42 protein-coding genes and 1 pseudogene (1 of these 43 running past the window's edge) are annotated in these 57,671 nt (G+C 73.1%); 12 read left to right on the top strand and 31 right to left on the bottom strand.

Annotated features, from left to right (window positions below; genetic code table 11):
- Positions 1 to 131: 131 nt before the first annotated feature.
- Positions 132 to 13,979 carry a type I polyketide synthase gene (locus ACFWUQ_RS06310; RefSeq protein ID WP_384533593.1) on the bottom strand — a complete coding sequence of 4,616 codons (13,848 nt, stop codon included), beginning with the start codon at positions 13,977 to 13,979 and terminating at the stop codon, positions 132 to 134.
- Between the two features lie 301 nt (positions 13,980 to 14,280).
- On the opposite strand from ACFWUQ_RS06310, the gene ACFWUQ_RS06315 reads away from it, so the two are divergent.
- Together ACFWUQ_RS06315 and ACFWUQ_RS06320 are read left to right on the top strand one after the other, a co-directional pair.
- Complete coding sequence (locus ACFWUQ_RS06315; RefSeq protein WP_384533595.1) at positions 14,281 to 15,900, top strand: MFS transporter; 1,620 nt, start codon at positions 14,281 to 14,283, stop codon at positions 15,898 to 15,900.
- 511 nt (positions 15,901 to 16,411) lie between these two features.
- Positions 16,412 to 18,169, top strand: coding sequence for a BTAD domain-containing putative transcriptional regulator (locus ACFWUQ_RS06320; protein ID WP_384533599.1), 1,758 nt, complete (start codon positions 16,412 to 16,414; stop codon positions 18,167 to 18,169).
- 172 nt (positions 18,170 to 18,341) lie between these two features.
- Here ACFWUQ_RS06320 and ACFWUQ_RS06325 read toward each other — a convergent pair whose 3' ends face one another.
- The 3 genes from ACFWUQ_RS06325 to ACFWUQ_RS06335 all read right to left on the bottom strand — a co-directional run bounded on the left by ACFWUQ_RS06325 (position 18,342) and on the right by ACFWUQ_RS06335 (position 21,346).
- The gene (locus tag ACFWUQ_RS06325; protein WP_384533602.1) at positions 18,342 to 18,956 is read right to left on the bottom strand and encodes a ScbR family autoregulator-binding transcription factor; all 615 of its coding nucleotides are present in this window, start codon (positions 18,954 to 18,956) and stop codon (positions 18,342 to 18,344) included.
- Positions 18,957 to 19,253: 297 nt separating this feature from the next.
- Entirely contained in the window at positions 19,254 to 20,483 is a 1,230-nt protein-coding gene (locus tag ACFWUQ_RS06330; protein WP_384533605.1) for a cytochrome P450, read from the bottom strand.
- Between the two features lie 179 nt (positions 20,484 to 20,662).
- Entirely contained in the window at positions 20,663 to 21,346 is a 684-nt protein-coding gene (locus ACFWUQ_RS06335) for a ScbR family autoregulator-binding transcription factor (protein ID WP_384533608.1), read from the bottom strand.
- Between the two features lie 470 nt (positions 21,347 to 21,816).
- On the opposite strand from ACFWUQ_RS06335, the gene ACFWUQ_RS06340 reads away from it, so the two are divergent.
- Positions 21,817 to 23,553 (top strand): acyl-CoA dehydrogenase, encoded by a 1,737-nt coding sequence (locus ACFWUQ_RS06340; RefSeq protein WP_384533611.1) that lies wholly within the window; start codon positions 21,817 to 21,819, stop codon positions 23,551 to 23,553.
- Between the two features lie 99 nt (positions 23,554 to 23,652).
- On the opposite strand, the gene ACFWUQ_RS06345 is transcribed toward ACFWUQ_RS06340, so the two are convergent.
- Positions 23,653 to 24,249: a hypothetical protein gene (locus ACFWUQ_RS06345; RefSeq protein ID WP_384533614.1), complete on the bottom strand. Its 597-nt coding sequence runs from the start codon at positions 24,247 to 24,249 to the stop codon at positions 23,653 to 23,655.
- A 404-nt stretch (positions 24,250 to 24,653) separates the two neighbouring features.
- Here ACFWUQ_RS06345 and ACFWUQ_RS06350 point away from each other — a divergent pair, with 404 nt between their 5' ends.
- From ACFWUQ_RS06350 to ACFWUQ_RS06360, 3 genes are all read left to right on the top strand, one after another.
- Positions 24,654 to 24,923 carry a hypothetical protein gene (locus tag ACFWUQ_RS06350; RefSeq protein ID WP_384533617.1) on the top strand — a complete coding sequence of 90 codons (270 nt, stop codon included), beginning with the start codon at positions 24,654 to 24,656 and terminating at the stop codon, positions 24,921 to 24,923.
- A 190-nt stretch (positions 24,924 to 25,113) separates the two neighbouring features.
- Positions 25,114 to 25,956 (top strand): alpha/beta fold hydrolase, encoded by an 843-nt coding sequence (locus tag ACFWUQ_RS06355; protein WP_384533619.1) that lies wholly within the window; start codon positions 25,114 to 25,116, stop codon positions 25,954 to 25,956.
- 293 nt (positions 25,957 to 26,249) lie between these two features.
- A complete protein-coding gene (locus ACFWUQ_RS06360; protein WP_384533621.1) occupies positions 26,250 to 27,050 on the top strand; it encodes a peptidoglycan recognition family protein in 801 nt (266 codons plus the stop codon).
- Between the two features lie 39 nt (positions 27,051 to 27,089).
- Here ACFWUQ_RS06360 and ACFWUQ_RS06365 read toward each other — a convergent pair whose 3' ends face one another.
- Together ACFWUQ_RS06365 and ACFWUQ_RS06370 are read right to left on the bottom strand one after the other, a co-directional pair.
- On the bottom strand, positions 27,090 to 27,296 hold the full coding sequence (locus tag ACFWUQ_RS06365; protein ID WP_384533624.1) for a hypothetical protein: 207 nt from the start codon (positions 27,294 to 27,296) through the stop codon (positions 27,090 to 27,092).
- Between the two features lie 125 nt (positions 27,297 to 27,421).
- Complete coding sequence (locus tag ACFWUQ_RS06370) at positions 27,422 to 27,688, bottom strand: hypothetical protein (protein ID WP_384533627.1); 267 nt, start codon at positions 27,686 to 27,688, stop codon at positions 27,422 to 27,424.
- 175 nt (positions 27,689 to 27,863) lie between these two features.
- Between ACFWUQ_RS06370 and ACFWUQ_RS06375 the strand changes: the two genes are divergently transcribed.
- Complete coding sequence (locus ACFWUQ_RS06375; protein ID WP_384533630.1) at positions 27,864 to 28,724, top strand: polysaccharide deacetylase family protein; 861 nt, start codon at positions 27,864 to 27,866, stop codon at positions 28,722 to 28,724.
- 85 nt (positions 28,725 to 28,809) lie between these two features.
- Here ACFWUQ_RS06375 and ACFWUQ_RS06380 read toward each other — a convergent pair whose 3' ends face one another.
- The 10 genes from ACFWUQ_RS06380 to ACFWUQ_RS06425 all read right to left on the bottom strand — a co-directional run bounded on the left by ACFWUQ_RS06380 (position 28,810) and on the right by ACFWUQ_RS06425 (position 39,886).
- Positions 28,810 to 29,784: an alpha/beta hydrolase gene (locus ACFWUQ_RS06380; RefSeq protein WP_384533633.1), complete on the bottom strand. Its 975-nt coding sequence runs from the start codon at positions 29,782 to 29,784 to the stop codon at positions 28,810 to 28,812.
- A 158-nt stretch (positions 29,785 to 29,942) separates the two neighbouring features.
- Entirely contained in the window at positions 29,943 to 30,950 is a 1,008-nt protein-coding gene (locus ACFWUQ_RS06385; RefSeq protein WP_384533636.1) for a hypothetical protein, read from the bottom strand.
- A 127-nt stretch (positions 30,951 to 31,077) separates the two neighbouring features.
- Entirely contained in the window at positions 31,078 to 32,055 is a 978-nt protein-coding gene (locus ACFWUQ_RS06390) for an LGFP repeat-containing protein (protein WP_384533638.1), read from the bottom strand.
- A 235-nt stretch (positions 32,056 to 32,290) separates the two neighbouring features.
- A complete protein-coding gene (locus ACFWUQ_RS06395; RefSeq protein WP_384533641.1) occupies positions 32,291 to 33,748 on the bottom strand; it encodes a serine/threonine-protein kinase in 1,458 nt (485 codons plus the stop codon).
- Positions 33,717 to 34,532, bottom strand: a complete 816-nt coding sequence (locus ACFWUQ_RS06400) for a serine/threonine protein kinase (protein WP_384533644.1) — start codon at positions 34,530 to 34,532, stop codon at positions 33,717 to 33,719. The genes ACFWUQ_RS06395 and ACFWUQ_RS06400 overlap by 32 nt, the downstream gene beginning before the upstream one ends.
- A gap of 125 nt (positions 34,533 to 34,657) precedes the next feature.
- Complete coding sequence (locus tag ACFWUQ_RS06405; RefSeq protein WP_384533647.1) at positions 34,658 to 35,092, bottom strand: hypothetical protein; 435 nt, start codon at positions 35,090 to 35,092, stop codon at positions 34,658 to 34,660.
- A 193-nt stretch (positions 35,093 to 35,285) separates the two neighbouring features.
- The gene (locus ACFWUQ_RS06410) at positions 35,286 to 36,344 is read right to left on the bottom strand and encodes an SCO0930 family lipoprotein (protein ID WP_384533649.1); all 1,059 of its coding nucleotides are present in this window, start codon (positions 36,342 to 36,344) and stop codon (positions 35,286 to 35,288) included.
- Positions 36,345 to 36,497: 153 nt separating this feature from the next.
- Entirely contained in the window at positions 36,498 to 37,946 is a 1,449-nt protein-coding gene (locus ACFWUQ_RS06415) for an NADH-ubiquinone oxidoreductase-F iron-sulfur binding region domain-containing protein (protein WP_384533652.1), read from the bottom strand.
- On the bottom strand, positions 37,943 to 39,163 hold the full coding sequence (locus ACFWUQ_RS06420) for a hypothetical protein (protein WP_384533654.1): 1,221 nt from the start codon (positions 39,161 to 39,163) through the stop codon (positions 37,943 to 37,945). Before ACFWUQ_RS06420 ends, ACFWUQ_RS06415 begins: the two co-directional genes overlap by 4 nt.
- Positions 39,164 to 39,433: 270 nt before the next feature.
- Positions 39,434 to 39,886 (bottom strand): hypothetical protein, encoded by a 453-nt coding sequence (locus ACFWUQ_RS06425; RefSeq protein WP_384533657.1) that lies wholly within the window; start codon positions 39,884 to 39,886, stop codon positions 39,434 to 39,436.
- Positions 39,887 to 40,210: 324 nt separating this feature from the next.
- On the opposite strand from ACFWUQ_RS06425, the gene ACFWUQ_RS06430 reads away from it, so the two are divergent.
- Positions 40,211 to 41,029, top strand: a complete 819-nt coding sequence (locus ACFWUQ_RS06430) for a PucR family transcriptional regulator (RefSeq protein WP_384533660.1) — start codon at positions 40,211 to 40,213, stop codon at positions 41,027 to 41,029.
- Positions 41,030 to 41,102: 73 nt separating this feature from the next.
- Here ACFWUQ_RS06430 and ACFWUQ_RS06435 read toward each other — a convergent pair whose 3' ends face one another.
- The 3 genes from ACFWUQ_RS06435 to ACFWUQ_RS06445 form a co-directional block, all read right to left on the bottom strand.
- Entirely contained in the window at positions 41,103 to 41,789 is a 687-nt protein-coding gene (locus ACFWUQ_RS06435; protein WP_384533663.1) for an RNA polymerase sigma factor, read from the bottom strand.
- Positions 41,790 to 42,193: 404 nt separating this feature from the next.
- A complete protein-coding gene (locus ACFWUQ_RS06440) occupies positions 42,194 to 43,657 on the bottom strand; it encodes a DUF1996 domain-containing protein (RefSeq protein WP_384533665.1) in 1,464 nt (487 codons plus the stop codon).
- 76 nt (positions 43,658 to 43,733) lie between these two features.
- Positions 43,734 to 44,429, bottom strand: a complete 696-nt coding sequence (locus ACFWUQ_RS06445; protein WP_384533667.1) for a DUF4142 domain-containing protein — start codon at positions 44,427 to 44,429, stop codon at positions 43,734 to 43,736.
- Positions 44,430 to 45,006: 577 nt separating this feature from the next.
- Between ACFWUQ_RS06445 and ACFWUQ_RS06450 the strand changes: the two genes are divergently transcribed.
- Positions 45,007 to 45,513, top strand: coding sequence for a C40 family peptidase (locus ACFWUQ_RS06450; RefSeq protein WP_384533670.1), 507 nt, complete (start codon positions 45,007 to 45,009; stop codon positions 45,511 to 45,513).
- Between the two features lie 224 nt (positions 45,514 to 45,737).
- Here the strand turns inward: ACFWUQ_RS06450 and ACFWUQ_RS06455 are convergent, their stop codons facing one another.
- Entirely contained in the window at positions 45,738 to 45,974 is a 237-nt protein-coding gene (locus ACFWUQ_RS06455; RefSeq protein WP_384533803.1) for a chaplin, read from the bottom strand.
- Positions 45,975 to 46,172: 198 nt separating this feature from the next.
- A complete protein-coding gene (locus ACFWUQ_RS06460) occupies positions 46,173 to 47,156 on the bottom strand; it encodes an aldo/keto reductase (protein WP_384533673.1) in 984 nt (327 codons plus the stop codon).
- Positions 47,157 to 47,265: 109 nt separating this feature from the next.
- Here ACFWUQ_RS06460 and ACFWUQ_RS06465 point away from each other — a divergent pair, with 109 nt between their 5' ends.
- Entirely contained in the window at positions 47,266 to 47,877 is a 612-nt protein-coding gene (locus ACFWUQ_RS06465) for a TetR family transcriptional regulator (RefSeq protein WP_384533675.1), read from the top strand.
- Between the two features lie 206 nt (positions 47,878 to 48,083).
- Positions 48,084 to 48,539 carry a GNAT family N-acetyltransferase gene (locus ACFWUQ_RS06470; protein WP_384533677.1) on the top strand — a complete coding sequence of 152 codons (456 nt, stop codon included), beginning with the start codon at positions 48,084 to 48,086 and terminating at the stop codon, positions 48,537 to 48,539.
- A gap of 58 nt (positions 48,540 to 48,597) precedes the next feature.
- Here the strand turns inward: ACFWUQ_RS06470 and ACFWUQ_RS06475 are convergent, their stop codons facing one another.
- The 6 genes and pseudogenes from ACFWUQ_RS06475 to ACFWUQ_RS06500 all read right to left on the bottom strand — a co-directional run.
- Positions 48,598 to 48,873, bottom strand: coding sequence for an isoamylase early set domain-containing protein (locus ACFWUQ_RS06475; protein ID WP_384533680.1), 276 nt, complete (start codon positions 48,871 to 48,873; stop codon positions 48,598 to 48,600).
- Between the two features lie 122 nt (positions 48,874 to 48,995).
- The gene (locus ACFWUQ_RS06480) at positions 48,996 to 49,496 is read right to left on the bottom strand and encodes a hypothetical protein (RefSeq protein ID WP_384533682.1); all 501 of its coding nucleotides are present in this window, start codon (positions 49,494 to 49,496) and stop codon (positions 48,996 to 48,998) included.
- A 471-nt stretch (positions 49,497 to 49,967) separates the two neighbouring features.
- Entirely contained in the window at positions 49,968 to 51,188 is a 1,221-nt protein-coding gene (locus ACFWUQ_RS06485) for an HTTM domain-containing protein (protein ID WP_384533684.1), read from the bottom strand.
- Complete coding sequence (locus ACFWUQ_RS06490; RefSeq protein WP_384533686.1) at positions 51,178 to 51,918, bottom strand: DUF5819 family protein; 741 nt, start codon at positions 51,916 to 51,918, stop codon at positions 51,178 to 51,180. The genes ACFWUQ_RS06485 and ACFWUQ_RS06490 overlap by 11 nt, the downstream gene beginning before the upstream one ends.
- A 112-nt stretch (positions 51,919 to 52,030) precedes the next feature.
- Positions 52,031 to 53,323, bottom strand: a complete 1,293-nt coding sequence (locus ACFWUQ_RS06495) for an ice-binding family protein (protein WP_384533688.1) — start codon at positions 53,321 to 53,323, stop codon at positions 52,031 to 52,033.
- Between the two features lie 414 nt (positions 53,324 to 53,737).
- Positions 53,738 to 53,954 (bottom strand): annotated as a pseudogene (locus ACFWUQ_RS06500) (transposase family protein); the annotation flags it as partial.
- Between the two features lie 463 nt (positions 53,955 to 54,417).
- Between ACFWUQ_RS06500 and ACFWUQ_RS06505 the strand changes: the two are divergent.
- Positions 54,418 to 54,546, top strand: coding sequence for a hypothetical protein (locus ACFWUQ_RS06505; RefSeq protein ID WP_384533690.1), 129 nt, complete (start codon positions 54,418 to 54,420; stop codon positions 54,544 to 54,546).
- Positions 54,547 to 55,005: 459 nt separating this feature from the next.
- On the opposite strand, the gene ACFWUQ_RS06510 is transcribed toward ACFWUQ_RS06505, so the two are convergent.
- The 3 genes from ACFWUQ_RS06510 to ACFWUQ_RS06520 form a co-directional block, all read right to left on the bottom strand.
- Positions 55,006 to 55,863, bottom strand: coding sequence for a helix-turn-helix domain-containing protein (locus ACFWUQ_RS06510; protein ID WP_384533692.1), 858 nt, complete (start codon positions 55,861 to 55,863; stop codon positions 55,006 to 55,008).
- 667 nt (positions 55,864 to 56,530) lie between these two features.
- Complete coding sequence (locus ACFWUQ_RS06515) at positions 56,531 to 57,406, bottom strand: carbohydrate ABC transporter permease (protein WP_384533695.1); 876 nt, start codon at positions 57,404 to 57,406, stop codon at positions 56,531 to 56,533.
- On the bottom strand, positions 57,403 to 57,671 hold the end of the coding sequence (locus ACFWUQ_RS06520; protein WP_384533697.1) for a carbohydrate ABC transporter permease. 709 nt of this gene lie beyond the right edge of the window; 269 of the gene's 978 nt are visible here — the last part of the coding sequence; the start codon falls outside the window, past its right edge — the gene reads right to left on this strand; it ends in the stop codon at positions 57,403 to 57,405. Before ACFWUQ_RS06520 ends, ACFWUQ_RS06515 begins: the two co-directional genes overlap by 4 nt.

Genomic DNA, 57,671 nt, shown 5'->3' on the forward strand with positions numbered 1-57,671 from the left:
CGCGTGGGGCGCGGGGCGGCCGCTTAACTGCGTGGATCGGTCAGGTGTCGGTGCCGGATGCGGGGTCCGGGGCCTCGGCCCGGACGGAGGCCGGGGCCCCGGCCCGGACGCCGAAGCCCCTTCCGCGTCGGTCAGTCCAGTTCGTTGATCAGGGCGAAGAGCTCCTCGTCGCTCGCCGAGTCCAGGTCGGCGTCGTCGTCGGCCTCGGCCGTCGGGGCGGTCCTGCCGCCCGCCGTGTCGGCGATGCTGAGCAGCTCCCGCAACTCGTCGGCGATCCGGTCGTAGCCTGCCGGGTCCCCGGCGGCTTGGCGGACCGCCGCCTTGAGCCGGTTCAGTTCGGCGACGACCGGGTCCGCGGGCGAGACCTCCTCGACCTTGATCTGCCGGCCGAGGTGCTCCGCGAGGGCCGCCGGGCTGGGGTGGTCGAAGACGAGGGTGGTCGGCAGGCGCAGACCGGTCGCCCGGCCCAGCTGGTTGCGCAGCTCGACCGCGGTCAGCGAGTCGAAGCCGAGCTCCTGGAACGCCCGGTCGGCCTTGACCGCGTTCGGGTCGGAGTGGCCGAGCACACCGGCCACCTGGCCCCGTACGAGGTCGACCAGCGCCCGCTCCCTCTCGGCGGCCGTCAGACCGGCGAGCCGCCGCGCCAGCGACGGGCCGGTCGCGTCCTGCACGCCGGCCTGCGCCGCCGCCGTACGGCGGCGGGCGGCGGGGGCCAGGCCCCGCAGCACGGGGGGCAGGGACTCGGCGTTGGCGCGCAGGGCCGCGGTGTCCAGCCGGGTGACCGCGAGGACGGGCTCGCCGCCGGACGTCGCCGTGTCGAACAGCCGCATGGCCTCGGCCGATTCGAGCGGGAGCAGTCCGATGCGGGCCAGTCGCCGCAGGTCCGTGGCGTCGAGTTCACCGCTGATGGCGCTGGTCTGGTTCCACAGGCCCCACGCCAGCGAGGTGGCCGCGAGCCCCAGGGCCGCCCGGTGCTGCGCCAGGGCGTCCAGATAGGTGTTGCCCGCGGCGTAGTTGGCCTGGCCCGCGTTGCCGATGAGGCCGGCGATCGACGAGTAGAGGACGAAGGCCGTCAGGTCGAGGTCGCGGGTCAGCTCGTGCAGGTTCCACGCGGCGTCGACCTTGGGCTTCAGTACCGCGTCCAGCCGCTCCGGCGTGAGGTCCGTCAGCACCGTGTCGTCCAGCACCCCGGCCGTGTGCACCACGGCAGTCAACGGCCGGTCGGAGGGCACCGCCGCGACGACAGCCGCCAGCGCCTCCCGGTCACCCACGTCGCACGCGGCGAAGGCGACCCGCGCCCCGAGGGACTCCAGCTCCGCCGCCAGCTCGTCCGCGCCGGGAGCCCCCTGGCCACGGCGCGACACCAGCAGGAGGTCCCGGGCGCCGTGCTCCACGGCCAGGTGCCGGGCCAGTACACCGCCCAGGGTGCCGGAGGCCCCGGTGACCAGCACCGTGCCCGCGCTCCAGTCCACGGCTCCGGCCTGCTCCGAAGCGCCGGACCGGGCGAACCTCGGTACGAGGAACCGGCCGTCACGCAGGGCCAGTTGCGGCTCTCCCTGCGCGAGGACGAGGTCGGCGGTGACATCGGCGTCGACGTCCGCGAGGACGATCCGGCCCGGGTTCTCCGTCTGGGCCGTGCGCAGCAGGCCCCAGACACCCGAGGCCGCGAGATCGGCTACCGGCTCCCCGTCCACCGCGAGTGCGCCGCGGGTCAGGACGACCAGGACGCCGTCCTCGTGCGCCTCGTCCGCCAGCCATTCCTGGACCGATCGCAGCGTCTCCCGTACGAGGGCGCGCGCGTCCGCGCCCGCGCTGTCGTCCGGGCCGGGGCCGCCGGAGCGTACCTCCAGCACCGTGGCCGGGGTGTCCGCCGCCGCCGCGCCGCTCTCCGGGAGCGGGGTCCACCTGACGGCGAACAGCCCGTCCGGGCCGGCCGGTGCGGCGGCGGCGCGCAGCGCCTCCTTCGACAGCGGCCGCAGCGACAGCGAGGCGACGGTCGCCACCGGGGCGCCCGTACCGTCCGCGACCGTGAGGGAGGCTTCCAGGGTGTCGGCGCCCTGCTCGGTCACCGCGAGGCGGACCCGCAGGGTGCTCGCGCCCACCGCGTGCACGCTCACCCCCGACCAGGCGAACGGGAGCCTGGCCTGTCCCGCCTCCTCGACCACTCCGGGGAGCAGGGTGTGCAGGGCGGCGTCGAGCAGTGCCGGGTGGAGTAGGAAGCGGCCCGCCTCGGCCCGCTGCTCCTCGGGCAGCACGACCTCGGCGAACACCTCCCCCGTGCCCCGCCAGGCCCGTCGCAGACCGCGGAAGGCAGGCCCGTAGGCGAAGCCCAGCTCTTCCAACCGGTCGTACGCGCCGTCCAGCGACACCTCCGTGGCTCCGGCGGGGGGCCAGACCACGAGCGACTCGGCCGGCTCCGCCGGGGCCGGGCCGAGCAGGCCGCCCGCGTTCAGCACCCAGGGCAGGTCGCTGTCCTCGCCGTCGGGCCGCGAGTACACCTCCACGGGCCGGCCGCCGCCCGCGTCGGCCTCGCCGACGACCACCTGGATCCGCAGTCCTCCGCGCTCGGGCAGCACCAGCGGCGCGGAGAGCAGGAGTTCCGCCACGGTGGGGGCGCCGAGCTGCTCGCCGGCCCGGACGGCGAGTTCCACCAGGCCCGTGCCGGGCAGCAGCACGGTCCCGGACACGGCGTGTTCCGCCAGCCAGGGGTGGGTGCGCAGCGAGAGCAGACCGGTGAAGACGTGCGTGTCGCGGTCGGCGAGGCTTACGGCCGCGCCGAGCAGCGGGTGCCCGGCGGCCGTCAGGCCGAGGCCCTCCGCGTCCAGCGGGGGCTCGACGGCGTCCAGCCAGTAGCGCTCGTGCTGGAAGGCGTACGTAGGCAGGTCCACGCGCCGGGCGCCGCGGAACAGCGCGTCCCAGTCGGGGGTGGCGCCGCGCAGCGCGAGCAGGGCCAGCGCTCCCGCGACGGCCTCGGACTCGGACCGGCCGCGCCGCAGCGCGGGGGTGAGCAGGCCCGCCTCCTGGGCCAGGCAGTTCTCGGCCAGGGCGGTCAGGACGCCGTCCGGGCCGAGCTCCACGTACTCGGTGACGCCTTCCGCCTCCAGGTACCGCACGCCGTCGTGGAAGCGGACGGCCTCCCGGATGTGGCGGACCCAGTAGTCGGGTGAGGTGAGCTGCGCGTCGGTGGCGAGCGTGCCGGTGACGTTGGAGACGACCGGGATGCGCGGCGCGCGGAAGGTCAGTCCGGACGCCAGCGCGCGGAACTCGTCGAGCACCTCGTCCATGTGCGGCGAGTGGAAGGCGTGGGAGACCGGGAGGCGCTTGGTGCGGACACCCCGGGCGCGCCAGGTCCCGGTGATCTCCTCGACGGCGTCCTCGTCGCCCGAGATCACCACCGCGCGGGGGCCGTTGACGCCCGCGACGGCCACGCGGTGGCCCCCGTACGCGGCGAGGGAGGTACGGACCTCCTCCTCGCCGGCCTCGATGGCGGCCATCGAGCCGCCCTCGGGGGCGGACTGCATCAGCCGCCCGCGCCCGGCGACGAGCACGCAGGCGTCGGCGAGGTCGAGGACTCCGGCGACGTAGGCGGCCGTGACCTCGCCGATGGAGTGGCCCAGGAGGTAGTCCGGGCGGTATCCGTAGTGCTCGAAGAGGCGGAACAGCGCGACTTCGACGGAGAACAACGCGGCCTGGGTGAAGGCGGTCTGGTCGATGAGTGCGGCGTCGGCGGAGGCCTCCGGTGCGAACAGGACGTCCTTGAGGGGGCGGGCCAGTTCGGCGTCCAGATGGGCGCAGACCTCGTCGAGGGCGGTGGCGAAGACGGGGTGCGTGGCGTAGAGCTCACGCCCCATGCCCAGGCGCTGGCTGCCCTGTCCGGTGAACAGGAAGGCCGTCTTGCCGGGCCGGGTGGTGCGGCTGGTGACCACCCCGGGGACGTTCTCGCCGACCGCGGAGCCGGCGAGGGCCGTGAGGCCGCGCAGCAGGGACTCCCGGTCCCGGCCGAGGACCGCGGCGCCCTGGTCGAGCCGGGCGCGGCCGGTGGCCAGCGAGTGGCCGATATCGACGGCGGACAGCCGGGGGTCGGCCTCGACGAACCTGAGGAGGGCCGCGGCCTGGGCCCGTACGGCCTTCTCGTCCTTGCCGGTGATGATCCAGGGCAGGGTGGTGCCGTCGGGACCGGTGACGTCCGCGGCGGGGGCCGGGTCGGGGGCCAAGGGCGCCTGCTCGATGATGACGTGCGCGTTCGTGCCGCTGATGCCGAAGGAGGAGACACCGGCCCGGCGCGGGCGGTCCGTCTGCGGCCAGTCGCGGGTCTCGGTCAGCAGGGACAGCGCGCCGGAGTCCCAGTCGATGTGCGAGGACGGTTCCTCGGCGTGCAGGGTCTTGGGCAGCGTGCCGCGGCGCAGCGCCTCGACCATCTTGATGACGCCGCCGACGCCCGCGGCCGCCTGGGAGTGGCCGATGTTGGACTTCAGCGAGCCCAGGAACAGCGGCCGTCCGTCGGGCCGGTCCCGGCCGTAGGTGGCGAGCAGGGCCTGGGCCTCGATCGGGTCGCCGAGCGTCGTGCCCGTGCCGTGCGCCTCGACCGCGTCCACGTCCGCGGTGCCCAGGCCCGCGTTGGCGAGCGCCTGGCGGATCACCCGCTCCTGGGAGGGGCCGTTGGGGGCGGTGAGGCCGTTGCTCGCGCCGTCCTGGTTCACCGCCGATCCGCGGATCACCGCGAGTACCCGGTGGCCGTTGCGCCGGGCGTCGGAGAGCCGTTCGACGAGGAGCAGGCCGACGCCTTCGGCCCAGCCGGTGCCGCCGGCGTCCGCCGAGAAGGACCGGCAGCGGCCGTCCTCGGACAGGCCCCGCTGGCGGGAGAACTCCACGAAGGTGTGCGGGCTGTTCATGACGGTGACACCACCCGCGAGGGCCAGGTCGCACTCCCCCGAGCGCAGCGCGTTCGCGGCCAGGTGCATCGCGACGAGCGAGGAGGAGCAGGCCGTGTCGACGGTGACGGCGGGGCCTTCGAGTCCGTACGTGTAGGAGAGCCGTCCGGACAGCACGCTGGACAGGTTCCCCGCGAGCATGAAGCCCTCGAACTCGGCGGGGGTGGAGCCGAGTCGGGACGCGTAGTCGTCGTACATGGCGCCCGTGAACACGCCGGTCTCGCTGCCCCGCAGCGTCGCCGGGTCGATGCCCGCGCTCTCGAAGGTCTCCCAGGCCGTCTCCAGCAGCAGGCGCTGCTGGGGGTCGGTGGCGGTCGCCTCGCGCGGCGACATGCCGAAGAGCTCGCGGTCGAAGAGGTCCGCGTCGTGCAGGAAGCCGCCGTGGCGGGTGTAGGAGGTGCCGATCCGGGACGGGTCCGGGTCGTACAGCTTCTCCAGGTCCCAGCCCCGGTTGGTGGGGAAGGCGGAGACGGCGTCCACGCCGTCGGCGACCAGCCGCCACAGGTCCGCGGGTGAGGAGACGCCGCCGGGGAAGCGGCAGGCCATGCCGACGATGGCGATCGGCTCGTCGGCGCGGGTCCCGGCCCGGTTCCCGCGGGCGCGGGGGGCCTCCCCGTCGCCCGGCGCGGCCTTGGTGAGCAGGTACGCGGCGAGCGCGGCCGGGGTCGGTTGGTCGAAGACGACGGTGGCGGGCAGCCGCAGTCCGGTGGCCGTGCCGAGGCGGTTGCGCAGGTCCACGCCGGCCATGGAGTCGAAGCCGATGTCGTTGAAGGCGCGGGACGGGTCGACGGCCTCGGCGCCGGCGTGTCCGAGGACGGCGGCGACGGTGGCGCGGACCAGGGTCAGGACGGCGTCCTTGCGCCGTGCCTCGGGGAGTTCGGCGATCTGCCGGGTCCAGGTCGACTCCGCTCCGGCGCCGGCGCCCCCGGTACCCGCGCGGGCCGCGCGGCGCGGGCGGCCGCGCACCAGCCCCCGGTAGAGGGCCGGGACGGGTGCGTCGCCCGCCGCGAGGCGGGACGGGTCCAGGGCCACGGGGACGAGCAGCGGCTCGTCCCCGGCGAGGGCCGCGTCGAAGAGGGCGAGTCCGTGCGCGGGGGCGAGCGGTGACACTCCGCCCCGTGCCCAGTGCGCCAGGTGTGCTTCGGTGAGGCCGGCGCCCATGCCCTGGGTGGCGTCCCACAGGCCCCAGGCCAGCGAGGTGGCGGGGAGTCCGAGGGCGGCCCGGTGGTGTGCCAGCGCGTCCAGGTAGGTGTTCGCGGCGGCGTAGTTGGCCTGCCCCGCGGTGCCGGTGACGCCGGACACCGAGGAGAACAGCACGAAGGCCGACAGGTCCAGGTCCAGCGTCAGCTCGTGCAGGTGGCGGGCGGCGTCGGCCTTGGGGGTGAGCACCGCGTCGAGGCTGTCTGCGCTCAGCGACCGGACGGTCGCGTCCTGGAGGATTCCGGCGGTGTGCACGACGGCGGTCAGCGGGTGGTCGGCGGGTACGGCCGCCAGCAGCGCGGCGACCTGCGCCCGGTCGCCGACATCGGCGGCGGCGACGGTCACCTGCGCGCCGAGCGCGGCCAGTTCGGCCGTCAGCTCCGCCGCGCCGGGCGCCTGCGCACCGCGCCGGGAGGCGAGCAGCAGGTGCCGCACCCCGTGCTCGGTGACCAGGTGGCGGGCGAACAGCGCACCGAGGCCGCCGGTGCCGCCCGTGATCAGGACTGTGCCGTCGGCGCCGAAGCGGGGGGCTCGGGGCTCCCCCGTCCGCGCGGTGCGGGCGAGCCGGGGGGCGTGCACCCGGCCGCCGCGCACGGCGAGCTGCGGTTCGTCCGCGGCGAGGGCGGCGGCCGGCGGGAAGCCGGCCGACGCCTCCGCGCGGGCGGCGGTGTCGTCGTCCGGGTCGAGGTCGACGAGCACCACGCGGCCGGGGTGTTCGGACTGGGCGGAGCGGATCAGCCCCCACACGGCGGCCGTGGCCAGGTCCACCCGGTCGGTGGGCAGGACGCCGACGGCGCCGCGGGTGACGACGGCGAGGCGCGAGGCGGTGAACCGCTCGTCGGCCAGCCACTCGCGTACGAGCTCCAGCGCCTGCCGGGCGGCGGGGTGCGGGTCGCCGTCGCCGGCCGGCGGCGGGCTCACCCGTACGACCACGACGTCCGCCGGTTCGGCGTCGGCGAGGGGGCCCTCGGCCTCGGTCCAGGTGAGGGAACCGTCGGGGGCGGGCGCCGGCAGGACCGGCCACTCCACGGTGAACAGCCCGTCGGCGCCGCCGGTCGGGGCGGTGAGGCGCTCCTTGGGCACGGCGCGCAGCGCGAGGGCCTCCACCGAGGCCACGGGGGCGCCGCTGCCGTCGGCGAGGGTGAGGGAGGCGGCTCCGGCGCCGGCCGGGGAGATCCGGACGCGCAGTTCGGCGGCGCCGGTGGCGTACACGCTCACGCCGCTCCAGCTGAACGGCAGCCGGATGCTGTCGGCGTCGTCCGCGCCGTCCAGCACGAGGGGGTGCAGTACGGCGTCCAGGAGCGCGGGGTGGATCCCGTACCGCCCGGCACTCTCGGCCAGTGCCTCGGGCAGGCGCACCTCGGCGAAGACGTCGGCGCCGCGCCGCCACACGCCGCGCAGTCCCTGGAAGGCGGGCCCGTACGCGTAGCCCGCGTCGGCCAGGCGGGCGTAGATCCCGTCGAGCGGTTCCGGCTCGGCGTCGGCCGGGGGCCACTGGGCGAGATCGGCGTCGGCCGCCGGCCGCGACGGCGTCGGGGTGAGGACTCCGGTGGCGTGCCGGGTCCAGGGCAGCGACCGGTCGTCGCCGTCGGGGCGCGCGTGGATCGTGAAGGGGCGGGTTCCGGAGGCGTCCGGGGCGTCGAGCGCGACCTGGACCCGTACGGGGTCGCGGTGCGGGAGCGGCAGCGGCGCCTCCAGCGTCAGGTCCTCCACGTGCGGGGCTCCGACGTGGCCGCCGGCGGCGGCGGCGAGTTCCAGGAAGGCGGTGGCCGGCGCAAGGACCGTCCCCAGGATGGTGTGGTCGCCCAGCCAGGGCTGCGCGGAGCGCGAGATGCGGCTGGTGAACAGGGCGTCCTCACGCCCCGCGAACTCGACGGCGGCGGTCAGCAGCGGGTGCTCGGCGGCGTCGAGGCCGAGGCTGCGGGCGTCGGTGCGCCGCGTGGGGCCGAGCCAGAAGTGCCGGTGCTGGAAGGGGTAGACGGGCAGTTCGGTGCGTGCGGCTCCCGGGTGGAAGGAGGCGGCGTCCAGCGGTGCGCCGTGGGCGTACGCCTGGGCGAGCGCGGCGCTGAGGGTGTCCGTCTCGGAGCGCCCGGAGCGCATCAGCGCCACGGCGGTGATGCCGGTGTCCTCGTCCAGGGTGCGGCGGGCCAGCGCGGTCAGCACGGCGTCGGGGCCGACCTCGACGAGGACGGTCACGCCCTGGTCGGCGAGCCGGCGGGTGGCGTCGGCGAAGCGGACGGCTTCGCGGATCTGCCGGGTCCAGTAGTCGGGGGAGGTGAGCTGCTCGGTGGTGGCGGGCTCGCCCGTCACCGTGGACAGGATCGGGATGCGCGGTGCGCGCAGTTCCAGGCCTGCCGCGACCGCGCGGAACTCGTCGAGGATGCCGTCCATGTGCGGGGAGTGGAAGGCGTGGCTCACGGTCAGCCTGCGGGTGCGGCGGCCCGCGTCGCTCCACTGCTGGGCGATCCGGGTCACGGCCGCCTCGTCGCCGGAGATCACCACGGAGGACATGGAGTTCACGGCGGCGACGGACACCTCGGACTCGTGGCCCGCGAGGGAGGCGGCGATCTCGGCCTCGGCGCCCTCGACGGCGATCATCGCGCCGCCGGCGGGAGCGGACTGCATGAGCCGGCCCCGGGCCGCGACCAGGCGGGCGGCGTCGGCGAGGGAGATGACGTCCGCGACGTGCGCTGCGGCGAGCTCGCCGATGGAGTGTCCGGCGAGGACGTCGGGGACGACGCCGTGGTGCTCCAGCAGCCGGAACAGCGCGACCTCGACGGCGAAGAGGGCGGGCTGGGTGTACGAGGTGAGGTCGAGGAGGGCGGCCGGATCGGCGGCCGCGGCGTCGGTGTCGCTGTCGGTGCTGGTGGCGGTGTCCGCCGTCGGGGCGAGCAGCACGTCGCGCAGCGGCACCTCCAGCAGTCCGCCGAAGGCCGCGAGGACCTCGTCGAGCGCCGCGGCGAACACCGGGTGCGCCGCGTACAGTTCGCGGCCCATGCCGACGCGCTGTGCGCCCTGGCCGGTGAACAGGAAGGCGGTGCGGCCCGCCGAGGCGGCCGACCCGCGGTGCACCTGCGGGGCGTCGGAGCCCTCGGCGAGCGCCGTGAGCCCGGCCAGGACGCCGTCCGGCTCCGTACCGAGCACGACGGCGCGGTGCTCGAAGGCGGTCCGGGTGGCGGCCAGGCAGAATCCGATGGCCGCGAGGTCGGTGTCCGGCTCCCGTACGCGGGCGGCCAGGTCGGCGGCGCGGGCGCGCAGCGCCTGCTCGTCCCGGGCGCTGAGGACGAACGGCGCCGGTACGGAGGACACGGGTGGGGAGGACACGGGTGGGGAGGACGCCGGTGCGGAGGAATCCGGTACGGAGGACGCCGCCGGGGCGGGGGCCGAGGCCCGGGCGGCGTCGGGACGGGGCGCCGGGGCCTCCTCGATGACGACGTGCGCGTTGGTGCCGCTGATACCGAAGGAGGAGACGGCGGCGCGGCGCGGCCGCCCGCCGGCCGGCCAGGGCCGTTCCTCGGTCAGCAGGGCGACCGTTCCGCCCGACCAGTCGACGTGCCGGGTCGGCTCGTCGACGTGCAGGGTCCTGGGCAGGAGGCCGTGCCGCATGGCCTCGACCATCTTGATGATGCCGCCCACGCCCGCGGCGGCCTGGGTGTGGCCCAGGTTGGACTTGAGCGACCCGAGGAACAGCGGGTCGCCCTCGGCGCGCCCGGCGCCGTAGGTGGCCATCAGGGCCTCGGCCTCGATCGGGTCGCCGAGCCGGGTGCCGGTGCCGTGCGCCTCGACGGCGTCGACCTCGGCGGGGGTCAGGCCTGCGTCGGCCAGGGCTTCGGTGATCACGCGCTGCTGGGAGCGGCCGTTCGGGGCGGTGAGGCCGTTGCTGGCGCCGTCCTGGTTGATGGCGGAGCCGCGGATCACACCGAGGACGGGGTGGCCGTTGCGCTGGGCGTCGGACAGCCGCTCGATCATGAGCAGGCCGACGCCCTCGGCCCAGCCGGTGCCGTCGGCTCCCTCCGCGAAGGGCTTGCACCGGCCGTCGGGGGCCAGCCCGCGCTGGCGCGAGAACTCGACGAACATGCCGGGCGAGGACATCACGGTCGCGCCGCCCGCCAGGGCCAGGTTGGTCTCGCCCGAGCGCAGGGAGCGGATCGCCAGGTGCAGCGCGACGAGGGAGGAGGAGCAGGCCGTGTCGGCGGTGACGGCCGGTCCGACCAGTCCGAGCTGGTAGGCGATGCGGCCGGAGAGCACGCTGGTGGTGGTGCCGGTCAGCACGCCTCCCTGGACGGACTCGGGGGCCTCGTCCATGCGCGGCCCGTACTCCAGGGCCGTGCCGCCGACGAAGACGCCGGTGCGGCTGCCGCGCAGGGTGCGGGCGTCGATGCCCGCCCGCTCCACGGCCTCCCACGCCGTCTCCAGCAGCAGGCGCTGCTGCGGGTCCATGGCGAGGGCCTCGCGCGGCGATATCCCGAAGAACGCGGCGTCGAATCCGCCCGCCTCGTGGAGGAATCCGCCGTGCCGCACGGCGCTGTGGCCGGGCCGGTCGGGGTCGGAGTCGTACAGGTCCTCGGGCCAGCCGCGGTTCTCGGGGAACTCGCCGATCGCGTCGCCGCCCGCCGCGACCAGTCGCCACAGGTCCTCGGGGGAGGTGATGCCGCCCGGGTAGCGGCAGGCCATCGCGACGATCGCGATCGGTTCGCCGTCCGCGTCGGCCCGTACGGGGGCCTCCTGCGCCAGGGCGGCGGCGCCGAGCAGCTCACCCTCCAGGAACGCGGCGAGCGCCTGCGGCGTCGGGTGGTCGAAGAGCAGACCGCTGGGCAGGCGCAGGCCGGTGGCCCGGGCGAGGGCGCTGCGCAGTTCGGTGACCATCAGCGAGCTGAAGCCGAGGTCCTTGAACGGGGTCCGGGCGGGGATCCGGCGGTCGGGCCCGTACTCCAGGACGGCGGCGATGTGCCCGTTCAGCATCTCCTCGACGGCGCGCGAGCGCTCCGCGCCGGGGAGGGCGGCCAGACGCCGTCCGAACTCGCCCCGGGGCGCGGTGTTCTTGGTGCCCGGCCCTGCGGACGGGGCTTCGGCGACGGGCCGATCCAGCGGGGCGGCGGCCCGGCGGACGCCGTCGAACCAGTACCGCTCGCGCTGGAAGGCGTACGTCGGCAGCTCGGCGCGGCGCGCGTCGCCCCGGTCCCCGTACACCGCGCTCCAGTCGGCCCCGATCCCGCGCGTGAACACGGTGGCCAGCGCGGTCAGCGCGGACCGCGCCTCGGGCCGGTCGCCGCGCAGCAGCGGTACGGCGGCGGTCGATCCGGGGTCCATGGCGCAGTCGGCGGCCAGCGAGGACAGCACGCCGTCGGGGCCGAGCTCCAGGAAGGTGGCGATGCCGGTCGCCTCCAGGGTGCGTACGGCGTCGAGGAAGCGCACCGGGCGGCGGACCTGCTCGGTCCAGTAGGCGGGCGAGGTGAGCTGCCCGGGTCCGACGGCCGCACCGGTGACGGTGGAGACGACGGGGATGCGCGGTTCCGCGTAGGTGAGCGTGGCCGCGACGGTGTGGAACTCCTCCAGCATCGCGTCCATGTGCGGGGAGTGGAAGGCGTGGCTGACGGTGAGCCGCTTGGTCTTGCGACCCCGCTCGCCGAGCTCACGGGCGATGTCGGCGGCGGCGCTCTCGTCACCGGAGAGGACGAGGGCGCGGGGGCCGTTGACCGCGGCGAGGGCCAGTTCGCCCTCGCGGCCGGCCAGCAGCGGCAGCACCTCCTCCTCCGCGGCCTGGACGGCGATCATGGCGCCGCCCGGGGGCAGGGCCTGCATCAGCCGGGCCCGTGCGGCCACCAGGCGGGCGGCGTCGGCGAGCGAGAACACGCCGGCGACGTGCGCGGCGGCCAGCTCGCCGATCGAGTGGCCGGCGAGGGCGTCGGGGCGCACTCCCCAGGACTCGGCGAGCCGGAAGGCGGCGACCTCCAGGGCGAACAGCGCGGGCTGGGTGAAGCCGGTGTCGTCGAGGCCGTCGCCGTCGGCGACGACATCGGCGAGCGGGCGGTCGAGCAGCGGATCGAGGTGGGCGGCGACCTCGTCGAAGGCGGCGGCGTACGCCGGGAACGCCTCGTACAGTTCGCGGCCCATGCCGGTGCGCTGCGCGCCCTGCCCGGTGAACAGGAAGGCGGTCCCGCCCGGTTGCGGGGCGCCGGTGACGACGCCGGGGGCGGAGGTGCCGGCCGCGAGTGCGGCCAGCCCGTCGAGGAGGCCCGCGCGGTCGGCGGCCAGGACCACGGCCCGTTCGGCGAACAGGGTGCGTGCGGCGATCAGGGCCCGGCCGGTGTCCTCGGGCGCCTGCGCCGGGCGGGCGGTCGCGAAGTCGCGCAGCCGGCCGGCCTGGGCGCGCAGTGCGGCCTCGTCGCGGCCCGAGACGATCCAGGGGATCAGCGGCCGTGCCTCGGCCCCGGCGGGACCGGTCGTGGCGGGCGCCTCGGAGGGCGCGGGGGCCGGTGCTCCGGAGGCCGCGGGGGCCGTCGCTCCGGAAGTTGGTGCTTCGGAGGCCGTCGGGGCCGGTGCTTCGGAGAGCACGACGTGGCAGTTGGTGCCTCCCATGCCGAACGAGCTGACGCCCGCCACCAGCGGCCGGCTCTCATCGGGCCAGCGGGTCGGTTCCGTCTGCACCCGCAGCCCCAGGTCGGCGAGCGGGATGCGGGGGTTGGGTGTCTCGTGGTTGAGCGTGGCGGGCAGGAGGCGCCGGTGGATGCTCAGCAGGGTCTTGATCAGCCCCGCGATGCCGGCCGCGCCCTCCAGGTGCCCGATGTTGGTCTTGACGGATCCGACGCGCAGCGGCTCGCTGCCCGCGCGGCGGGTCCCGAGGGCGGCGCCGAGCGCGGCGGCCTCGACGGGGTCGCCCACGGGGGTTCCCGTGCCGTGCAGTTCGACGTACTGGACGTCGCCGGGGGCCACGCCGGCCCGCTCGTACGCCTCGCGCAGCACGGCCTCCTGGGCTGTCGCGCTGGGCACGGTGAGCCCGTCGGTGGCGCCGTCGTTGTTGACCGCGGAGCCGCGGATGACACCGTAGACGCGGTCGCCGTCGGCCAGGGCCGCGCCCAGGGGCTTGAGTACGACCACGCCGCTGCCCTCGCCGGGCACGAAGCCGTTGGCCCGGGCGTCGAAGGTGTAGGTGGTGCCGTCGGGCGACAGCGCCCCGAAGCGGGACTCGGTCAGCACGTTCTCGGCGAGCAGGTTGAGGTTCACGCCGGCGGCGATGGCGGTACCGGCCTCGCCGCCGCGCAGGCTTTCGCAGGCCAGGTGGACCGCGACGAGGGAGGAGGACTGGGCGGCGTCCACGGTCATGCTCGGACCGTGCAGACCGAGGTAGTAGGAGACGCGGTTGGCTATGACGCCCCGGTTGACCCCCGTCATGGTGTGCTGGGTGACGGCTTCCGCCCCGTGCAGGTACAGCAGGTTGGTGTAGTCGTCGCGCAGGGTGCCGACGAAGACCGAGGTCCGGCTGCCGCGCAGGGTCGCGGGGAGGATCCCCGCGTCCTCCAGCGCCTCCCAGGCGAGTTCGAGCACGAGGCGCTGCTGCGGGTCCATCGCGGCGGCTTCCCTGGGCGAGATCCCGAAGAAGGGCGCGTCGAAGGTGTCGACGCCGTCGAGGAAACCGCCCCGTCCCGCTCCGAGGCCGGCGCCGTCCTCGCCCCACCGCCCCTCCGGTACGGGGGTGATGGCGCTCTCGCCGCGTGCCAGCAGGTCCCAGAACCCGTCGAGGCCGGCCCCGCCCGGCAGCCGGCACGACATCCCCACGACGGCGATGGGTTCGATCCCGTTCCCGGTCGTGCCGGTGGTCCCTGCGTCGCTGCCGTGCTCGCTCTTCATCACTTCCGGATGCCCTTTCCTACTGCGTATCGCACCGGTCCAAGACTGCCTCTCCGCGTCTTGCAGACCCCGCCCATCCTTGCCATGGCGAAGCTATACGGAGGTCCTTCTGCGCGCGCCACCGAAAGGTAATCGCGAGGTAACCACCGCGCCCGGCCATCCGAAGGGCGGTAATTCGGCCACCCATTCCAACCCCGCGGAAAACGCGTTCTGCAAGAGACCGCGCGATTACCGGCGGATTCGAGTTCCGGGGTATGCCTTGAGGCTGCTCCCGCATCACCGATCCGTGGAAGGAACCCGGATGGACGCGCCCCGCCCCTCCCCCGCGCCGTTGCGCGCCGGCCCGCGCCAATGGGCCGGACTGGCCATACTGACCCTGCCGGCGCTGCTGCTCTCGCTCGACTCGACGGTGCTCTTTCTGGCCCTGCCCCATTTGAGCGCGGCGCTCGACGTCACCAGCACCGAATCCCTCTGGATCATGGACATCTACGGATTCCTGATCGCGGGGTCCCTCATCACGATGGGCACGCTCGGCGACCGTATAGGCCGCCGCCGACTGCTGTTGATCGGCGGGGCCGCTTTCGGTGTGGCCTCCGTACTCGCCGCCTACTCGGCGACTCCGGAAATGCTTATCGCCACCCGAGCCCTGCTGGGCGTCGCCGGGGCCACTCTGATGCCGTCCACCATGGCCCTGATCATGACCATGTTCCCGGAGGCCCGGCAGCGCGGGACGGCCATCGGCATCTGGGTCAGCTGCTTCTCCCTGGGGATCGCCCTCGGTCCCGTCCTCGGGGGGCTGATGCTGGAGTACTTCTGGTGGGGTTCCGTGTTCCTGCTCGCGGTGCCCGTGATGGTGCTGATGCTCGTGCTGGGCCCGATCCTGCTTCCCGAGGCGCGCGGCGAGGAGGCGGGACGGCTCGACCTGCCGAGCGTGGCCCTCTCGCTCGCGGCCATGATCCCGGCGATCTACGGCATCAAGGACCTGGCGAAACACGGGGTGACGCTCCTGGGCCTCGCCTCGGTGCTCGTCGGCGTGGCCATCGCCGCGGTGTTCGTCCGCCGGCAGTTCCGTCTGACGAGCCCCCTGCTCGACCTCCGGCTGTTCGCCAGCCGCCGCTTCACGGCGGCCCTCGTCATCGTGCTGGTCGGGCTGCTGGCCCTCGGCGGGGTGTACCTTTTCGTGACCCAGTACCTGCAACTGGTGCGGGAGCTCCCGCCCTTGGCGGCGGGCATGTGGCTGCTGCCCGCGGCACTGAGCATGGTGGTGTCCTCGATGGTCGCGCCGGCGCTCGCCCAGCGGTTCCGGCCCGGCCTCGTCGTCGGCGCGGGACTGTTCCTGTCCGCCGCGGGCTGCCTGCTGCTCACCGGGGTCTCGGTGGACGGACTGCCGCTGCTCGTGGTCGGCTTCACCCTCTTCTACCTCGGGATCGGGCCGATGGTGACCCTCGGCAACGAGCTCATCGTCGGTTCCGCCCCGCCGGACAGGGCGGGCTCCGCCTCCGCCGTCGGGGAGACCGCCATGGAGATCGGGATGGCCCTCGGCATCGCCGTGCTCGGGAGCCTGGGCACGGCCGTGTACCAGGCCCGGGTGGCCGGGGAGGAGTTCACGGGCGCGTCCGCGGCCGCCGCGCGGGCCGCACGCGACTCGCTGGCCTCCGGGGCGTCCGCGGCCGGCCCGCTGCCCGAGGCGACGGCCCTCCTGGCTCCCGCCCGCGAGGCCTTCACCGGCGCCCTCAACGTGGTCGGCCTGACCGGGGGGTTGATCGTCGGGCTGCTCGTGGCGGTCGCCGTGGTGTCGCTGCGCCAGGTGCCGCCGACGGGCAGCGGGCAGGAGGCGGCGCCGGACGGCGGGCACAGGGCGGCGCCGGACGGCGCGGAGGCCGCCGGAGGGCCTGCCGAAGCGGCCGCGACCGCCGTCTGACCCGCCGCAGGGCCGGGCCGCACGTCGTGCGCGGTCCGGCCCTTCCGTATGCCCGCCGCACGTTCCGCACGGCTCTCCCTCGGGTTCACCGCCTGTGACCTGGGCACTTCACCTCTGCGAAACATACCAACGGGTCGGTGTATTCCTGAGGCGAGAAACCGCCATACCGCACACCGTCACACCCCTGGACACCTAGCCACCACCGGCCGCGCGGGCACCCCGCACGGTAAACACCAGAGGTCCGCGGAGGGCCCGAAAGCGCTTGACATGCGGCCCCAACACTGGTTCTGAGCAGGGCGTTCGGCAAATCGCCAGACCCCCGAACCGATGGCATGGCCACGGATGCCACGCCCCGGCCCCGACAGCCACCCGCCCGCAGCTCTTCGGCCAACTGACGTTCGCATGTCAGCAACATATCCCACTTGAAAACCGGACTGCCGGTTTGTAATGTGCTGTGGGGGAGGACGACACGAACGCCCCGAACCACCGCCGTACCAGTCTTGGGGGAGATATGTGGTTCAAGATGCTGGGCCCGCTTGAGGCCGTCTCCGAAGGCAGGCCGATCGCCCTCGGAGGGAGTAAACAGCGGGCGGCCTTGGGCTACCTGCTGATGCAGCCCAATCAGGCGGTACCCACGAGTCGACTGCTCAGGGCGCTGTGGAACTCCGAGGCGGCCCCGGCGACCGCGCGCAAGATCCTGCAGAACGCCGTCTGGGGCCTGCGCCGCGCCCTCGCCACCGGCTCGGCGTCGGAGCCTCCTGTCGCCCTGCGCACGCAGGCTCCCGGGTACACCCTCGACGTCTCGCCCGACCGCGTCGACCTGCACCTCTTCTACCGCTGGGCGGAGGAGGGCCGGGACCGGCTGGAGGCCGGCGCCCCCGACGCCGCGGCCCTGCTGCTGCGCGACGCGCTCGACCTGTGGCGCGGGCCCGCGCTCTCGGACCTGGTCGAGGTCGGCCTGATGTGGCCCGAGCTGACCACGGTCCAGAACATGCGCCTCGACGTGCTGGAAGACCTCTTCGAGGCGCAGCTGGCCTGCGGGCACCACTACGCGGTGCTCGGGGAACTGGAGTCGATGGTCGAGAACGAACCACTGCGCGAAAGGGCCTGCGGCCAGCTGATGCGCGCCTTCTACCGCAGCGGCCGCCAGGCGGACGCCCTCGGCGTGTACGGACGGCTGCGCGCCGCCCTCGTCGAGGACCTCGGCCTGGAGCCCAGCCGCGAACTCCAGCTCGTCCAGCAGGCGATCCTCAACCACGACCGCGAGCTGCAGTTCCACGGGCCCGCGTCCGGCCCGGTGACGCTGACGCGGCGCGAGCGGCCCGCTCCCGCCGCCGCGCCGACGCCGGAGCCCCTGGCGGCACCCGCCGCCCGCCGGTCCCCCGCCGGACCGCCCGCACGCGTTCCGGCGGCGGCTCCTGCCCCAGCTCCTTCTCTCGCTCCTGCTCCTGCTCCGCATCCCGCGAGCGCGTCGGCGCAGTCGCCGAGCGCGGTGCGTCGCACGGCGAGCCTGCTCCTCGTACGCGCCGAACCCCGCGGGGAGGACATCAACACGGCGCTCAGCGACATGAGTACGGTGATCCAGCGCGAGATCGAGGCCTGCGGCGGTGTCGTCGCGGCGTCGATGGGCTCGGTCAGCCTGGGTCTGTTCCTGGCGGCCCCGGAGAGCGAGGACCACGCGGTACGGGCGGTCCGGGCGGCAGCGGCGCTGCGCGAGGCGTTCGACCCGGCCGTCGCACCCGCGGGCCACGGCCGGCTGCGCGCGGCCGTCACCACGGGCGAGGTCCTCATCCGCCCCACGGCGAGCGCGGGCGGGCACCCCCTGGTCAACGGGGCGCTGCTGCACAGCTGCGAGACCATGCTGTCACTCGTCGGCGACCGCGGCGTCCAGGTCTGCTCACGCACCCGCCAGGCCACGGCGGGCCTCTTCCCCTACGCCGAACTGCCGGGCTCCACAGCGTCCCCCGCGCGCTGGCGGCTGCTGGACTGGCTCGCACCCGGGGCCGCCGGCGCCTCCGCGACCACCTGGTCCGGACCGCGCGAGGCCGCGATGGACCCGCACCGCGAGCTCACGGCCCGCCACGGGCGCTCCTCCGCGCACCCGGCTCCGGATACAGCACGCCAGCGGATCCTCGCCGGACTGAGCGCGGCGGCGCGAAACCAGGACTCCTCACCCGCGCCGGCCTTCAAGGGCGGCCGGTCCTCCGGCCACGACCCGTACGCACTGCACGACGTCGTCCTGGCCGCCTACTCCGCCCACTCCGCCTGACGACCGGCGGAAGCGCCGAACACGTAGACGTGTGAGCCCAGTCGGCGCTGCGGCCGGCCGGCCGCCGGCCTCCCGAACGAGCTTGCGGCTCGGGAGGCCGGCAGCGGCACGTACGCCTACCCGCACAAACGGACCAGTCGGGCGGTTAACCCGCGCGGGTGACCGGGCGCGCTCAGCGTTCGACGATGCCCGAGGCAACCAGTCCGCCGAGGTTGGGGCTCTCCACCAGCCGCGGCAGCAGCAGCTCCCAGAAGGTGGTGACGGTCGTACGCGACAGCCACCGCGGGTCCTTGCCGCCCAGGGTCTCGAACCCGGCGGCGACGGCGACGACGGCGGTCGCCACGTCCTGCGCCGTCAGCCCGTCCGCCAGGACTCCCTCGGCCTCGGCCTTCGCGAGTGCGGCTTCCACCCACTCCCGCCAGATGTGGCGGAGGTCGCATGTGGCGCCGATCCGCGAGACGTTGGCACTCAGGTCGAAACCCGCGCGCAGGACGACATCGTCGCGCAACGCCCGGGTCAGGCTGTGCGTGGCGTCGATCAGCCCCTGGAGGGTGCGCCCGGCCCGGCGCCCGGTGATCTCGTCGAGGCGCCTGCGCGCCAGCCGGATCACCGCGTCCGCGAGGGCCACCTTGCTGGGGAAGTGGAAGTGCAGCGCACCGCTGCTCACGCCGGCCTGGGAGCTGATGGTGGCGAGCGAGGCCGACTCGAAGCCGTCGCGGTCGAAGAGCACGGCCGCCGACGCGATCAATGCGTTGCGCGTACGTACCGCGCGTTCCTGTGTGGCCAAGGGAGGCTCCGTCGTCAGGCAGGGGTCGGGGTCCGAGAGAGACGGCGCCCCACTCGGCTCGCATCGCTGGTCCCTCACGCCGATTCTAACAAACCGCCATCGCGGTTTCTATGCGTTGGCATGGAACGTCTTGCCGGAGATCACATCCGTCGCACTCCGGCGAACCCGACCGTGACGGCGCATCACCATCCCGCCCCCGCCCGGCAGCCGCCCCCGCCCGGCGCACGCGGAAGGGCCCCGCGGCCGACTCGCCGCGGGGCCCCTCTCCCGCCCGTGTTCCGCCGTCCCCGGCGCCCGTTACTCCGGTCGCAGCACCACGGGGAGGGAGGAGTAGCCGTTCAGCAGGAAGGTCGGCAGCGGTTCGATGTCCTCCACCGGCCGGGCGAGCACGGCACTCGGGTAGCGCCCGAAGAGGACGTCGAGTGCGACCGTGGCCTCCAGGACGGCCAGCGGCGCCCCCAGGCAGCGGTGCACGCCGTGCCCGAAGCCCAGCGTGTCCCGCCCGGTGCGGAGCAGGTCGAACTCCGCGGCGTCCGGCCCGTACCGCTGCGGGTCGCGGCCGCCGGCCGCGAAGGACACGAGGATCGGGTCGCCCTGCGCGAGCCGCACCCCGTCGAGCTCGATGTCCTCGACCGCGAAGCGCATCGGCGAGAAGTTCGCGGGGCTGTGCACCCGCATCGTCTCGGCGACCACGTCCTCCCAGTCGGCCTTGCCCTCGCGCACGTACGCCAGTTGGCCGGGGTGGGTCAGCAGGGCGACCGACGCGTTGGTGATGAGCGCGGCGGTGGTGTCCTGGCCCGCGGCGATCAACAGGAAGAGCGAGCCGAGCAGTTCCTGCTCGGTGAGCCGCTCACCGCCGTCCCGGGCCTCGATGAGGGCCGAGGTCAGGTCGTCGCCGGGCTGGGCCCGCTTGGCGGCCACGTGCGAGGCCAGCAGCCCGAATGCCGTCATCCGGGCAGCTTCCATCTCCCGCGCCGCCACCGTGGTACTGAAAACGGTGCCCAGGGCGCCGCACAGGGCGTCGCGCGCGGCGCCCTGCTCGACGCCGAAGAGCTCGCAGATCACCTGGAGCGGCAGCAGCTCGGCGAACGCGGCGCGCAGGTCGACCGGTCGGCCCGCCGGCACGGACTCCAGGGCGCCGAGGAGCTCCGCGGCTATCCCCTCGATCCGGGGCCGCAGGGCGGCGGCCCGCCGCGCCGTGAAACTACCGGCGACGAGTCTGCGCAGCCGCGCGTGCTCCTCGCCGTAGGAGAACAGCATGTTCTCGTTGGCGACCCAGGGGTAGAGCGGCCACTCGGACGTGATCCGCCCGTCGATGAAGTCGGGCCAGTGCCGGCGCGCGTCCTTCGACACCCGCGGGTCGAGCAGGAGCCGCTCGACGAGTTCCTGGCGCACCACCGCCCAGGCGCGGACCCCGCCCGGGAGCTCCACCCCGACCGCCGGACCCCGCCCCCGCAGCATCGCGACCTCGCCCGCGATGTCCTTCCCCGTCACGTCCAGCGCGTACGGGCAAGCAGTCAGGTCCATCTGTGCACTCCGTTCGGTTGGTCATCGCGTTCCGTGCCCCACCACACACACGCACCGGGGAGAGCGAAGTGCCCTCTCCCCCCTTCCGACGTCCGCGTACGGACCGTGCGCGCGGCACCGCGGACGGCGGACGCCGTGCACGGAGCCGTACTCACGGGATCGCACCCACGGGGTCGCACTCACTGCGGCACTGCGGCCGCCGCCTTCTCGTCGCGCAACTTGACGGCCGCCTCGTACACCCGCTCCGCGCGGTCGGCGGCGAAGTCCAGGCGTACGAGGACTCCCGGCATGGCGATGGAGGCCAGCAGGGTCCGCATCAGGTCGGTCACCCGCTCCACCATGTCCGCGTGGCCGGTCATTATCTTGGAGAGCACCTGGACCCCGGTGAAGCTGCCGGTGAACAGCTTGGCCATGTCCTGGATGTCCACGTGCGGAAGCAACTCCCCGGCCTCCCGCGCCCGGTTGAGCACCGAAGCGTTGTGGCTGTTCCACGCCTGCATGGGGACCTTGCGGTCCAGGCCGTCGTGCGGGGACCCCTGGTCCACGGCGAGCCGCACGCTGCCGCGCACCATCGGATCGCCCTTGTGCAGCAGATAGGCGAGCACCAGGGCCTCGTCCACGCTCTGCTGGAGGAACAACTCCTGCTCCGGCACCGGCGGCAGGGCGTCGACCTGCCCGATCAGGACCTCCTGGGCGAGCTCCTCCTTCGACGCGAAGTGGAAGTAGAGGGCGCCCTTGGTGACACCGGACTTCTTCAGCACCTCGGAGATCGTCGCGGCCTCGTAGCCGACCTCGTCGAACAGTTCCGCGGCTGCAAGCAGCATCTTCTGCCGCGTGCGAATGGCTCGCTCTTGCCGCGCCATCCACGTCCTCCATGTGCTGGGCCGGAACAAACCGACAGGTTCGCAATCTGAACGTCGCGCACGCGGCGCGACGTCCGGGGCGATCGCCCCGACGCGGCCGGCACATGTGCTGACCGGCGCAAGCGTAGTCACATCCTACGGCCACTCCGCGTCCACAATAGGAGAATAAAACCAGGTCACCGGTTTTAACAATCGGACTCTTGAAAACTAAACCGGCTGGTACGTATCTTTGGTCCGTCTGCACTTCGGTTCCTAACGGGGAAGGTCCGATGTCCGCACCAACGCTCCATCAGTCGGAAGTATGCGCAGCCGGTGAGCCCGGGGGGGCTCCCAACCTCATCGCACAGCCTCGCACTTCGCACCCGCCGGCGGTCGCCTGCGGCCCCTGCGCCTCCCGTTCCTCCGCCGCCTCGGGTCCTGCTCCCAGCGAGCTCACCCGCCTCCTGTTCGACGGAGCGGACCGCGACCGGGTGCACGGGGACTGGCGGGCACTCGCGGGCGGCGCCGCCTTCGCCCACCGGCCCGGCCTCTCCGCCGCGGAGCGGACGGAACTCTCCTACGACCGGCTGCGCCTGGTCAACCGGTCGGTCACCGATGCCGCGCATCTCACGCGCGACGCACGCCGGTTGGCGGCGCTCCACGAGTGGACCGGGTTCGTCGACGGCGGCCTGTGCACCCTGGCCAGCATCCACTACAACCTCTTCCTGGGCAGCTTGGTCGACCACGACGGCCATCACCGCGATCTGTCGGCCTACACCGCCATGCGGCGCGTCGGCACGTTCCTGTGCACCGAGCTGGAACACGGCAACGACGTGGCGTCGCTGCAGACCGTCGCGGTCTTCGACCGCGGGACCGGCGGGTTCATCCTGAACACGCCCGGTCCGGGCGCGCAGAAGTTCATGCCCAACACCAGTCTCATCGGCGGCCCGAAGAGCGCCGTGGTGGCCGCGCGCCTCCTCGTCGACGGGAAGGACCAGGGCATCTTCCTGTTCCTGACCCCGCTGAGCGACCAGGCCGGGCACCTGCCCGGGGTCCGGGTCCGTCAACTGCCGCAGCGTACGGGAACTCCCGTCGACCACTGCCTCACCGCCTTCGACCACGTACGGCTCCCCCGGGAGGCCATGCTGGAGGCCGATCACGGCCGGCTCGGCGAGGACGGCACCCTGGCCAGCAGTCTGGGCAACCGGCGGAAACGTTTCCTCCGGTCCGTCGGCCGGGTCACCATGGGCAAGCTCTGCATGAGCGCGGGCACCCTGGGCATGGCCCGGTCCGCGCTGGCCATAGCGGTGCGCTACGCCCAGCACCGGCACATCAGCGGCCCGAAGGCCGGGGAGCGCATCCCGTTGGCCGCCCACCGGAGCCACCACGGGAGACTGCTGGGCTCCCTCGCCGACGCGTACGCCATGACGTTCCTGCACCGCTCGGTCCTCGACCGGTGGGTCACGCACGACGAGGCGGACCGGGAGGAAGTGGAGCGTTCGGTGGCCGTGGCCAAGGGCTGGATCACCTGGCAGGCGAGGGAGATCACGACCGAGGCCCGCGAACGCTGCGGCGCACAGGGCCTCTTCCCCGCCAACGGCATGTCAGAGCTGCCCGGCAACATCGAGGGCGGGATCACCGCGGAGGGCGACAACCTCGTCATCTGGGTCAAGGCGGCGGCCGAGATGGTCTTCGGGCACGAAGTGCCCCCGGCCGCCCCTGGGGTGCCTCCCGTCGGCGAACGGGCGCTGACCGACCCGGAGTTCCTCCGCGACCTCCTGCTGTCGGTCGAGCGGACCTGGCAGGCGCGCGCCCGCCGGGCACTGCGCGGGGGCGCCCCGGGCAATCCGGTCGGCCGCTGGAACGAGACCTCGGGCGCCGCCCTGGAGATGGTGTCCGTGCACGCCCGGCGCGAGGCGGCCGACGCCTTCCTCGCGGCGGCCGAGCGCGCCGCGGACCCGGCGACCCGGCGCCTGCTGCGCCGGCTGTGCTGCCTGTTCCTGCTGCGCCAGTTACGTCCGTACACGGGGGACCTGCTCGCCGAGCAGCGCCTGACCCCCGAGCACGCCCTGGGGGTGCACCAGGCGGTCGAGGCGGTCACGGCCGAGCTCGCCCCGCACCTGGCGGAGCTGGCGGACGCCTTCGACCTGCCGGAGGAGTTCCTCTCCGGCGTGCCCGTCGCCAACGCGGACTACCTCGACCACTACCAGGGGCCTACCGCGCCCTGACGCCGCCGTGCCCCCGTCCGGGGCGGAACACACCGGACGGGGGCACGGGAGCGCCTCGCGGCGGGGCGGGGTCGGCCGGCGGGGCGGGGTCGGGCCGAGTCAGTGGGTGAGGTGCCAATCGCCCGGCGAGGGCATGTGAGGAGACAGCGCACGGGCGCGCTGCCACATGCCGTGGACCTGCTGGGCGGGGCGCTGCTGCTCCCCGTGGAGGGCGTTGAGGATGATCAGGCCCCCGGTCAGGGCCGGTACGACCCACTGGGCACAGGCGAGGTGCCGCTCGGCCTTCTTGGTGTCGAAGGGGTGCCGGTCGGCCTTCTCCGCGTCCTGGAGGTCGCCGGAGGAGGCGTACTCGATCTTCTTGCCGAGCACGCGGGCGTAGGCGGTCGCGGCGAGGGCCGCTCCGGTCAGGACGGTCTTGGCCAGGGTGGAGGCGGCGACGCCCTGCTGCGTGGCGACGCGGGCCGCGTTGGCCGCCAGCAGGCCACTGGAGCCGACCAGGTGGGCGCCGATCGCCGCGGCGCCCACCGGCGCCCACCTCGCCCAGCCGGTACTCGCGATCCGCGCGCCGGCCTCCCACGTCGCGCCCTCCGCCTTGGCGGCGCCGTTGAGGCCGACCGCTCCCATCAACGAGCCGCCGAACCAGGCGGCCAGCCCGACGTCATGCAGACTTCTCAGCACGGTGTTGCGTTCGGACATGCGGTTCTCCTCCACGGGCACGCGGGATGCCGACAGGCTCGTCAGCGCTGCGGCCACCGTCGCCCGCACGCCCCGCCACCGCCATCCCGATTGCTCCGAACGGCCTGCCGCTCCCGCCGCCCGCAGGGACTTCGGCCGTCAGGATCCGGGCCGCGGCGGGCCTTCTCCGTGTGTCCGGCGGGCCGGGGCGGGGGTGCGGCGCCAGCGGGTGCGCGCGGCAGGGGGCTGCTCTAGCGTCGGAAGAGGGAGGGGAGAGCCCTGCCGAGCCGGTACGGCGCGGGAGCCCGGGCCCCGTGGGCCGCGGGCCGCTGATCGGCTGTGCGCGCTCGGCGCCGTTCCGACGCGGGTCCGGTACGCATCCAGGTCCCGGGCCGCGCGACGATCCCGGAGAGCAGGTGCGTCCCATGCGCACGTCGACCCGTATCGCAGGTGTCCTCACCGGCCTGACCCTCGCACTCGGCGGTGCGGCCCTCACGGCCCCCGCCGCCCACGCGGATGTCACGGCCTGCATCAACCAGGTCGAGCGGGAGCTCAGGGGCGGCGAGGCCCCCGGAGCCGTCCGGACGGCCTGCTACGTCGGGCAGACCGGCGACCACGACCGCTGCGTGACCGCCCTGACCGCCAGCAGCGTGACGAACGGAACCGCGGTCACCGCCTGCCGCGTGGCTCCGTAGGCGCCTGTCCCAGGCCTCGTCCGGGAAGGGTGACCGATGAGTTCGGGCGGCGGATCGGGTCTGCCCCGCATGACTCACCTCATCGCTCGCATCGCGCTCTCCTCCGACGGCCTCCCCACCGGGACCGGCCCCGACCCGTGCGCGGCATCGCCCGCGGCGCACCCGGCACGCCACGGATCCCGGTGATCTGATGACCACGGTCAACGCCAACGGAGTCGATCTGGGCGTCGAGTCGTTCGGTGACGACGACGCGCCACTCGTCCTGCTCGCGGGCGGGACGACGATGCTCTCCTGGCCCGACGCGCTGTGCGAGCGTCTGGCTGCCGGCGGGCGGCGGGTGGTGCGCTACGACCTGCGCGATTGCGGGGAGTCGACGACCACGGACCCGGAGGCGCCCGCCTACACCCTCCGCGGCCTCGCCGCGGACGCGGCGGCCCTCGCCGACGCGCTCGGCGGGGGGCCCGCGCACCTCGCCGGGATCGGCGTCGGCGGGATGGTCGCCCAGGTCGCCGTGCTCGACCATCCGGGCGCGTTCTCGGCGCTCACCCTGGTCGGCACCCGCCCCGTCGCCCCCGGCCCGGCCGACGCCGACCTTCCCGACCATGACGGGGCGATGCTGAGGCGGCTGTTCGGGCGTCCGATGCCCGAGTGGACCGACCGGGAGGCGGTGGCGGAGTACGCCGCCGCCGGCGCGGAGATCCGCGGCGACGACCCGGTCGCCGCGCGCGCGACCGCCGCGCGCGTCTGGGACCGTACGCCCGGAACCGCGCCGCCCGTCCAGATGGCGAGTCAGATGGGCACGGTGTTCTCCAGGCTCGACTGCACACCCCGCTGGCGCGAGCGACTGCCGGAGATCCAGGTCCCCGCGCTCGTCGTCCACGGCCGCCGCGACCGGTTCTTCCCCGTCGGCAACGCCGAGGCGCTGGCGCGCGAGATCCCCGGGGCACGGCTGCTGGTCCTCCAGGAGGCCGCCAACGCGATCCCCGACGCGGCCGTCGGCGAGGTCACCGACACGATGCTCGGGCTCGGCTAGGGCGTCTCTTCCGGCGCGTGTCGCGAGCCCGGCCGGATCCGCCAGAGACGACCTGGAGGACGGCGCCGCGCGGCAGGGCGAGCGGAGTCCGATGCGGCACTGGCCGACGGCTTGCGGCCGGGCGTCGCGCGGCCTCCGATCGTGCCGACCGGCCGGGGGCCACCCGTCCGGGGGCCACCCGTCCGGCCGCGACCCTTCCGGCGGCACCCACGTTGCCTCCTGACGACCGCGTCGTTGGGCGCTGGGCGCGACGTCCGTCGCGTCCCCACGCAGGTCCGTGAGAAGGAGCCCCCTTGCTGCATCCCCGATACTCCGCCCCTCCCGGCGGACCGTTCCGCCCCAGCCGCCGCTCGGTCCTCGCCGGTGCGCTCGGGGTCGGCGCGGCGACCTGGTGGCCGGCGGCCCCGAGCGCCTACGCCTCCTCCGCCGCGGCCGGCCCCGAGGTCTTCGGCTGCGAGACCTGGGGCGCGCGGCCGCCGGCCGAGTCGGTCGTGGTCCTGGCCGAGCCACCGCGGCGGATCATCGTGCACCACACGGCGACGGCGAACGTGGAGGACTACTCGCAGCAGCGCGCCTTCGCCCTGGCGCGGGCGATCCAGAACTACCACATGGACACCCACGGCTGGATCGACACCGGCCAGCACTTCACCGTGAGCCGCGGCGCGTACGTCACCGAGGGCCGCCACCGCAGCCTGGCCGAACTGTCCGCGGGCCTGCGCCAGGTCCGCTCCGCCCACTGCGTCGGGCAGAACGACGTGTCCGTCGGCATCGAGAACGAGGGCACGTACACCGGGGTGGAGCCGCCGGCCCGCCAGTACGAGGCCCTCGTGGCGCTGTGCACGCACATCTGCGGCCAGTACAGCCTGCCCCCGTCCGAGATCTACGGTCACCGGGACTTCAACAGCACCGCCTGCCCCGGTGACCGCCTCTACGCCCTCCTCCCCCAGCTGCGCCAAAACGTCGCCGCCCGGTTGGGCGTCCCCCAGGGGGAGGACGGTGAGGACGGCGGGCGGAGCCTGTGGAACGGTTCCGCGCCCTCGGAGTACCTCCCGCCGGACCTGGTGGAGCGGGAACTCTCCCGCCATCTGCCCTGAGGCCGGGCGACCGGGCGGCCGGGCGACCGGGTGGCCGGGCTACCGCAGCCGCGGGCGCAGCGGCCGGGCCGGCGCGCCCGTGGCGGAGGCATCGTCGTCGGGCAGGAGCCCCAGCATGTCGAGCAGGATCCCCAGCTCCGCGGCGCTTGTGGCACGGGCGGCGGCCGCGCGGCGCGCCGCCTGCCGCTCGGCGAGCGCTGCCGGGCCGGAGACGGTCGGTACATCGATGGCGTACGGATCGTTCATGCCCCGATCCGACCACTCCCCCGCGTCCACGGCAGCCCCAGCCTGCTCCACCCGCCGCAACGGCGGGTCCCCGGGCTTCCCGGTCGGCGGGGTTCTGGGCAGGGTCTGGGCGCCGGGCGTGCCCGTCAGCCGTCCGGGGTTCCCAGCCGGGCGCTGATCAGGTGCGCGGCCTCGGTCAGCCGCAGGCGCCGGCCGGGTTCCTCGGCCCGCTCCAGCTCGCCCCGCAGGGCCCGTTCGGTCCGCACCATCGTGGCGCGGGGCACGGGTACCCGCTGGCCGGGCTTCTCCGTGAACGGCTGGAGTTCGGCGGCCGCCGCCTGGGCGTCGTGCGAGGCGCTGCGGCGCAGCGAGAGGAACACCCGGGCGAGCCAGTCGGCCGGGATCTTCACCATGAGATCAGTCATACCGAGGCCAACGACGCCGCGCCCGCCCGGTGGCAGGTCGTCGCTCGCCCGGCCCAGTGGAGGGCGCTCGGACGGCCCGCGCGGGCGGGCGTACCGGGCCCGGCGCTCGCACAGTGGAGGGCGGGCCCGCGAGCGCGGTGCCGTGACGGAGGGAGCGTGGCCGGTGGATACGGGACGACGTGCCGTACTGGCGGCACTGGTGGGGGCGGGGCTCGCGCCCGGCTCGGCCGCCCTGGCGGCGTCCGCGCACGCGGCGCCCCCCTGTACGCCGCCCCTCGCGGGGCGATCGTCGAGCCCCGGCGGACCCGGGCGCCGGCCCGCGGCCGCCGCCGGGCCGGTCCCGCCGGACTTCCTGCTCGGTGACGAGATCCGCCGGATGCCGACCACGCGGAAGGTCGCGGCGCTCACCTTCAACGCCGCCTGGGACGAGAGCGGGATCGACACGGTCCTGGCGGAACTGCGCCGGCGGGGGCTGCCCGCCACCTTCTTCCCGACCGGCCGGTTCGCCGCCGCGCATCCCGCCGCCGTACGCGCCATGGGCGCCGCACCGCACGGCTTGGGCAACCATTCCCACAGCCACCCGTACTTCGACGACCTGAGCACCGAGGAGCGGGCCGACGAAGTCCTGCGCGCCGACGCGGCGATCCGCGAGGCGTCCGGGACGGAGCCCCTGCCGTTCTTCCGCTTCCCCTACAGCTCGACCACCGAGGACGCGATCGCCGATGTCAACGATCTCGGTTACGCGGTCATCGAGTTCACGACCGACACCAACGGGTACCTGGGACCGGGCGGCGGCATGACGGTGGCCGCGGTGGTCGAGCGGGCCGTCGACGCCCTCACCCCCGGCGCGATCCTCCAGATGCATGTCGGCAGCGCCGGCGACGGCGTTGTCCTGGACGCCCTGGCCCTGCCGCGCATCATCGACGCCGTCCTGGCCGCGGGCTACGAGGTCATCGACCTCCGCCGGCTCCTCACCGAGGAGTTCTCCACCGCGAGCCTTGGTCCGGGCCTGTCGACGCTCTAGATCCGCCGCCGCCACCGGGACCCGCGGGTGCGGGCCCGGTGGCGGCGCGACGTTCCGCCGCGTTCGCGGCCCGGCGACGCTACGCCTACGCCTTGCGGAGCCGGCCGATGATGCCGTTGATGTCGTGGATGAACATGTCGTGCCGGATGAAGTGTCCGCCCGGCCGTTCGTGCGACTCGTGCGGAATGCCGGCGTTGTCGAGGTGCCACCGGAACTCGCGCTGCCCAGCGAGCACCTGCTCCTCGTTGAACCGGTCCTCGATCGCCTCCGGCGTGGTGCCGGCGACCAGGAACACCCGCTTGTGCCGGTAGCTCTCGATCCGCTGCACCGGGTTGTCGGCGCTCACCCGTCCCTCGTCCCACGGCACGCCGTAGACGAAACCGCCGCCCAGCTCCGCGGCGAAGGAGGAGGCGTTGGCCCAGTGCACGACGGCGCCGTGGTCGCGGCGCAGGCTGGCCGGGCCGGAGTGGGAGCTGACCGAGGCGAAGTGGCCGTAGTACTTGGCCGCGTACTTCAGCGCGCCGAAACCGCCCATCGAGAACCCGGCGACGGCGCGGCCGTCGTATTCGGCGAAGGTCCGGAAGTTCTCCTCGACCCACGGGAGCAGCTGGTGGATGTGGAAGTTCTCCCAGTCGCGCGGGCCCACGTTGGTGCTGACGGGGTTGGAGTACCAGCCCGCGCGGCCGCCGTCGGGCATCACCACGATGATCGGCTTGCCCGCCGTCCACGCGCGGATGCCTTCGCGGTCGAAAGTGATGAAGTCCTGGTTGCCGCCGTGGAAGAGGTAGAGGACGGGGTAGGTGCGCCCGCTCCAGTGGTAGTCGTCGGGGAGCAGGACATTGACCCCGGGTGCCCATCCGATCGCGTCCGTGTCGAAGCGGTAGTACCACATGCGGGGGTCCGACTCGTTGCGCTCCCGGATGCGCAGTCCGGCGGCGTCACCGACCGCACGGGCTGTCGCCGCCGCCCCGACGACCCCCGCGCCGCCGAGGGCTGTCGCGGCGGAGAGTCCGGCGACGGACCTCAGGACGCTCCTGCGGGTGGGCTGGTGCAGGCTCACTGTGACCTCCTGGTCGAAAGATGCGGTAGTGCGCGTCAGTTGATGCGTCAGTGGGTTCGGGGCGGCGCCGCGGGCCGGTGCTGCGGGCCGATGGCTGAGGCCGGTGGCCCAGGTCGGTGGTGCGGGCCAGTGGTGCGGTGGTGCGGGACAGTGGCGGGTCAGTCCTTGGTGATCCAGGTGCCCTTGGCCGGGTTCCAGTGGATCGTGGCGTTCTGGAACCGTTGGACCTTGCCGCCGGCCTCGTCCTCCTCATCGGTGACGGCGTAGCCCAGCGCGCCTTCGTGGCCGGCCGCGTGGAAGGCGTCGTAGATGGCGCCGTGGACCACGTGCGCGCCCGTCTGCGGCGACCACAGGAACAGGCCCCGCTCGAAGAACTGGTACCGCCCCCGCGTCCCGTTCGGCGCCGCCGCACCCTCCGCCTCGTCCATCGTCGGGAAGCCCCAGCGCCGCTCCGCGTCCGTCGCCCAGAACTTCCCCAGGATGTCCCCGTAGATCGCGTGCGACTCGTCCGGCCGCCAGATCACGATCCCGTTCTGGAACGCCTGGAACCGACCGCCGAGCGAGGAGTCGCGCTCCCCCGTGGTGGGCCAGCCGAGCGGACCCCCGGGCCCGCCGAGGCTGTCGTACTTCGCCCGGATCGAGCCGTACGGCATCAGGTCGTCCAGCTGGTGGTAGCGCCGGGGCGAGAAGCCGCGGAGGCCGTTGCTCCACACGCGCTCCTCGGCGACCTGGCCGAAGTCGTACGTCTCCCGCACCACCGGCTGCGTGTGCGCGGCGTCCGCCCAGCGGACGAACAGCGCCACGTGGTCGACGCCGCCGGAGTCGCGCAGCAGGGCGTCGCCCGGCTGGAGTTCGTGGGCCGGGATCTCGGCGGTGACGTCCCACAGGCCCCAGGTGGTCAGGGATGTGTTCAGGTGCCAGGCCATCGACACGAAGCCCGAGCAGTCGGGCCGGTAGCAGCCGAACTGGTTGTTGTGGCAGCCGCTCTGGCTGTACGGGACCCGCTCCGCGATCCACGACCAGGCGCGGTCCATCACCTCGCCCCGCCCGATGCTCCCGCCCGGTTCCGACGCGCTCGCGGCCGGGGCCGCGGTCAGGGTGAGGGCGACGGCCGCCAGGATCGACACCAGCGCCCCCCACACGCGCCGTGCTGTCCGCGTCCTCATGTCCGGATCCTCACGTCTGCGGTCCTCATGCCCGGGGTTCATATCTGCGGTCCTCCTATCTGCGGTCCTCACGCCTGCGGTCCTCATGTCCCGGTCCTCCCTGTCCGGTGCGCTCATCGGCGGGACCTCAATCCGTCGTGATCCAGGTGCCCTTGGCCGCAGTCCAGTGGATGGTGCCGTTCTGGAACCGCTGGACCTTGCCGCCGGCCTCGTCCTCCTCGTCCGTGACCGCGTAGCCCAGCACCCGTTCGTGGCCGGCCGTGTGGAAGGCGTCGTAGATGGCCCCGTGGACCACGTGCGCGCCCGTCTGCGGCGACCACAGGAACAGGCCTCGCTCGAAGAACTGGTACCGCCCCCGCGTCCCGTTCGGCGCCGCCGCACCCTCCGCCTCGTCCATCGTCGGGAAGCCCCAGCGCCGCTCCGCGTCCGTCGCCCAGAACTTCCCCAGGATGTCCCCGTAGATGGCGAAGGCCGCGTCGGGCCGCCAGATCACGATCCCGTTCTGGAACGCCTGGAACCGACCGCCCAGCAGGGCGTCCTCCTCGGCGCGCACCGGGTGGCCGAGCGCGCCGCCCGGCCCGCCCAGGCCGTGGTACTTGGCTCCGATCGCCCCGTACGGCTGGAAGGCCTCGTCCCGCTGCGCCCGCGCGATGCCCTCCGCCTGGTCGTACCGGTCCGGATAGGCGGAGCGCTGGACGGCCTGGGCGAGCTGCCCGGCCGTGCTGCCCTCCATGCCCGGCTCCATCTCCAGGGCCACGTCGAAGAACTTGTTCGCCGCGTAGTCGACGTCGCGGATCTGCTCGGGCGTGCCCCAGCCCTGCGAGGGCCGCTGCTGGAACACCCCGAGGGAGTCCCGGTCCCCGCAGTCCAGGTTGTTCATCCGGGATTCCACCCAGCCGGTCTCGAAGCCGGCCAGCATCACCTTGTCCGACACGCCCCGCCGCTGGCCGACCTCGTAGACCTTGCGGGTGACGGCGATGTCGCGCTCCGCGGGAACGTAGCAGTACGCCTCCGCCGGCGCGGTGTGGGCGAGCGGTCCGGGGACCTCGTCCATGCCCCCCGCCCACGCGGGGCGGGCCAGGCCCGACACGGCCGCGAGGGCCATGAGGACCCCCACCGCGCGTCTCGGGCGTCGTACGGCTGAGCCACCGAACATCACGGAACCCTTCCTCCCCTGTCCGGGTCGCCTGCGAGCTCGCAGCGATCCGTGGACCATCGGTCGGCAAGGTAGTCGCGGGGGCCGCGGGCGGGACATCCGGAACGTTCCGGAGTGACAACGGGCCGCCCCGGCGGGCATCGTGGAGCCCGAGGCCACCGCCCGGCCGGCCCGGCGCGGGTGTTCACCCCGAGGCGGCCCTCGGGCATCGGGGGGTCTGGGGGCGGTCCTTGGTCCGTACGGCGGGCAGCCAGGCGGTGGCCGGCGCGGAGCCGGGCGGAAGGCGCACCCGGTACCAGTCGGTGGAGTGCGCGCCGTCCTCGTCGATGACGGGCATGCCCTCGGGGAGCCGGCAGTCGGCGGCCAGGACGTCACCGTGCCATACGCGCGTGGGTACGACGTTGTCGGCCGTGTAGGGGCGCCGCGGGTCGACAGCCAGGCCCAGGCTGCACTGCGGGTCCCGGTCCGTACGGTCCCTGCACTGCTGCTCGGCGTTGTACACGCCGACCCGGCCGGGCGCACCGGACGCGCCGTCGCCGACCGGGTACGGCCAGAGCGCCGCGGTCGCCGCGACGGCGGCGCCGGCCAGGACGGCGGCGCGGCGCCGCCGCCTCGCCGGGCGGGCGTGCTCCGCGGGCCGAGGGCCGGGGACCGGGTCCGGGGCCCGGTCCTCGCGGGTCTCCATCCGCGCGAGGAGGCTCTGCGCCGTGTGCACGGCGCGGGCTGCGTGCGTCGGGGCGAGGCAGTCGGCGGCCAGCCCGCGCCAGAACGGCGGCACCGCGTTGTCCATGCGCAGCTGCGCCCGTCCGTCGGCGTACTCCTGGATCGCGGCGCCGCGGGCTCCCGGGGTGGCGCCGGGGAACGGCGAGGCGCCGGAGGCGAACAGCTCGTGGATCATGATGCCGAGGGCCCAGATGTCGGCACTCGGCCGGACTTGGACGCCGTGCTCGCCGAGCGGGGCCCGCCAGCGTTCGGGCGGCAGGTAGTCCAGGGTGCCCATGGGGGGTGCGTACCCGTGGGTGCCGTGGCTGCCGGTCAGCTCCGTGGCGAGGCCGAAGTCGGAGAGCTTGACCGAACCGTCCTCCATGAGGAGGACGTTGTCCGGTTTGAGGTCGCCGTGCACCCAGCCGCTGCCGTGCAGGTGCGCCAGCCCCTCGCAGATCTCCGTCAGCAGCCGGCCGGCGTCGGCCTCGGTCAGCGCGGCGGCGTCGAGCCGGTCGCGCAGGCTGGCCCGGGCGCGTTCCATGACCAGCACGATCGCTCCGTCCAGGTGCGGCCGGTCCGGTTCGCTGAGTACCACACGGTCCAGGAGGCGGATCAGCCTCGGGTGGCCGGCCCGGCGGCCGAGTTCGATCTCGCGTCCGGCCGCCGCTGCCACCTCGCGGGCTTGGCGGGGTGCGAGGCCGGAGGTCGGCAGGAACTTGAGCGCGACGTCCTGTTCCCGGTCCTGTCCGCGGGCGCGGTCCCGGTCCCGGCTCCCGGTCGGGTCCTCCTCGCCGGGCGCTTCGCTGGCCCGTCCCGCGTACACCGTGGCCCAGCCGCCCGTCGCGATCGGCTCGGTGACCTCCCAGCCGCCGATGCGGTAGCCGCGCGGGAGCGGTTCGGTGCGGTCACTTCCCGAGGTGTCGGCCGGGCAGTGCACCCTCTCCTCCTCCGACCCGGGGCGGCAGCAGCGCGAGGTGCTCCTCCCGTACGAGCCCGAACCGCAGGGCGAGGCCGACGATGGCCTCCCGCTTGCCGGTGCGCCGTGCCCCCGGCTGGGGACCGGGCTCGGTGGGCCCGCTGATGCGCATCTTCTCGTCGGCGAGGTAGTCGAGGTGCGAGCTGACCGCGCGCGCCGTGAGCCGGCGGCAGGCGGGGTGGTTCCTGAGCCGCTCCACGACCTGGGGCGTGGTCGGCACCGCTACCGGCGACTCGTCCCGCAGCCTCGGTTCGCAGAGCGCCACCAGCACCAGGAAGTAGAGGGCCGTCTCGTCCAGGGAGTACGCCGTCACGGTGCGCCGGCCCCACGGGCCGCCCGTGCCGTCGGGGTCCAGGTAGACGTGGTCGGGCGCGAACACCTGGAAGGACACGGTGGTGTCGCGGCGCGCGGGCAGCACGACCCGGGAGAACTCGAACGGAATCGGCGCCCCGGCGCGGCGCGGCGGGACCCGCAGGTACTCCCCCGCTCCCTCCGGGTTCTCCACCAGGTAGCTCTGGGTCGTACTCAGGTTGCTGAGCTGCCAGTGGTCGTCCGTCACCCTGATCTCGCCCGCCAGTCGCGAGACCGCCGCGTCGTCGAGGCGGAGTTCTACGGGGGTCGTCGCCGAGCCGCGCCCGAAGCGCGCCACCTCCCCCGGGCCGAGCCGCAACGTCACCCCGTTCCCGCCCGGTTGCCCGCCGCTGTCCCCGTTCCCCCGCGGCAGATGGATCACTACCCCGCTCACTGCCCCCTCCTCGCCCCCGAGTCGCCGGCCCCCCGGCCGGTCCCCGATGAACGTTACACAGCACCCGCGGGGGTCCCCTCCCAGGTTTTGGCCGGTTCTCTCCTTCGCGGACCGGCCGCTTCCGGTCAGTGGCCGGCGCCGGAGTGACCGGGCGGGCCGCCGTGCGTGGAGCCGGTGTCGAGGGTGCCGCCGAGCCGGTCGCGCAGTGCGCCCAGGGTCTCCGGGGAGGCGTTGGTGACGACCCACCGGTCTCCGACGAGGTAGCTGCCGCCGTACGTCTTGGCCTCGGTCAGCCAGGAGCGCAGCCCGCGGTCGGCGGCGAAGGTGACCATCCGGTACGGGCCTTCGGCCGTGGCACAGCCCCCTTGGCGCAACTCGTCCGCCTCGACCATGACTTCGGCGGTGCAGCCGATGGCCGTGGCGATCTCCTCGATCGAGGTGCCGGGCGCGGCGGCCGGCTGCCGGTCGGCGCATCCACCGCACAGCAGCGCCGCGCAGAGGGCCGCCGCGACCGCGGCGGCGGGGCGGAGCGGGAGGGTCCGGCGGCGAACGGACGGCATGGCGACCTCACTGGCTGATCGGACGGGTGTCGGGAAACGGGTCCGTGGTGCCCGGGAAGGGGAGGATCCCGGGCACCACGTGTTCTGGGAGGCGGCCCGGCCCGAAAAGGGCCGGACCGACTGATCGGCCGGATCGCAAACGGCCTCGGAAACGGCCTCAGAAATGGCCGGTAACCGGCCGGGCCGGCCGCCTCTAGCCGATCGCCTTCGCCTTCTTGCCCTTGTCGGTCACGGCGAACCAGAGGCCCTGCTTTCCGTGGCCTGTGATATCGCCGGGCTCCGTGTCACCGGTGAACGAATAGACCGGCCAGCAGTCGATCGTCAATTGCTCGGTGCCGTCGGGGCGCTTCATCGTGCCGATGAGTTCGGGGGCGATCCCGGACACCTTCTCCTTGTCGACGGGCTCGGCCGGCTTCCAGGTGTCGAGGCACGCGCCGAGGCAGGCGGTCTTCATCGGCCAGGCGCTGTCCTTGTCGAAGCGGTAGAGGGTCTGGCCCTGGGCGTCCGCGACGATGGTGCCGAGCTTGGCGTTCCGGTCGGCCGAGAGCTCGACTCCCTGCCCGGCCTCCTTCGCGCCCTCCTTCGCCTCCTCCTTCCCGGCCTCCTCCCCGCCCGCCTGCCCCGCGCCCTGCCCCGCGCCGGCCTTGCCGGCCGCCGCCGGCTTGCCGTCCGCTCCCAGCACGTGCCAGGTGCCACCGACCCCTTCGCCGAGGGTGTCGCCCGGCTTGGCGTCCTTCGCGTAGCGGTACACGGGCCAGCCCGCGAGGGTCAGCTGGCGGGTGCCGTCGGTCCGCGCCACCGAGCCGAGGAGTCCGGCGTCCAGGCCGGCGCCCGCTGTGGCCGCGTCGGCAGGCACCGGCGGCCACGCCGTGGCGCAGTCCCCCTCGCAGTTGGACTTGGGGGGCTCGGCCGTGTCCTTGTCGAAGCGGTAGAGGGTGAACCCCTCGCCGTCGGTGACCGCGGCGCCGAGGGCCGGCACCTCCTGCACCTTGAGCTGGCCGGCCGGGCCGTCCTTCCCCGCCCCGCCGGCCGGGACGGCGCCGGTCCCGTAACCGGCGCCCGCGCCGGAGCCGTACCCGTCGGCGCCGTAAGCCCCGGCGCCGTCCTGGCCCGTCCCCAGTTTCTTGCTGTCGCTCACCGGTTGTACCGCGCCGCCCTTTCCCGATGCGTTGTCCGCGCTGCCGCATCCGGCCGTCAGCAGAAGGGCCGCGACGGCCGACCCGGCGAATATTCCGCGACGCATTCTCCGCATGATGTCTCCTTCAGGTTCGGTCCGGTATTTCGTTCCCTCGGTAATTGATACGGGGAACCGGGGCGGCCGAGCTCATTTCAACGGGAATTTGTCATATCGCGCCAACATTGAACTCCGCGGCGGCCCGGGTACGTTCACCGGCGTTCCTCACGGTCATTCCCGGATGCGCAGTGCCAGGGCCGGGCAGCGCCGGACCGCTCGGAGCGCCTTCGGCCGCAGCCGGCCGGGCACGGGCATGGACGCCTCGGCCGGATAGCCGTCCGCGTCGAGTCGCACGACGTCGGGGAGGATGTCCACGCACAGGCCGTGCCCCTTGCACAGGGTCCAGTCGACGACCAGCCGTTCGGGGTTCTCGTCCTCGGGCAGCGGCAGCGCCCCCAGGACCCTGCGCCCGCACCCGCTGCCGAGGGCGTGGTCGCGGAACTCCTCGGGGAACGCGGCCAGCGCCGAGGCCACGAAGGACGAGGTGCCGTCGGGGTGGCTGCACGCGCCCCGGCCCCGTACGACCGCCATCCGGGTCCGCACCGCGTCCAGCGCGGCCGCGCCCCCGCCCCGTACGGCGTCCTCCAGTACGTCGGCGAGGGCCGGCAGCCCCCGTACGCACGGCCCGCACTGGCCCGCCGACTCCTTCGCCATCCAGCGGGTCACCCGCGCCACCTCCCCGGCCGGGCAGGTGTCCTGGGGCAGGGGCAGTACGGCGCCCGCCCCCAGTACCGCGTCGAACGCGGCGAGGGACTTCCGGGAGACCTCGGACGCGCGGGCCGACGCCGGATCCAGCCATCTGCCGTGGAACCCGCCGACCAGGACGCCCTGGCCAGGCTCGGTGCCGCACAGGTCGAGGACGTACGCCAGCGAGGTCCCGGTCGGCGTCTCGACCACGGTGGAGCCGGCCACGGTCAACAGCACGGTGCCCGGCTCGGACGCCAGCCCGGCCGTACGGTACTGCGCGGCGCCGAGGCGTGCGGCCACGGCGAGTTGCGCGAAGGTCTCGGTGTTGGACAGCAGGGTGGGGACGCCGTTCAGACCTCGCTCGCTGGTCCGCACCTTCTGGCCGGACGGCAGGGCCGCGCCGCCGTTCAGACCGCTGACGAGGGCAGTTCCCTCACCGGTGACGAAGCGCTCGGGGAGCCGCACGACGCGGACCCGGCGGCCCGCCGGGCCGCGTTCGGCGACGGCCTCCCGCACGGACTGCTCCACGTCGGTCCGGGTCACGGCGACCACGACGTCCTCGGCGCCGAGTGCGGCGGCGGACAGCAGGGCTCCGTCGAGCACCAGGTGCGGGGCGTGCAGCAGTAGCGCGGTGTCCTTGAGGCAGCTCGGCTCCCCCTCGCTGCCGTTGACCACCACAGCCGTCGATCCGTCGCGTGCGCGGGCGGACCGGCTGACGGCGCGCAGTTTGCGGGCGAAGGGGAAGCCCGCACCGCCCCGGCCGCGGAGCTCGATGTCCTCGGCCAGGGCGATGAGCTCGTCGGGGCCGAGTTGGGGCAGTTGACCGTGGACGCCCAGATGGGCGGTGCGGTCGAGCCGCGGCATCCGGTCGAGGCCGGCCAGCAGCCGCGGGGCGCCCACGCAGCCGAGGCCGGGGCTCGGCGCGCCGGTCACGTCCACCGCTCCGGGGTGGCGAAGCGCTCGTCGGAGCGTTCGGCCGTACGGGCGGCGCCCGACCCGGCCGGGCCCTGCCCGTACGCGGCGGCGTACGGGGGGTACTCCGGCCGGGGCGGCGGGAGCGGGACGGACACGACCGTGCGCGCGCCCGGGTACGGATCCTGGGACGGGGCCGCCGACGCGTCGGGGTACGGATCGGGACCCGGGAACGGGGCGGGGTACGGGTCGGGGTCCGGGTACGGGTCGGCGCCCGGGTACGGACCGAGGCCCGGGTACGGGTCGAGTTCCTGGGTGCGGTCGAGTTCCGGGGCCGGCCACCGGTCCGACTCGGGGCTCGGCCGCACGCGCGGACGCGGCTCCGCCTCGGGGCGCGGGCCCGGCACCGGGTCCGGGTCCTGCCGGGGGCGGGGCACCGCCGACAGGGCGGAATCCCGTACCGCCGGCCCGGGTACGAAGGGCCAGCGGGCGGCGGGCCGCGGCGCCCCACCGCCGCGCAGGGCCCTGACCCGGAGCACCAGGACGACGGCGACCCCGGCCAGGCAGAGCGCGTACGCCGCCGTGACCGCCGCGCCGGCCGGGCGGCCCGCCTTCAGGCCGTGGACCAGGGAGGCACCCCACGCCGGATAGGCGCCGAAGTGCAGGGCCCGCCACCACAGCGAGCGGCTTTTGGTGGCGAACACGCTGCGCACCGCCCCCGACACCGCGACCGCCACGAACAGGTAGCCGGCGAGCGTGCCGAGTCCGATGAGCAGCGGCTGGTCGACGTCCGTGAAGGGCAGCGCCGCCGCGCCGGCGGTCGTCCGCTGGCGGGCGATCTTGACCCAGATGTGCAGGGCCAGGAAGCCGAGCCCGGCCACGGCGAGACCGCGGTGCGCGCCCTGGGCGAGCAGCCGGTGTCCCGAGCCGAGCAGTGTGCGGTCGGTGGCTGCCAGGCCCCACAGGACGGTGGCGGTGAGCGAGACGAGCGAGAGGACCCCGGATCCGTGGTCGAGGAAGTCCCATACATGGTCCAGGGCTCCCGCGCGGACCGCGACGAGGGCCGAGAGGAGGACCGCGGCGGCGGCACAGAGCGCGCCGGGCCGCATCCTGCCGTCGACGGGCAGGAGCGAGGGCCGCCGGACGGCCCGGCGTCCGGCGGCCGTCGCCGCCGCGGCGTGACGGCTCCTGCGGCGTGCTTTGTGGGAGCGGGGCATGTGCGGCTGGGGCAGGGGCATCCAGTTCTCCTGTGCGCCTGGGTTCCGAGCACTCCACCTGCCGCTCGGCACCCGGGGGTCGTTTTCGTCAGTGCCCGGCAGCGCTGTGGAACTCCGCGCCGGCCGAGGGAACTTGGGGCCGGAGTGCAGAAGCATCGTGGAGACGCCAGGCACCTCCACAGGATTTATCGAAACGTGATAATTTCTCGCACCGCGTCTACGACCCATCGAACAACCCCGGAAGATTCCCCTCCAGCGGAGGTTGCGACAGGCCACCGCGTCGCCCGCCACCTACGCGTCCCCGGCGGCAAAAACAAGGCAAAACCCCGGGACCGTATGTGGCCGGATCTCTCCAGGAGGGAGTACGAGGGCCGCAACTCTCTTCGCCAACAAGGTTGTTGACGAGAGAGGCAACCTCGGCGGGCTTGTCGCTCCTCCCCGGACAGGCCTCACCCCGGCACGAACGAGGAAACGATGTGCGAACTTCTGAACCGCATCTGGTCCCGCCCCCGCGGCGAGTGGACCCGCGTCCTGCGCAGAGAACTCCCCGCGCTGGCCGCCGAGATAGTGGAGGAGCTTCTGCATGGAATTCCGGAATTTTCCGCACTTGTCGATGACAACGATGCCTTCGACGACGAAACACTCAGACAGCGGGTGGAGGATGCGCTGCTCACCGCCCTCGGCTATCGCGCTCCGGATGAATGCGACATGGGCGAAAGGCCCGGACCGGAGGAGGACCGTCACGACGGGAGGGACGACGGCGGAGGCGGCGCCGGGCCCGGGCTCGGGCAGGGCATCGGGTACGGGGTCCGCCCGGCGGCGGTCCTGCGCGAGGTCGGGCCGGCGACATCCGGGCACGCGTCCGGGCATACGTCGGGACACGCGTCCGGACACGCGTCCGCAGGCGCGGCGGGAGAGACGGCCGGACGGCCGGGCGGGCACCCCGCGGCCCACCCGGCCGGGCAGTCGGTCGGGCAGCCGGCCGCCCATCCCTCCGTTCACCCCGCCGGCCATCCCCCCGTTCAGCCCCCCGTTCACCCCGCCGGGCACTCGCTCCGGCAGAGCGACGTGCCCGCCGTACGGCGGGAGGCCGACCGCGCCCGCCAGCAGCTCTTCACCGCCCTCACCGATGACCGGGCGGCGTGCCGCGACTCCCTCTCCGAGCTGGCCGAGGCCGCCAACTGGCCGCTGCCCCCGGCCGTCCGGGCCATCGCTCCGGCCGCGCCCGGAGATGCGCACCAGCTGGCGGCCGTCCTGGACGACGCTCTGACCGGCACGTTCGCCGGCCGGCCGTGCCTGCTGCTCCCGAGTCCCGACCCGGACACCCGCGCCCCGCTGGACCTGCCGCTGCGCGGCCGGTTCGCCGCCGTCGGCCACGCCGTCCCCCTCCCCGACACCGCGTCCTCGCTGCGCTGGGCCCTGCGGTTGCTGGCCCTCACCCCGGCCCGCGGCGGGCCGGACGCCCGTCCCGTGTTCGTGGACGACCACCTCTCGACCCTGCTGCTGCTCCAGGACGAGCCGCTGGCCCACGCGCTCGCCGCCCGGTGGCTGCGCCCCCTGGCGGATCTGACCCCGCGCCAGAGCGAGCGGTTGGAGGTCACCCTGCTGGCATGGCTGGAAGGAGGCGGCGCCCCGGAGGCGGCGAAGGCCCTGAGCGTGCATCCGCAGACCGTGCGGTACCGCATGCGGCAGCTGGAGAAGCTGTTCGGGCCCGGGCTCCGGGATCCCCGTACCCGGTTCGAGCTGGAGATGGCCCTGCGCAGCCGGCGTCTGATGGCGCAGGTGCGCCGCCAGCACTCGCGGCTGGGCCGCCGCACGGCACGCGTCGTCACGGCGGACTTCACACCTGTGGTCGTCGGCCGGATCGCCCGGGTCAACGGCCTCTGACACCGATGCCCCGGCCCGGCCCCGTACCTGACGGGGCCGGGCCGGGGCCGTGCCGGGGGGCGTCGCGGCCGGGTCAGGCGGGCACCGCCCGTGCGGCGGGCGCGGGGCCGGGCAGGGTGGCGTTGAGGTGCAGCAGCTCCGCGTACGCCCGCGCGCAGGAGGCGCACTGGGCCAGATGGCGGGTGAGGTCGCGGGAGAGGCGGGTACTGCCCCGCCGGACGGCGGATCCGAGCATGCCGGTGTAGTGGCGGCAGGCGGCGCCGGACACGAGGTCCAGATGGGCACGCAGATATGCCTGGCGCAGTCCCTCCCGGGCCCGGAAGGCCAGCGAGGTCACCGCACTCGGGGTGATCCCCAGCAAGGCGGCGACCTGGTGCGGGGAGCCCTCCTCGACGAGCGTGTGCCACAGCACGGCCTGCCAGCGCGGGGGCAGGGTGTGGAAGGACCGGGCGATCAGCCGGCGGTCCTCGTGCGCCAGCAGCTGGCTCTGCGGGTCGCCGCCGGCGGGCGCCTGCCGGCACCAGGAGGCGAAGTCGGCCGTCAGCAGGGTCCTGCGGTCGCCGTCCCGCCACTGCATCGCGGTGTGCCGGACGACGGCCAGCAGGTACGCGCGCCAGGGGCCTCGCGGCCCGGCGCCGGAGCGGACGGCCTGGAAGGTGCGGACAAAGGCCTCCGACACGAGGTCCTCGGCGTCCTGCGGGGTACGGCTGCAGGTACGCGCGTACGCGAGGGCCGCCCGTCGGTGCCGCCGGTAGAGCACGTCGTACAGGGCGGGGTCGACGGTGCCGGCGCCGTACCCGCTCCTCAGCCGCCGGGTGAGTTCCCCGTCGGAGGGCGGGACTTCGCCGCCGGCGCCCGCGGCACGTCCGGGTTCGGGCCCGCGGGGGCGGGCGCCGGCGGCCCCGGAGGCGGTTGGACGGGCGCCCGGTGTACGAATGCCTGGTGTACGGGGGCTGGTTGTACGGGGGTCCGTATCACGAGAGCCGGTCATGGCACTCCTCGCTCGGTCGGAATCCGGCCGGACGCACCTGTGCGGTGTTGGCCCGAAGTCGTTTCCGGGCCAACACCTGGTGCCGTGGCCTGCCACGGCACTGCCCGGGTCGGGCGCGGCGGATGGGGGGAGGGTGCGCCCGACCCGGGAGCCGAGGGATGCGTCCCGCGGGGTCAGCGGCAGGTACGGCCGTCGTTGATGCAGCCCACCGCCTTGGACATCAGGTTGTTGGACATCACGTTGATGAAGTCGTCGTGGTCGGTCACCGGCTTGTGCAGTTGCTCGGGGAAGCTGTCGACCGCGAAGCGGGCACCCGGTGCGATGCCGTAGGTGATCCGCTGGACGAGCTGCGGGATGGCCTTGAAGCCCTTGGCGCAGCGGCCGTTGCGGTCCGGGAAGGCGACGTGGGTGCGGTGGTTGGCGCTGTCGGTGTTGCGACCGTCCCAGCAGCTCTGGAAGGTGAAGGTGCGGACGACGTCGCTGCCCTTCGGGCAGATCGGGTACTTGTCCTTCAACTGGCGGTCCTCGAAGCCGGTGCAGCTCCAGGAGGCGTTGGCGTTGGCCGTACCGTTGGTGAAGGCCTTGGCGTCACCGGTGATGATGCGCAGGAAGCGGGGCATCGCCGTGACCCGGCCGACGGGGCTCCCCTTGAAGGTGATGGTGACCTGCTTGGGCCGCAGGATGGTGCCGACGTTGCCGTCCTGGCCGCCGCCGGGCGCCTGGGCGTCCCGCTCGGCCTTCCCGTCGCGCAGCCGCAGTACGGGCCAGTAGTAGCTGGACTGGTCGCCGTTGCCGCAGGTGGTTCCGGCGGCGGCGAGGCTGTCGTTGGTGGAGAAGGCGTCGGTCGACTCGTTGCCGACGTAGTCGTGCATGTGGTGGGCGCCGTTGGAGACGCCGGGGGCGACGATGACGTTGTCGGGGTTGAAGTGACCGTTCTCGTTGCGGCCGCACTGCGAGCTGAAGGAGCCCTTGGAGGCGTTGGCGGCGGGTTTGGGGTTGCGGACGTTCGGCCGGACCTTGGTGATGGAGACGAAGTCGCTCCTCGCCGGGCCGCCCTTGCCTCCGATGCCGCGCTCCCCGCCGCCCTGGACGGAGAGGGACCCGGCGTCCGAGGCTACGTCGGCCGCCGCTGCGGCGGGCGCTTCCTTCAGTGCACAGCTCTCCAACTTTTGGATTTCCTGCGGGGGTTGGGCGGCGCGACCGATGGCTTCGGTCATCTTCGCGAGGGTCTTGGTCCGTTGCTCCCGCAGCTCTCCGAGCACGGCATCGCCCTGCCCGGCGCCGTCGCCACCGCCGCCCGCTTCCTCGCCGTTCGCGGCGTTCGCCTCCTCGCCCTTCGCCTCGCCGCCCTTCGCCTCGCCGGCGGCGAGCCGCCGGTAGGCCTCGGCCACCTGGTCGTCCAGCTGCGCGAGGCCCTCGTCGACCTCGGCCTTGGCTTGTTCGGGGACTTCAGTGAGGCGCTCCCCGACGTCGGGGCAGTCGATGGTGGCGGTCAGTCCGCCCTTGCGGTCGTCCTCCTGGCCCGCGGACGCGTTGCCCGCGACGACGGCGACTCCGCCGCCGCCCAGTACCAGGGCGGTGACCACGGCCAGTAGCTTTTTCGACGACTTGTTGCGTTTGTGGCCCTGTTGATTCATGCGATCACTTCACTTCACTTCGTCGAGCGGACATGAGGACAGCGAGACATCGGGGAATCGGAGGCTCTCGGAGGCATCAGGACAGGCTCGCGGCCGGGATCGGGGAACCGCCCCCCGGTGCGGCGGGCCCGGCCGGCGAGGACGGCGCGACCGGGTCGGCGACCGAATCGAAGTCGACCAGTCCCGTGTCCTCCAAGACCGTGATGTGGTCCAGCACGGTGGCGTTGGCGGATGTGGCCAGGGTCCGCACCATCGAGTTCCGGGTCTGCGCCCGGATCCCGGCCAGCAGCGCGAACACCTTGCCGTGCGCTCTGCGCAGCAGCTGGACGAACAGCCGCTCGTACTCGTCCCCCTGGGCCCGGGTCATCTGGCCGAGCCAGGTGCGCTGCTGCTCCGAGGGCTGATTCGGCAGGTCCACGCCGAGGGACTGCCCGACCTGGATGACCTGGCGGTCCAGGTCGGTGTGCCCTTCCACCAGGTGCTCGCCCGCCGTGCGCACCGACGGCCGCGTCCCGCGCTGCATGGCCTGCCGCCCTGCGGGCAGTTCCCACAGCCCGGCGAGCCTCACCTTCCGTACGAAGTCCCGGTCGGCGGGAGTCAGAGGCCCGTACGCGGTGCTCATGATCCCGCCGCCGTCGTCGTCACCCGCCGCACCGGCTCCCACCGCGGTGGCGCGGTCGCCGAATCCGTCCACGGGGATCAGCAGCGCGATCAGGGTGAGGGCAAGGGCGGTGATGACGGCTCCGCTTGCGAGCGTGTGTCTCGCGGCCACCGACAAACCGGTGCCCGATCGTCGCCCGAATGACAGCACAGTGCCTCCTCGCTCAGTGGGCCGGGAGGGGTGGCAGGGGTTGGAAGGTCCGTACGAGCTGTACGGTGCACACCCGCATTCCCGGGGTGTGACGGGACGCTAGTGCCCGTCGTGGCGCCGCCGACGGGGGACCATCACCATTGGATAAACATTCGGATGCGCCCCCGAAGGGGTGGTACCTTGCCGCGTTCGACGCGACCGGCGCCCGCCGCACGGGCCCGCGATTCCCTCTCCCCGGTGAGTTGACCGGCGCTTTCGCGCCGTAGGGCGTCGAACCCCATTGCCCCGCCCGCCTGCCGGGCCGCCTTTCCGCTCACCGGACGCCTCAGGCCGCTCAGATGGGCTCGACACCGGGCGAATTTCCATATGTTCGCGAATTTGTTGCAGAACCGATACATATCGACCCATGTCCGGGCGGGAATTGCGGACGGCATCGGAGAAAACTGGACGGCCGTCCCCCTCGGGAACCACGTCATCGAAAGCAGGAGCTTCAGGTATCCGATCGACCGCAATCCCATTCCCACGCGGAGGTATCAAGATGTCCGTCTCCAGGACCGACGCCGCTCACGCCCACCGGGCTGACCGACTTGCTCACCGCGCCACCGGGCACCGGCCCCCTCGCGCCTTCCTGCTCCTCTGCCTCCTGGCCGCCGGCGCCCTGACGGGCGCGGCCTCCCCCGCTTACGCGGCCAAGCCGTACGGAGTCAAGGCAGTGGAAGTGGCCGCGTCCAAAGAAGGCGCCCCCTATGCCAGGGGCGCCACGGGACCAAAACGATTCGACTGCTCAGGCCTGACCCTCTATTCCTTCCGGAAGGCCGGAAGAAAACTTCCGCGTACCGCGGAGGAGCAATACGAGCACACGTCACACGTTTCCAGGAAGGAACGCGCTTTGGGCGATCTGGTGTTCTTCCCCGCGGGCTCGACGATGGGCCACGTGGGCATCTACGCCGGCCACGACAAGATCTGGCACGCCCCGCGGCCAGGTACCCGCGTCCGCCTGGAACGGATCTGGAGCGGCAACGTCCGTTACGGTCGCGCCGGCTGACCGACCATCACGCCCGCCCCGCGGCGCGTCCCCGACCCCCGTTCCCGGGCGACCGGGAGCGGGGGTCGGGGGCGCGCCGTCACGCGGTGCTGCCGCGGCAGGTCCGTGACGCGCGCGCGCGCCCCGCGCGGCGACGGCCGGGTGCGGGGCGGTGGCAGTGAGGGGCCCCGGCCCGCCGTCGCGCCGGCCGGAGGCCGGGACGTGGCGGACCGGGGCCGGGGGCCTCAGGTGTTGACGCAGGTGTTGCCGACGGCGGGGTTCAGCAGGCCGATCACGTTCACGCTGTTACCGCAGACGTTGATCGGTACGTGGATCGGAATCTGGATCACGTTGCCCGACAGGACGCCGGGCGAGCCGATCGCCGCGCCCTCGGCGACGGCGTCGGCGGACGCCGCCGACGCACCGCCGATGACGGCCAGACCGACCGCCAGGGCAAGACCCGCACTCTTCCACACTCGCATCACGCGTACATCTCCTCGTAACTGCCGCGGCGGCGCCATGGGCGCCGCACGGCCCCGGGCGGGGCCGTCGTTCCTACTTCGGCAGCCTGGGGCGGTACGGCCTGATTCGGGGCGCCCGGTTCCCTCGAAGGAGTGCCGTTCCGCTTCTGATCGGGCGTACCCCGCTCGCCCGCGGCCCCCAAAGGGACGCCCTGGCCCTCAGCCGTTCAGGGACCCCATCAGCTCGGGTGCGTAGCGCTCGCCCGCGGCCACCCCGAGGGGGGCCACCGCCTCGATCCGGGCCAGGTCCGCGTCGGAGAGCGTCACGGCGGTGGCGGCGGTGTTCTCCTCCAGGTACCGGCGGCGCTTGGTCCCCGGAATCGGCACCGCGCCCCGGCTCAGCGTCCAGGCCAGGGCCAGCTGCGAGGGAGTCACGCCCTTCTCGGCGGCGAGGAGGCGCACCTGCTCGACGACGGCCAGGTTCCGGTCGAAGTTCTCGCCCTGGAACCGGGGGTCCGTACGGCGGAAGTCGTCCGGCGCGAAGCTCTCGGGAGTGGTGATGGCGCCGGACAGGAAGCCGCGGCCGAGCGGTGCGTACGCGACGAGGCCGATACCGAGCTCGTTCAGGGTGTCGAGGACGCCGTTCTGCTCGACACCGCGTTCGAAGAGGCTGTATTCCGTCTGCACCGCCGCGAGGGGGTGCACGGCGTGGGCCCGCCGGACGGTGGCGGGCGCGGCCTCGCACAGGCCGATGTGGCGCACCTTGCCCGCGGCGACGAGCTCCGCCATGGCCCCCACGCTCTCCTCGACGGGGACGTTCGGGTCCACGCGGTGCAGGTAGTACAGGTCGATGCGGTCGGTCCCCAGGTGGCGGAGGGACCGCTCGGCGGAGCGGCGGATGTAGTCGGGGGTGCCGTTGTGGCCCACGAAGGCGCCGTCGTCGGTGAACTCGACGCCCGTCTTGGTGGCGACCACGGCCGCTTCCCGGCGGCCCGCGAGCGCCTTGCCGAGGAGCTGCTCGTTGCGGAACGGCCCGTATCCCTCCGCGGTGTCCATGAGCGTGACCCCGAGTTCCAGGGCACGGTCGATCGTGGCCAGCGACTCGGTCTCGTCGGTGGCGCCGTAGTGGGCACTCATGCCCATCAGGCCGAGCCCCTCGGCGCTGACGGTCAGGCCCTGGCCACCCAGTGCACGCGTCTTCATGGTGTTCTCCTCGTGTCGGCAAAGTTTGTAACTAACTGGTTAGGTCAACCATGCACGCGGAGAGTCGCAGATGTCAATAACCAGATAGTTACTTGCTAGGCTGCCGGTCATGGTGAGGGACTCCAGCGCAACCAAGGCACGCCTGCTCGACGCCGCGTTCTCCGAGTTCGCGGCCTCCGGCATCGCCGGCGCGCGCGTCGACCGGATCGCCGAGGCCGCGCAGGCGAACAAGCGGCTCATCTACGTCTACTTCGGCAACAAAGAGCAGCTCTTCGACCTCGTGCTCCAGCGCGCGATGGAAGCCGGTTCGGAGTCCGTCCCCTTCGACGCGGAGGACCTGGCCGGCTACGCGGGCGCGGTGTTCGACCACCTGGTGGAGCGGCCCGCCCTGATGCGGCTGCTGCAGTGGAAGCAGCTGGAGCGGCCGGGCGCGGGCGCCGCCGAGGCCGAGTCGTACCGACGCAAGATCGCACTGCTGGAGGAGGCCCAGCGGGCGGGTCGCATCGACCCCTCGCTGGACCCGGCCGACCTCCTCACCCTGGTGATGACCTTGGCGCAGGCCTGGTTCTCCGCCGCGACGGGCCCGACGGCGGCCCCGGACCCCGACCCGACCGCGACCCCTGCCCCCGGCTGGCCGCCCGGGCGGCTGGCCCGCCACCGCGAGGCGGTCGTGGAATCGGTCCGCCGCATCGTCGCACCGCGGCCGAACCCGACCGCCTGACTCCCCGGGACCGCCGTACCGCCGTACCACCGGACCCCGGGCCCCGGCTCGAAGGCGGGTCCACCTGTCCACCGCGGCACTGCGGCCGCCCGCGGCACGCCATGACGGCGCGTGCCCGCGAGCGCCGCGTCCCGCATGATCGACCGGCCGGGCCCCCGCGGGCCCCGGTCCGTACGCACCGATTCCGAGCACGGGAGTTCACCCGCATGTCCGACATCACGGTCCGCGCCGCCCGTCCCGAGGACTTCGCGCAGTGGCGCGCCCTCTACAGCGGCTACGCGGACTTCTACAAGGTCGAGCAGACGGAGGAGGCCGCGGCCCTCACCTGGTCGTGGGTGACCGATCCCGGCCACGAGGTCAACGGCCTGGTCGCGCAGGACGCCGACGGCCGGCTCGTGGGACTGGCTCACTACCGTCCGTTCGCGCGGCCGCTCTCCGCGACGACGGGGTGCTTCCTGGACGACCTGTTCGTGGCTCCGGAACACCGCGGCTCAGGCGCCGCCGACCTGCTGCTCGGTACGCTGCGCGAGCTCGCCGCCGACCGGGGCTGGAGCGTGGTCCGCTGGATCACCGCCGACGACAACCACCGGGCGCGCGCCAAATACGACCAGGTCGCCGCGCGCACGATGTGGGTCACCTACGACATGGCCCCCGGCCGCTGACGACCGGACCGAGGGCCCGCTCGCGGCTCAGGGCCCGGCAAGATCCGAAAGAGACGGCCTAGGTGCGCAGCCGGCTGTTCGGGCCGTCCTGGTCGCCGACGCTCTCGTCGTTGAACCAGTAGTCGCCGGCCGCGAGGTACCGGAACGAATGCGTGGCCTCCTTCGGCAACTCGACCGTCACCGCCCGCTTGCCGTCGCCGCGCGGGCGCAGGGGGTGTGCCCCGGCCTGCCAGTCGTTGAAGTCGCCGACCACGCTGACCGGCCCGGGCGGCCGGTCGGCGGGGAGGACGAACGTGACTTCGGTGCGGTCCTGGCGCGGCCTTCGTTCCAGCACGACGGGGGCTCCTTCCGGACGGGGGAACGGACGCCCCCATCGTCACGCGCGGACTCCCGCCCCGCACGCGGGGTCACCCGTCCGTCACGCCCTGCGACAGATCGCCCCCGGAGGCCGCGGGGTCAGCGGCCGCCGCGGTGTTCATAGACCGTGATGCAGAGTGCCTTCATCGCGGCTTCCGCCCGCTGGGCGTCCAGGCCCTGGTCGATGGCTTCCAGTGCGGCGGCGGCCGAGACCTGCACCGGGTGCGGGAGGCCTTCGTAGGCGGAGATCCGGTAGGCGACGGTGCGGCGGACGGTGCGCTCCTCCTCGGTCACCCCGTCGGGGGTCAGGGGGAAGACCGCGGCCCGGTAGGTCGCGATGCCGACGAGCACGGCGTCGGCGAGTCCCTCCGCGTACCCGCCGACAGAGGCGGCCTCCTGTACGGGGCTGAAGAGGCCGACGACCTGGCGGCGCGCGAGGAACGACCCGGCGCCCGCGCCCAGTCCGGCCGCACCCGCCGTGACCACGGCCATCAGCCGGCCGCCCAGCAGGAGTCCGAGAACGGCTCCCCCGGAGACCGCGCCCATGACGAGCACACCGGTGATCAGCAGGTGTATGCGCGTGGCGAGCGGGGGCGTCATGGGCAGCAGTATGCCCGGCGGCGCGGCTGCCCCGGTGCTGAGGGCGGGAGTCGGCGCCCCTCCCCCGCCGGCTCCCCGACCCGGGCGCCCCGGAGGCGACGGGCCACCGCGCTCCGTATGTACTGGCCTGAACTGAGTCAGTCGTCGGATGTAGTTGCCGACGCAAGCAGCTCCCGGATCCTCCTCGCGGAAGAGCCGGCAATGCCGCCGCCGGCGGAACGGGCCAGGCGGCACAGTACGCCGCCCCGGTCAAGAACCAGCGGCCCGTACCCGCGCCCGCCAAGACCCTGCCGGCCCTGGTCGACTGGACGCTGACCGAGGCGAAGCTCGGGCAGGCCCGCCTGCACCGCAGCGGTTTCGACGCCGACCCGGTGCTCGTCCCCACCGCCCGCCGCTCTGCCGCCATGGGGACGCCACCGGACACGGGCGGTTGCTGGTGTCGCGGTACCGCGCTGCGGTCCACGCGGCTGCTCAGCTCTGGTCGGACGCGTGCCCGGTAGCCAGCGTGGTGTCTTTCTGCGCAGGCGCGGCTCGATGCTTGGAGCTGGGTACGCCGGGCCTACCCTGCGCAGGTACGGATCCGAATCCCGCCGCTCGGCCGGGTACCGGCCGCCACATCCCTGTGCGCTGTGCCGCGCGTCGCCACAGGTGAGGCAGGAAGGCGTAGAAGCGGTCGGGAAGGAACACGGCGTCCGCAATGATCATCGCGCCGGAGAAGAGGGGCAGTCCCATGAGCACTGCGATACCGATGTGCATGCCCAGCAGCACGGCGAGAACGGGATACTTGAGCCTGCCGAAGAGCACGAACGGGAAGGCGACCTGCACGAGCACCGTCACGTAGCTGGTGATCGCGATCACCATCGGGTACCCGTCCACGAAGTGGGAGAGCGCGGGCCAGGGCTGGAAGAGTTCGAGGTTCAGCGCGTAGTGGAGAGCGGTGCCGCCGCCCCATGTAGGGCCCTGGATCTTGTACAGCCCGGCTGATCCGTAGAGGAAGCAGACCTGTGCCGCGATGACGAAAATGCCGCAGTTGTGCAACACCGTGGTCAAGGTGACGCGGGCATCGCGCAATTGTCGTGCGTAGAAGCTCCGCACCGGCTCCGGCGCGTTGCCCGCACGAGCCGTCTTGAGCCGGTTTCTGCGTGCGTCCAGGGACCAGCGCCGACCGCACGCGGTGAGGACGAGGTAGAGGGCCATCAGCAGGATCAGGTTGTCGCCCCCATCCGTCATGAAGATCGATCTGGCATGGAACGAGGTCACCACGACGGCGAAGAGGATGGACATGGCGCGGGTCCGCCAGCCCAGCATGAACAGCGCGGACGTGACGAGGGCCATCGCGTAGCAGAGTTCGAAGTAGGCACGGCTGTCAGACAGGATCAGGATGCTGTTCCAGCCCGTCTGGTCGAAGAGCTGTTGTGCCAGCTCGGGTGTCCATGGGGAGTTGGGGCCCCAGATCTCGTCACGGTGCGGGAACTCGCGCAGCAGGAAGATCAGGTAGAGCAGCCCGTAGCCGATGCGCAGAACCGACGCGGCGTACAGGGACATTGGCCGGTCTGTGAGAAGCACCCCCAGAGCACCGATCCGGTCGAGGAGCCACCGATGGGTTGTGCCGGCGATCGAAGTCTCTTGGGCCGCAGGTCGGTGCGGCGTGGCTGCGGTGGAGGGCGGCTGCGGGATCTGCTCACTTCCCATGGGGGGTCACCTTCCACCAGGGCATGGTCCGGTTCTCGGTGGGCGTCGGCGGGTGGTTCCCGCCGGCTGTGCCGGGCGCAGCGACGGGCAGTGTGACGACCCGAAGCTGAATGAAGTCGAAAGTGCCGCCGTCGTTGTGGGCAGCGACGCGGTCCGCGGCGATGTTGCGCAGATACTTCTGCAACATCACGGCCCGTTCCGAGCGTGCCGTGTCGCTTCCTCCGTGTGTATCGACATAAGAGGACCAGGCTCGGCGCAGAAGGTTCTGGGCGGTATGGCTCGGAAAGACATTGTGCTCGACTGCGGAATTATCCACGGCGGCCAGGTCGAACCAGGGGCTCACCCGCACCGATCCGTTGGAGTCGGTGTGCGCGGTTCTCGCCAGGATTTGCCGGTTGAAGGAATCGGGGTCCGGGGCGAAGAGCCGCCAATTCTGTTCGAAGAGCGGGTACACCCATCCGTTGACCTGCGGGCCGTACCGCTTCGAGACAGGGTTGGAAGGGGCCACATGAAGGAACACCATGACGACATGCACCAGAGTCGTCACCAGACAGAGGACTACGGCAGTGTGCAGCCCTGCTTTCAGCGCACGAACACTCTTGGGCCGCCTACCCGGCCTGGCCTCTGCGTCATGACGCTGCTGGGGGACCGGACCGGAATCGGATTGATGAAGTTCCTTCACGCCCGCTGATTCAATTCCGTTCGACACCGCCCACCCGGTCTTTCTCATGTCTGCTATTCGCCTGAGGTCCCTGCGACTCTCACCGACGGCGCGCAGCGGACTCGATGAGGGTTCCGCCGCGCGCCGTCATCCGATGAACGGGCTTCGTGCAGCCTGCCGCCTAGCTCTCGTGGCCTTCGTGGCCCCCATGGCCTTCGTGACCCTCGGGCCGCCCGGGCTTGTCGCCGTATCCGTAGTGCTCGCCAGGCTTCCCGCCGTGGCCGTGGCCCGGCTTACCGGGTCCCTCCTCGTGCCCATGGCCCAGGCTGCCGTGGTCCGGCCCGCCGTGGTGGTCACCCCCCGGCATGCCGCCATGGTCCGGGCCGACGCCATGGCCCGGCCCGTCGGGCTGACCGCCGTTCCCGACGGTGGCGTTCCCCCCGGTGATGGTCCCGCCGACCGTGTTACCGCCGGTGGTGTTCCCGGCCGTGTTGCCCGCGGTGTTTCCGGAGGTGTTGCCCGAGATGTTCCCCGAGGTGCCGCCGCTCACGAGGTCGACGATCGGTCCGCCCAGGAGGCCGCCACCGATCAGACCTACGGTCGTGCCGGTCGTCGTTCCGGCAGTCGGCGTTCCGGCGGTCGTGCCAGTGGTCGTGCCAGTGGTCGTGCCAGTGGTCGTACCAGTGGTCGTACCAGTGGTCGTACCGGTAGTCGTGCCAGTCGTTGTTCCGCCGGTAGCGCAACCGCCGAGGAAGATCCTGTTGGTGTCGAGCGTCACGGCACCGTTACGGGCCAACGCCCGGCCCTCGATGTTCGTCCCCGTGGTAACGCTGATCGACGTCAGAGCCATGATGGTGCCCACGAAGGTGGAGGTGGTGCCGAGGGTGGCCGAGCTCCCGATCTGCCAGTACACGTTGCACGCCGAGGCGCCGTTCGTGAGGAGCACCCGGCTGTTGGATGCCGTCGTCAGGGCTTCGGGGATCTGGAACACCCAGACGGCGTTGGGGTTTCCCCCGGCGTCCAGGATCAGGTCGCCCGTGAGTCCGACACCGGCGACAGCGGTGTGGACGCCCGGAAGCAGCGTCTGGCCGGCGCCGATTCCCGCCGGAAGCGCGAAGTCCGTGGCCTGGCTCGCAGCGTTGTTGTACGCCTGGACCAGGTCGGACTTGGCCTGAAGTGCCACAGCGTCCGCCGCGTGCACGGCGCCGAGCACCAAGCCGGGCGGGAATCCAGAGATGGCCGGGTTCGGATGCGTCCCGAGGTCGTGACTGATCACGGAGGGTCCGGTATTGGTAACGCCTTGACCTGCCAGAACGGAGAAGCTGGCAGCTGTGGCCAGAGGCACGGGTGTCGCGATGGCCAGAGCCTGCGTCGGCAATCCGGCGACCAGCACAGCGGCAACCGTTACGGCGACGGTCGAGGCCAGCCAGCCGGACAGAGTGCGGCGCTGAGCCGCTTGGATTTTCAGCTTCATCAAGAGGCCATTTCCTGTTGGGGGCCGTGGCGTACCGGGCCCTACCGTTTGCCCGGGGAGCCCTGGTCTGTCGCTGCATATTACGCAGGGAATTTCACGCACCAACAATGAGCAAGGTGCGGAGGGGGGATTAATACAAACACATTCAACGAGGCAAAACGCGAGAAAATATGCAAACTCACATTGTCGATCATCCGACATGCCCCCCGAATGGACAGAGCTCGGTTAACTCACACGAGGAAGCACCGCACACCTGCCCCATAAATCAACCCCGCCGCACACGGAGATGTACCGCCAGGCAGGTGATCTCGCGAACCCGCGGGCACGGGCGTGGCGGCGTCCGTCGTCACTTCGCTTGGCTCTGGCAATGGTCGGGGGCTTCCGCGCTCGGGCTGACCGAGACAATGAGCCTCTTCACTTGTGCCGCTCAAGGGCGAGGACCGCTGCGGCAGTTGACGTCATGCGGTTCGAGCTGCAGCGGGCGTGACGGAAGATCCGCCACGATTTGAGCCGTGCCACGCCGCGTTCGACCGGCGCCCGTGCCGCGGACGGTGCGCGGTTGACGGTTTGCTGGGTGGCGTGAGGCAACGGCCTGGTGGGCGTCGCAGGAGGTCGTCACCCATGGGCCGGCGCACTAGGGGTCGCTGGCCACACGCTCAACAGCTGCCAACACCCCCCTGTGGCGGGCGAGAGCCTGCTACTGCACCGGCAGTCGGCGCAGGGGCCACTCATCGATGCCGCCACAGGGGCGTCGTCGTCATGACCTCCTCCGGAGCTCGGCAGACCGAGGTCCGTCAAGGGTTGCGTATGGGTGACCACGTCGATGCGATGGGATCGCGCGCAGGAGGCCAGGGCCAAAGGGAGCTTCGGCTCGCCGGCCATCCTCCGCGCGGCCCAGGCCGTGTACCGAAAGTGGATCCTGGGCTGTGAATGATCACGGTTCATGGGTCGGGGAGATCTCACGGACGAGCAGTGGGCGCTGCTGGAACCGTTGTTGCCGAGGGGGGCGACGGCGGGGCGGCCGCCCATCTGGCCTCGGGGGCAGCTGATCGACGGCAGACGGTCCCGGGCGGACCCGTGTTCCGTGGCGGGACGTGCCCGTCGAGTACGGACCGTGGAACCGGGTCCATGACCTGTTCCGCCGATGGCAGTGGAACGGCACCTGGCACCGGATTCTCACCCGCCTCCAGTCCCTGGCCGGCTCGAAGGGTGCGATCGTCTGAGACCTGAATGTCGACTCCACGGTCTGCCGTGCCCACCAGCATGCGGCCGGAGCCCAAGGCAGGGTGACCTGCAGAAGGAACCACCAGGCGGTGTCCATGAAGAGCCCGGAGATCATGGGCACGATGTTGTGCCCCTGGCAGCCAGGACACCGGCGGAACACCACCACCACCACCTCGTGGGTGAAGCCGGAGGGCCGTTCGAGCCCTACGCCGTCCAGAGCACGAGCGACTGCCGACCAGGAGCCAATGTCGGGGCGATATCCGGTGGACTGGTTGCTGACCTCGCTCACAACCCATTGGTCCGCCTCGCACACGAAACCAACCTCGCCAGCACTCAAACCCCTCGCTCCGTCGCGGCTAGAGCGCTTCCGACACACGCCCCAGGCGGCCATACGTTTGACTCCTGGTTGGCCAGGGGGCTGGTCAAGCGGTACGCCGCGCCCAGGGCGTGCGCGCACGCTACCCGGTGTGGGTCTCGGTGGCGCGGGTGATGAAGTGGCGGGTGCTGTCCGGGTTCAGGGCCTGGGCCTGCAGGTGTTCGTACATCACGCTGTAGCGCTCGATGTCGGATCGTTTCTCCAGGTAGAGGTCGCTGGTGAACCGTTCCAGATACACCGTCCCCGTCCCGGGAGCATCCGCGAAATGCAGGATGGAGAACTGCCCCGAGATGCCCGGATGCGCTCCCACGCCGTGCGGGAGGACCTGCACGGTGATGTACGGCTGGGTACCGAGGTAGTTCAGGTGTTCAAACTGTTCGCGCATGATGGCGGGGCTGCCGACCACGCGGCGCAGTGCCGATTCGTCGAGCACCACCCATAAGCGCAAGGGGCGGGCGGGGTGGTGGATCCGGTGCTGGCGGCGCAGCCGTACCTCAAGGCGCGTGGCGATCTGTTCAGGCGTGGCCTGAGGGATCGTTTTTGCGATGACGGCGGCCGCGTAGGCGGGTGTTTGCAGCAGGCCGGGGATCACCAGCGGCTCGTAGGTGCGGATGGAGGCGGCTGCCGTCTCCAGTCCGATGTAGACGGCGTAGGGGACTTCGCCGAAGGCGACCCACCAGCCCTGCCGGTCCGATTCACTGGCCGCCCGCATCAACGAGTCGATGACCTTCTGGTCGGTGACTCCGTAGAGGCTGCACAGGTCACGCACGTCGCGGGGCTTGATGATGCGGCGGCCGTTCTCCAGGTGACTGATCTTGGGTTGGGAGATCAGCAGTCGCTCTGCCACCTGCGTGCTTGTCAGGCCGCTGGCCAGGCGGAGCCGGCGCAGCTCCGCGCCCAGTCGGCGTCTTCTGACGGTGGGGTTTCCGTTCACCGCCACGGGCGGTCCACCTCCGGCTCGGGACCATCTACCAGCCATGGGATGCCAGGACCGGGCCCGGCCGAACGCGTTCGCCGTGCAGAAATGATCAACGAGTCTTTCTGCACGGCGTCACCTTGGCGCGGGCGGGCTCACCCAGGTGGCCCTCGACGAGCGGCCGGCCGCGGCAGGCCCGCCCTTCCCCGGAGAGTGACTGCTTCTGTGGAGGAGGGCGCCGGCCGCCTTACGGCGTGCCGCCCCGGCCGGGGGCACGGGGGCGTGCAACGTGGCGGCGTATTCCCTCGGCATCCCGAGGCTCGGGGTGGCCGAGCGTGGGCTCCGGGCTGTCGTCTTCCGGGGCCCACGCTGTGTCCGTCGCCGTCTCGACCATCCGCACTGGCACGCTCGCCGGCACGGAACAGGGCGGCTGCACGGGCATGCCTCTCGTCTTCCGGACGCTTGCCGGAGGCGGAGCGAGCGGGCCCTGCCTGTCGGTCGGCGGTGGGCGGGACGTGCCGGAGCCCGGCCGGGTTGTGTGCGGCCGCCCATCCGCTCCACAGCCGTCGGCCGACCGCACCGGGCCGGGGCCGCGGCGGCGGCCGGGCGGGCGACCTCGACAGGTCGCTCGGGGCGTAGGCGCGCCGACCGCGCCGCCGGCTGCACGGTCACCAGTTCCGTCCGGGCCGCGTCAGTCCTTCACCGCGCCGCCGAGGCCGGAGACCAGGCGGCGCTGCACGAGTACGAAGAAGACCAGTACCGGCAGCGTCATCACCGTGGAGCCCGCCATGACCCCGCCCCAGTCCGGGTCGTCCGGCTTGAGGAACACGAGCAGCGCCATCGGGAGGGTCGACTGCGAGGTGTCGCTGATGATGAACGACTTGGCGAAGAGGAAGTCGTTCCAGGTGGAGATGAAGGAGAAGACGCTCGTCGCCACGAGGCCCGGGAAGACCAGGGGGAAGAGGATCTGCCACAGGAAGCGCGTCCGGCTCGCGCCGTCGAGGTACGCGGCCTCCTCCAGCGCCTCCGGGACGGCCTTCACGAAACCGCGCAGCATCCAGATCGCGAACGGGAGCGAGAAGGCGATGTGCGGCAGGATCAGCGACCACAGCGTGTTGAGTTGGCCGGTGTCCCGCATGAGGAAGAACAGCGGGATCGCGAGGGCCTCGATCGGCACCATCTGCGCGACGAGGAACATGATGAGCAGGGTCGTACGGAACCTGAACCGGAAGCGGGTGACGGCCGTCGCCGCGAGGAAGGCGATCAGCGCGGAGGCGAGGACCACCACTCCCGTGACGAGCAGGCTGTTGAGGAAGTAGCGCCCGAACTCCTGCTGGGCGAACACCCGGTGGAACGCGTCGAGGGAGGGCGCGAGCGTCCACGGCCTGGGGTGCGCGGACTGGATCTCGCCGGCCGGCTTGAAGGCGGAGAGCACCATCCAGTACAGCGGGAAGGCCACGACGACCGCGACGGCGAGCGCGGACGCCTCCGCCGCCAGCCGCCAGGGGCGCCGGACACGGAAGCGGCCGGTGGCCGCGGGGACGGGCGGCGGGCCGGTGCGGCTCACAGTTCTTCTCCCTGGCGTCGCATGAGGCGCAGATAGACGAGGGTGACGGCCAGCAGGATCAGCAGCATGACGACGCCGATGGCCGAGCCCAGGCTGTACTGCGAGGAGGCGAACGCCTTCTGGTACGCGTACACGTTCAGGACGAGGTTCTGCCCGGCGATACCGCCGCCGGCGGTCATCACGTAGATCTGGGTGAAGAGTTTGAAGTCCCAGATGATCGACTGGATGGTGACGACGATCAGGATGGGCCGCAGCATGGGCGCGA

It is taken from the genome of Streptomyces sp. NPDC058662 (assembly GCF_042716255.1).
Taxonomy (GTDB): Bacteria; Actinomycetota; Actinomycetes; order Streptomycetales; family Streptomycetaceae; genus Streptomyces.

Bases quoted from the DNA above. Each gene is read 5' to 3' on its own strand.
- ACFWUQ_RS06310 (WP_384533593.1), bottom strand. From the start codon at position 13,979: ATGAAGAGCGAGCACGGCAGCGACGCAGGGACCACCGGCACGACCGGG.
- ACFWUQ_RS06315 (WP_384533595.1), top strand. From the start codon at position 14,281: ATGGACGCGCCCCGCCCCTCCCCCGCGCCGTTGCGCGCCGGCCCGCGC.
- ACFWUQ_RS06320 (WP_384533599.1), top strand. From the start codon at position 16,412: ATGTGGTTCAAGATGCTGGGCCCGCTTGAGGCCGTCTCCGAAGGCAGG.
- ACFWUQ_RS06330 (WP_384533605.1), bottom strand. From the start codon at position 20,483: ATGGACCTGACTGCTTGCCCGTACGCGCTGGACGTGACGGGGAAGGAC.
- ACFWUQ_RS06335 (WP_384533608.1), bottom strand. From the start codon at position 21,346: ATGGCGCGGCAAGAGCGAGCCATTCGCACGCGGCAGAAGATGCTGCTT.
- ACFWUQ_RS06345 (WP_384533614.1), bottom strand. From the start codon at position 24,249: ATGTCCGAACGCAACACCGTGCTGAGAAGTCTGCATGACGTCGGGCTG.
- ACFWUQ_RS06350 (WP_384533617.1), top strand. From the start codon at position 24,654: ATGCGCACGTCGACCCGTATCGCAGGTGTCCTCACCGGCCTGACCCTC.
- ACFWUQ_RS06355 (WP_384533619.1), top strand. From the start codon at position 25,114: ATGACCACGGTCAACGCCAACGGAGTCGATCTGGGCGTCGAGTCGTTC.
- ACFWUQ_RS06365 (WP_384533624.1), bottom strand. From the start codon at position 27,296: ATGAACGATCCGTACGCCATCGATGTACCGACCGTCTCCGGCCCGGCA.
- ACFWUQ_RS06370 (WP_384533627.1), bottom strand. From the start codon at position 27,688: ATGGTGAAGATCCCGGCCGACTGGCTCGCCCGGGTGTTCCTCTCGCTG.
- ACFWUQ_RS06385 (WP_384533636.1), bottom strand. From the start codon at position 30,950: ATGAGGACGCGGACAGCACGGCGCGTGTGGGGGGCGCTGGTGTCGATC.
- ACFWUQ_RS06390 (WP_384533638.1), bottom strand. From the start codon at position 32,055: ATGGCCCTCGCGGCCGTGTCGGGCCTGGCCCGCCCCGCGTGGGCGGGG.
- ACFWUQ_RS06405 (WP_384533647.1), bottom strand. From the start codon at position 35,092: ATGCCGTCCGTTCGCCGCCGGACCCTCCCGCTCCGCCCCGCCGCCGCG.
- ACFWUQ_RS06410 (WP_384533649.1), bottom strand. From the start codon at position 36,344: ATGCGGAGAATGCGTCGCGGAATATTCGCCGGGTCGGCCGTCGCGGCC.
- ACFWUQ_RS06420 (WP_384533654.1), bottom strand. From the start codon at position 39,163: ATGCCCCTGCCCCAGCCGCACATGCCCCGCTCCCACAAAGCACGCCGC.
- ACFWUQ_RS06440 (WP_384533665.1), bottom strand. From the start codon at position 43,657: ATGAATCAACAGGGCCACAAACGCAACAAGTCGTCGAAAAAGCTACTG.
- ACFWUQ_RS06450 (WP_384533670.1), top strand. From the start codon at position 45,007: ATGTCCGTCTCCAGGACCGACGCCGCTCACGCCCACCGGGCTGACCGA.
- ACFWUQ_RS06455 (WP_384533803.1), bottom strand. From the start codon at position 45,974: ATGCGAGTGTGGAAGAGTGCGGGTCTTGCCCTGGCGGTCGGTCTGGCC.
- ACFWUQ_RS06460 (WP_384533673.1), bottom strand. From the start codon at position 47,156: ATGAAGACGCGTGCACTGGGTGGCCAGGGCCTGACCGTCAGCGCCGAG.
- ACFWUQ_RS06465 (WP_384533675.1), top strand. From the start codon at position 47,266: ATGGTGAGGGACTCCAGCGCAACCAAGGCACGCCTGCTCGACGCCGCG.
- ACFWUQ_RS06470 (WP_384533677.1), top strand. From the start codon at position 48,084: ATGTCCGACATCACGGTCCGCGCCGCCCGTCCCGAGGACTTCGCGCAG.
- ACFWUQ_RS06480 (WP_384533682.1), bottom strand. From the start codon at position 49,496: ATGACGCCCCCGCTCGCCACGCGCATACACCTGCTGATCACCGGTGTG.
- ACFWUQ_RS06485 (WP_384533684.1), bottom strand. From the start codon at position 51,188: ATGGGAAGTGAGCAGATCCCGCAGCCGCCCTCCACCGCAGCCACGCCG.
- ACFWUQ_RS06490 (WP_384533686.1), bottom strand. From the start codon at position 51,918: ATGAGAAAGACCGGGTGGGCGGTGTCGAACGGAATTGAATCAGCGGGC.
- ACFWUQ_RS06495 (WP_384533688.1), bottom strand. From the start codon at position 53,323: ATGAAGCTGAAAATCCAAGCGGCTCAGCGCCGCACTCTGTCCGGCTGG.